The organism is Aeromonas sp. 6P, assembly GCF_051919525.1.
GTDB lineage: Bacteria > Pseudomonadota > Gammaproteobacteria > Enterobacterales > Aeromonadaceae > Aeromonas > Aeromonas veronii.
This window is the reverse complement of record NZ_JBQBEO010000002.1, coordinates 2,501-59,260: the sequence shown is the minus strand read 5'-3', so window position 1 is coordinate 59,260 and position 56,760 is coordinate 2,501. Positions and strand designations below refer to the sequence as shown.

Here is a 56,760-nt window from a genome sequence, read left to right as displayed (position 1 = left end):
TCCGCCGGTGCTGGTGACCCAGATCGAGATTGAAAAGGGGGAGTGGCTCTATCTGGCGGCCCTGCTGCCCGCTCCCTACATGACGCTGGATGACACCGTCATGCCAAGCAACCAGGTGCGTTTCATCGCCCTGATGACGGTGTTCCTCTGCTTCTTCACCTTTATGCTGGTGCGCTGGCAGACCCGCCCGCTACGCCGTCTCGCCAAGGCGGCGGTGAATCTGGGCAAAGATATCGACCAACCTTCGCTCAAGGAGGAAGGAGCATCGGAAATCGTGGCGGCGACCCGCGCCTTCAACATCATGCAGCACCGCATTCGTCGTTATATCGACGATAGAGAGCGGCTGTTCAGCTCCATCTCCCACGACCTCAAGACCCCCATCACCCGGCTGCGGCTGCGGGTCGAACTGCTCGATGACGAGGTGCAAATCGCCAAGTTCAACAAGGATCTCGACGAGCTGGAGCTGATGGTGAAAGGGGCGCTGCAGACGGTCAAAGAGACCGACATTCACGAGAATATCGAGGAGATCGACATCAACGCCCTGCTTGAGCAGATGGCGGAGTCGATGAACCTGCACGACGAGCGGCTGACCATCGAAGGGCACTGCAAGTGGCCCTATCGCGGCAAGCTGCTGGCGCTCAAGCGCTGCATCGGCAATCTGGTGGACAACGGCATCAAATATGGCCAGCGGGTGCGCATCATCATCATGGATGACGAGGAGATGCTGATCCTCTTCATCATGGATGAGGGCCCCGGCCTGCCGGACGATCAGTTCGAGCGCATCTTCGAACCCTATTACCGGCTCAGCACGGATCAGGCCGGCACCGGCCTCGGCCTAGGCATCGCCCGCAACATTGCCCACGCCCACGGCGGCGATCTGGTGCTGGAAAATCGTCCGCAAGGTGGCCTGCAGGCCACGCTCTCCCTACCAAGGCAGTAACCTTATGAAGTGGTTGTCTTTTTCTGTCATCGCCCTGCTCTCTGCTCCCGTTGCCGCCTCCCAGGTGGAGGTGCTGCACTGGTGGACATCCGGCGGCGAAGCGAAAGCGGTCGAAGTGCTCAAATCCGAGTGGACCAAACAGGGCAACCAGTGGAACGACTTTGCAGTGCAGGGCGGCGGCGGCAAGAGTGCCATGACGGTATTGAAGAGCCGGGCACTGGCCGCCAACCCGCCAGAAGCGGCCCACCTCAAGGGCTACGAGCTCAAGGAGTGGGCCGGGCTCGGCTTCCTGCGCGATCTCACCCCCATGGCCGAACACCTCGGCTGGTACAGTCAGATGCCGCCCATGGTGCGTGCCACCCTCAGCCAGAATGGCGCCCTGATGGCGGTGCCCACCGGTATCCACCGGGTCAACTGGCTGTGGCTCAACCGCAAGGTGTTCGAGCTCAACAAGCTGACTCCGCCCACCGACTGGGCCCAGTTTGTCATCGTCGCCGACCAGCTTAAAAAACGGGGCATCACTCCGCTCGCCATCGGCAACGAGCCCTGGCAGCTGGCAGTGTTGTTTGAAACGGTGGCGCTCGGTGAGGGGGGTAAAGAATTCTATCGCAAGGCGTTCCTCGAGCAGGACAGCGCCACCCTGACCGGCCCCGACATGGTGCGGGTGTTGACCCGCTTCCAGCAGCTGCGCGCCTACGTGCCGCAAAAATACGCCGGTCTGAAGTGGCATCAGGCCACCAATCTGCTGGAGAGCGGTGGCGCCGCCATGCAGGTGATGGGGGACTGGGTGAAGGGGGAGCTGAGCGCGGGCAACTACCGGCCGGGTGAGGATATCGCCTGTCTGCCGAGCCCGGGCAGCGCCGGACTGTTCAGCTACAACCTCGACTCCATCGCCATGTTCAAACAGCGGGATCCGGCCCAACTGCAGGCGCAGGGCGATCTGGCCCAGCTGCTGATGACGCCGCAATTCCAGGAGGAGTTCAATCGGGTGAAGGGGTCGATTCCGGCGCTGACCAATCCCGACATGAGCAAGTTCGACCGCTGCGCCGTCCGCTCCTATCAGGATTTCCTGCTGGCGGAAAAGCAGGACAACCTGCTGCCCAGCATGGCGGAAGGGATGGCAACGCCGACCAATATGCGGCAGGCGATCCTCGATGTACTGAGCAACTTTTTCAACGACCCCAAGGCCAACCCGGAGCAGACGGCGCTGCATCTGGAGCGGGCGATGCGCTCGACCCGCTGATCCGGGCACATTGCCAAACGACAGAAATGACAAAGGCGGAATTGCTCCGCCTTTGTTGTTGAATCGTCATCCGATTCAGGATTGATCGTTCTCGTCCTCATCCTCGTCATAGTAATCGCTGAGCTCGATCCAGAGCCCCAACCCGACCATCACCATGGAGCCGAACCAGGTACCGGTGTTCCCGATCGGGCTGCCCATCACTATCATGGCGAAGGACAAGAACCCCATGCCTGCATAGGCTTGTAATCTGCCGTAGGAGACCTGCATATTCACCTCCTTGTTGAATATGGTTCAATTTTTATATTACTCGTCCGGCGCAAGCTGGATAGGGCCGAATAACATTTCGGTTACATATGCTGGTTGATGGGGCGTTTGTTTGATTATTTTTTAGCCCTGAGTATCATTGGCAGCCGAATAGGTTGAAGGTTGATAATAGATGAGTGATTTATTCTGCGATGCGACCCACGAGTTGGACGCAATCGGGCTTCGTTGCCCGGAACCCGTTATGATGGTTCGCAAGAAAGTGCGGCTGATGGCGGATGGCGAGACCCTGCTGGTCAGCGCCGACGATCCTTCAACCACCCGCGACATCCCCAGTTTCTGCCGCTTTATGGATCACACCCTGGTCGCCAGCGAGACAGAGCAGGCCCCCTACCGCTATCTGATCCGCAAGGGTCAATAAGCCCCCGTACCGGAGCACTCCATGACAACCATTACCCGAATCGGCACCACCCAGCGTTGGTCAGACGTGGTCATCCACAATGGCACCCTCTACGTGGTGGAAGTGCCCGTCAGCGAAGAGGCCGACATCCACCAGCAGACCCGCGAAGTGCTGGCAAGCCTGCAACGCCTGCTGGAAGCCAACGGCTCCGGCATCGACAAGATCCTGATGGCCAATATCTATCTGAAAGACATTCGGGACATCGCTGCCTTCAACGAGCAGTGGGATGCCTGGATCCCGGCTGGCACCGCACCTGTTAGAGCCTGTGTACAAGCCCGTCTGGCCCATGAAGGCTACAAGGTGGAAGTGCAGCTGACAGCGGCTGTCTAAGAGGCGCTTATCCCCCTCATCCCCGCCCCTTCTCCCACGAGGGGAGAAGGGAGCAAGCAACAAGGCGCCATTGCTCGCAACGGCGCCAATAGAAAGGCCCCACCATCACTGGCGGGGCCTTTTCGTTACCGAAACCTGAGCGACTTAGGCGGTCGGGGTCAGGGTAATGGTCACGCGGCGGTTCTGGGCTTTGCCAGCGGCGGTGCTGTTGGTAGCAACCGGCTGATCCGGGCCCACGCCGGTGGTGGAGATGCGGCTACCTGCTACGCCCTGACCAATCAGCTGGGCGGCAACGGCATCGGCACGATCGCGGGAGAGCTTCATGTTCAGATCGCGGGAACCTGTACTGTCGGTGTGACCGACCACGTTCAGGCGGGTCTTGTCGAACTCGGCAACGACCATGGCCACGCCGGAGAGGGTGTTGGCACCGGCCGCTTTCAGCTGGGAGCTGGAGCTGTCGAAGGTGACGTTGTTCGGCATGTTGAGGATCAGCTCATTGCCATTGCGGGTCACGCTGACGCCGGTGCCCTGCAGCTTCTCGCGCAGCTTGGCTTCCTGCACGTCCATGTAGTAGCCGATACCGCCACCCAGGGCCGCGCCAGCAGCAACGCCGGTCAGGATGCCCTTCTTGCGGTCACCCTTGCTGGAGGAGAGCGCACCTACGGCCGCACCGGCAGCGGCGCCAGCCAGCGCGCCCCAGGCACCTTTGGAGGTCTGGGATTCACCTGTGTAGGGGTTGGTGGTACAGCCGCTCAGGGCAACGGTCAGTGCCAGAGCAGGCACCAGGATCTTGGCTCGCATGAAAAAACCTCTGTGAAAACAATCCGGCACCATGCCGGGGGCCGGATTGTAACGCGCTGGCACGCCATTGTCTGACGCAAGCCTGAACAGATGGCGAGAGTGGTGTTTTTTTGGCCAATCGGCGGGCGGTCAGCGCGGTAACTGACACTCGGCGTGGCAAGGACAGCTGACCAGATGATCGTTCACCATCCCCACCGCCTGCATAAAGGCGTAACAGATGGTGCTGCCGACGAAGTTGAAGCCGAGCTTCTTGAGCGCTTTCGACATGGCATCCGACTCCGGCGAGGTCGCCGGAATATCGCCGTTGCCCTGCCGCTGATTGACGATGGGGGCGCCGCCCACAAAGCCCCACAGGTAGTCGGCGAAGTCGATCCCCTGCTCCTGCAACGCCAGATAAGCGCGGGCATTTCTGATGATCGACTGCACCTTGAGCCGGTTGCGGATGATGCCGGTGTTCTGCATCAGCCGCTCTACATCCTGCTCGTCGAACCGGGCAATCTGCACCGGATCAAAGTCGGCATAGGCGCGGTAGTAGCTCTCGGTGCGCTTGAGGATGGTGATCCACGACAGCCCCGCCTGCTGGCCGTCGAGGCAGAGCTTGGCAAACAGCTCACGCGAGTCATAGACCGGCCTGCCCCACTGTTTATCATGGTATTCAATGTATTCCGGGTCTTTGGTCACCCAGGCGCAGCGCAGTTCCATTTCCTCTCCCTCGTCATTTCAGCGGTTTGCCCGACCCTGCCCACTCTGCAGGCGGCACTGCTCACATCATATACCGGACATCCCGCCCGACCAGCCACAGCGCAGCACCATCCCGCGAATCCGCTGCAATTTCGCCTATTATCCGACCATGCCAGACGGTATACTCCCTCGGTTCACATTCAGCAAATCTTGCTCTGATTTTCACTTCGCGCGAAAAAAATTATGCAAAAATTCGATGTCAAAACCTTTCAGGGCCTGATCCTGCAGCTGCAGGACTATTGGTCCCGCCAGGGCTGTACCATCATTCAGCCGCTGGATATGGAAGTGGGTGCCGGTACCTCCCACCCCATGACCTGTCTGCGTGCCCTGGGCCCGGAGCCCATCGCCTGCGCCTACGTGCAACCGTCCCGCCGTCCGACTGACGGCCGCTACGGTGAAAACCCGAACCGCCTGCAGCACTACTACCAGTTCCAGGTGATCATCAAGCCTTCCCCCGACAACATTCAGGAACTCTATCTGGGCTCCCTGAAAGAGCTGGGCATGGATCCCGAGATCCACGACATCCGCTTCGTGGAAGACAACTGGGAAAACCCGACTCTGGGTGCCTGGGGTCTGGGTTGGGAAGTGTGGCTGAACGGCATGGAAGTAACCCAGTTCACCTACTTCCAGCAAGTTGGCGGCCTCGAGTGCAAGCCGGTCACCGGCGAGATCACCTACGGTCTCGAGCGTCTGGCCATGTACATTCAGGGCGTGGACAGCGTCTACGATCTGGTCTGGTCTGACGGCCCGCTGGGCAAGACCACCTACGGCGACGTGTTCCACCAGAACGAAGTGGAGCAATCCACCTACAACTTCGAACACGCCGATGTGGAGTTCCTGTTCCACTGCTTCGAGCAGTACGAGAAGGAAGCCCAGAACCTGCTGGCACTGGAAAAACCGCTGCCGCTACCTGCCTACGAGCGCATCCTCAAAGCCGCTCACTCCTTCAACCTGCTGGATGCCCGCAAGGCCATCTCGGTCACCGAGCGTCAGCGCTACATCCTGCGCATTCGCACCCTGACCAAGGCCGTGGCAGAGGCATACTACGCCTCCCGCGAAGCGCTGGGCTTCCCTATGTGTCAGCGCAGTGAGAACAAGCAAGGTTAAGGAACGGACATGGCACAACATACATTTCTGGTAGAGATCGGTACTGCTGAGCTGCCGCCCAAAGCCCTGCGCTCCCTGGCCGAAGCCTTTGCCGACAACTTCAAAGCCGAACTGACCAAGGCCGACCTGGCCTTCGGCGACGTCGAGTGGTTTGCTTCACCGCGCCGTCTGGCGCTGAAGGTAAGCGAACTGGCTGGCGAACAGCCGAGCAAGAGCGTCGAGAAACGCGGCCCGGCCGTGGCTCAGGCGTTCGATGCTGAAGGCAAGCCGACCAAGGCTGCCGAAGGCTGGGCCCGTGGCAACGGCATCACCGTTGAACAGGCCGAGCGTCTGGTCACCGACAAGGGCGAGTGGCTGGTTCACACCGCCAAGGTCGAAGGCCGTCCGGCCAAAGAATTGCTGGGCGAACTGGTTGCCTCTGCACTGGCCAAGCTGCCGATCCCGAAAATGATGCGCTGGGGCGACAAGACCATCCAGTTCGTGCGTCCGGTCTTCACCGTGACCCTGCTGCTGGATGGCGAGCTGGTTCCCGCTCACATTCTGGGTATCGACTCTGCCCGCACCATCCGCGGTCACCGCTTTATGGGCGAGAGCGAGTTCACCATCGACAACGCCAGCCAGTACCCGCAGATCCTGCAGGAGCGCGGCATGGTGATTGCCGACTTTATGGCCCGCAAGGCCAAGATCAAGGCTGACGTCGAAGCGGCCGCTGCCGCCTTCGGTGGCGTAGCCGATCTGGACGACGCCCTGCTGGAGGAAGTGACCGCACTGGTCGAGTGGCCTGTGGTGCTGACCGCCAACTTCGAAGAGAAGTTCCTGGCCGTTCCCGCTGAAGCACTGGTTCACACCATGAAGGGTGACCAGAAGTACTTCCCGGTCTACGACAAGAACGGCAAGCTGCTGCCGAAGTTCATCTTCGTCACCAACATCGAGTCCAAAGACCCGAGCCAGATCATCAGCGGCAACGAGAAGGTGGTTCGCCCCCGTCTCTCTGACGCCGAGTTCTTCTTCAAGACCGACCTCAAGCAGACTCTGGCCTCCCGCCTGCCGCGCCTTGAAACCGTGCTGTTCCAACAACAGCTGGGTACCGTCAAGGCCAAGGTCGAGCGCATCGAGACCGTTGCCGGCTTTATCGCCGAGCGTATCGGTGCCGACGTGGCTCAGGCCAAGCGTGCCGGTCTGCTCTCCAAGTGTGACCTGATGACCAACATGGTCGGCGAGTTCACCGACACCCAGGGTGTCATGGGGATGCACTACGCCCGTCACGATGGCGAAGACGAAGCAGTGGCCGTGGCCCTCAACGAGCAGTACATGCCGCGCTTTGCCGGTGATGCCCTGCCGTCCGGTCTGGTTGCTTGCGCCGTCGCGCTGGCCGACAAGTTCGACACTCTGGCCGGTATCTTCGGCATCGGCATGCTGCCGAAGGGTGACAAAGACCCGTTCGCCCTGCGTCGCGCCGCCATCGGTGCCCTGCGCATCATGACCGAGAAGCAGCTGGATCTGGATCTGGTTGAACTGGTGGAAGAAGCGGTACGCGTCTACGGCGACAAGCTGACCAACAAAACCGTCGTCACCGACGTGGTCGACTTTATGCTGGGCCGCTTCCGTGCCGCCTATCAGGACGAAGGCATCGGTGCCGACGTGGTGCTGGCCGTACTGGCCCGCCGCCCGACCCGTCCGCTCGACTTCGATCGTCGCGTCAAGGCCGTCAGCCACTTCCGCTCTCTGGATGCCGCACTGGCTCTGGCTGCCGCCAACAAGCGCGTGAGCAACATTCTGGCCAAGGTCGAAGGCGAACTGCCGACTGCCGTCAAACCGGAACTGCTGATCGATGCCGCCGAGAAGGCGCTGGCCACCCAGGTTGCCGAACTGCAAGCCGAACTGGCCCCGCTGTTCGCTGCCGGTGACTATCAGGCTGCCCTCACCCGTCTGGCCGCCCTGCGCGAGCCGGTCGATACCTTCTTCAACGAGGTGATGGTGATGGCCGACGACGAAGCCCTCAAGGCCAACCGTCTGGCACTGCTGAACAACCTGCGCAACCTGTTCCTGCAAGTCGCGGATATCTCCCTGCTGCAGTGATTCTGGTTGAGTAAGTGATATAAAAAACGGCGCCGTTAAGGCGCCGTTTTTATATCCTTATATATTTTTCCTATAGCCGAGCTGGTTGCAAAATTTTATCCAACTGCTTTTGTACATTTTCAAATTGCTTTGAAAATAGTTCTGCATCAAGAAAGTAACTTGGGTATGCCTTTTTCAAAGTTTTAATCGACTCGGAAGTTACTAACACCACTTGGATATTTCTCCCAGCATGCGCCTCCGCTTCTTTCAAGGAATAATCAATATTTGCTTGTTCAATATCCTTGAGTTCATAGCTTTTTATATTCGCCATCCTCTTATCTAAATCAAGAGTGATCAAGTGATAGTGACCACTGGCATTGTCGTCTTTTATCTGACGAGCAACAACACGAAAGCCAGAAAGTTTTTTGATAACATCAAGAGATTTTTCTTGTTTTAATAACTCTTCAAACGTTTCCTGATCGGACAGATCCGCAAACTGAGGAATCCTTGGCGTGCTCTCAAGAATGGCGAATGCAGAACTGGCCAACGCAAAAAAATCAAGCCACTTATCTGGGCCTTCGCTAGATTTTAAAGAATGATTTAAAAAAGTCCCCATCGTTTCCACTGCTGTAGCCCAAGCATGCTGTAACTGAGTTCTAACTTGCAGCTCTATTGAAAAACCATCAGGACAAACAAATATTTGATGGACACTTCTGTAACCTGATTTTTTGGGATAGTTAATATAATCCTTACCACCTTTAGCCACAGAAAAGTCTTCCACTCCTTTTTTATATAATTTCTCTACCTCTCTGACCTTCTGCATGTTTTTAACGACAACTCTAATACCCCCAATATCCTGCATCCTAGAAAGCATCATCTTGGGATTTCTAGTTAACTTGGATAGTATTGATGGTGTTCTTTTTAAACGTTGTGACACAAGAGCAGATGCATCAATTTCATCTACCCAGTTAATTAGAGATGTATGGAATTTATCTAGTGGTTGCACATGGCATGCACGCCAGCTATCTAACACTGTTTTTGCATGATCATGTATCTCAGCCCCTTGATTTAAAAGAGATGCGCCAGCCTTATTGACAGCCTTTTTAGAAAATTCACAAACATTTTTAGACATTATCTCGCACTCTTTATTAAGGATGCCATATATATACCTAAACAGTAATAACAAAACAATCATTTGAGGCTAATTTTTACTTTAAATACTTATAACCAATATATTCTGTCCGTAGGTTCGATTAGCCGTCAGGCGTAATCGGACGCTCGCGTAAATAGATTCTCCCGCCATAACAGCCAACCGATTTCCCCCTACGGCTGGCCGCCCCTGAATCACGGCAACAACCGTAATCAAAGCCTCTCGTTCGTCCGATTACGCTGCGCTAATCGAACCTACAGGGCATTGGCTGGCGCTATATGCCGGTTGATCAAGATCGGCCATTGCCCTTTGCAGGCCGTGGATGGGCCAAGCTGCGGCATCGGGGCACACTGCAAACATGCATAAGTAAAAATTTGGTCATTCTTCGAAAACCCATAAATTTTGTTTATACAAACTACCTCGGCTGAGTTGGCAGCCACCAGTGGCGTTTACGGGTGCCAGCAGGCCATCGCCCGATCTCTGGCAAACGAGCGGAGTCATCCTCACCTGCCATTGCCACCAATCTTGCAAGAAGCCGGGTAAATGCCGGTACGTAAACCCCCAGGTTTGATTCGCCGTCAGGCGTAATCGACATTCGTGTAAATCGACTCTTCCATGATAACGGCAAGCCCTATCCCACCTCTGACTGGCCGCTGGAACAACTGTGTCTCGTGTGTCCGATTGGGCTTCGCTCATCAAACCAGCATCAGACGGTGAGATGCGGTGTATGCAAATGGGCACCGAGCGTCACGAAACGCAACATTTATCGAACATCACTCTCAACCTGCTGGTATGCAGGTTGAGTTTTTGTTGATAGATATATTTACAACTGTTGCAAATCGCTTTCTTTTTAAGCTAAAACATCCCATATTACTTGGCTCACCCTATTATCTAGTTGAACCACAAGCTATAGATATATATATTAATTACATTAAATGCAATTAGGCTACAGCATGGAAAAACTGGATTTTATCTCCTGGCAACTGGAACGAACGAGAGGAAAACGATTCGAGAATTATGTCATAACTCGAATTTGGCATTTGCTGAATGATTTGGAAATCAAAATCATCACTCAACAATATGTAGCAAGGCCATATGGTAGAGCGTTGACAGACCTATACTTCCCTCAATTATCACTACATATTGAAGTCGATGAGCCTCACCATTTGACGCAAGTTGAACAGGATCGGCTAAGAGAAAATGACATTATCAATGCCACTGGACATCAGATTATAAGAATTGACACCTCAAGAGGAATTGACAAACTCCACGAGGACATAGATCAAGCTATTCTTCTTATCAGGAAAATGAAACAGCAGAAATCCAACTTTATTAAATGGGATATGGAAATGGAACAATCATCCAAGACATATATAGAACGCGGTTATATTGACTTAAGTGATGATGTGGCCTTCGATAAAATAGTGAGTGCAGTAAACTGCTTCGGTCATAACTATGCGGGGTGGCAACGAGGGGGTGCCTCGCACGGGATAGAAGAAAATACTATCATTTGGTTTCCCAAGTTATTTCCAAACGGGGAGTGGGAAAATAATATATCTGATGATGAAACCACTATTTACGAGAGGAATATCGATAATGAAAAAGCTAAAGCCCACATATTAAAAACAATAGACGATGGGATCCACACCAGAATTGTATTTGCGAAAGTAAAAGATAATTTTGGCAAGACAAAATATAGATTCAAAGGAAAATACGTTCTTAATATTGAACAAACCAACTTCACAACGGGCTTGGTTTGGGAACGTATCGCAAGCAGGGTCAAGACATATAAACCCAAAGACTGAGGTCAATTCAGGTCATACGCTTGCAGGTTGAGTGAAGCCATCCTTTCCCCTGAGCCCCACGTTGGGTCGGGCACCGCCCGATCCAGCGAAAGATACCCCCCCCCTCTCCCAGATAGCAGGAATTACCCTGCCGGAATCGATGAGCTGTTATCATTTGAGTCAGTCCCCAGCGCCGCCACGCCCCGAGAGGAGAGTCATGGATATACCTGCCGCCCCGTCCCCCGCCATCTGCCAGCTGTGTCAGGAGAAAGCAGATCTCGACTTCGACTTCACCATGGCCTTTCAGCCCATCATCGATTGCAGCCAGCGCACCATCTTCGGCTACGAGGCGCTGGTGCGGGGGCTCAACAACGAGCCGGCGCAGAGCGTGATTGCCCGGGTCAACGATGGCAATCGCTACCGCTTCGACCAGCTGTGCCGGATCAAGGCCATCGCACTGGCCGCCCGGCTCGATATGCGGGGCATGCTCAGCATCAACTTTCTGCCCAATGCGGTCTACCGCCCGGAGCGCTGCATCCGCACCACCCTGCAGGCAGCCCGCGAGCATCTCTTTCCCATCGAGCAGATCATGTTCGAGCTGACCGAGGTGGAGCAGGTGCAGGATAGCCAGCATCTCCGCAGTATCGTCGATCACTATCAGGCGCTCGGCTTCAAAACGGCGATCGATGACTTTGGCGCCGGTTACTCGGGCCTCAACCTGCTGGCCGATTTTCGCCCCGACATCGTCAAGCTCGATATGCACCTGCTGCGCGGCATCGACCAGGACCCGACCCGGCAAGCCATACTGCGCCACTGTCTGGCCCTGTTTGCCGAGCTGCAGATCACCCCGCTGGCGGAGGGGATAGAGACCCGCGAAGAGATGGCCTGCCTGCGGGAGATGGGCGTCAGCCTGATGCAGGGCTATCTGTTTGCCCGCCCCGGCTTTGAAAACCTGCCGGAAGTAGATTTCGCCAGCTTGTAAGCCATATCAACCGCGGCTGCGCAAACATCCGGCTCCATAGCGCTGGATGACAAGCGGTTTAGCCAGCACCACTGCTATGATGCTGGCACCTGTTCATCAACGACCGAGATATCATGAAACGCAAAACCATGGCCCTACTGGTGGGCACCCATCTGCTGGTCGCGGCGGCAGGCTTTGCCGCTGGTGTCTACACCCTGCCGATCCTGATCGCGCCACCCGCACCTGATACCGAGCAGGTAGCGGCCTGCCAGCAGCAAGCGAGATTCCACGGCACCTTTCGCCGGGATCTGAAAGACAGCGATCGGCTGCACTGGGGGGAGGGCAAGGTGAGCATAGGGCCGGATGCCGTCAGCCTGATGGGCAAGCTGGCACCCGGGCCGGACTACCAGCTCTACCTCTCCCCCGAGTTTGTCGAGACCGAAGCCGATTTTGCCCGCCTCAAGGATCAGATGGTGCGAGTCGGACCGGTGAAGACCTTCGACAACTTTATCGTGCCGCTGCCCGCCACGATCGATCCGGCCCGCTACAGCAGCGTGATCGTCTGGTGTGAAACCTTCGGCCAGTTCATCACCGCCGCCCGTTATCAGGATGAGAGTCCGGAGCAGTAACCTCGCCCCAGACCCGCACCATGAAAAAGGGCTGACATCGCTGTCAGCCCTTTGGCTATCCGATCCGCTCGTCATTAACGCTCCGGCTTGGTCATCTCCCGCAGCAGCTGATCGATGCAGCCCACTACCTGCTCTGAGTTCTGCTCGATCTCGCGATAGAGCGCCTCTGCCTCTTCATGCTTGTGCTGATTTTTCAGCTCGATAATCTGCTGGATCACCTGATGCAGTCTGGCGTGCGGGGCGGCGATCGCCCTGAAGGCGGGTTGATCACCACAGCATGCCTGCCCTTCGCTGAAGTACCAGTGGCCAAGGCGGCACTCCTTGTCGCTGACCGCCTCGCTGCGCGACAGCACCTCCTGCCCATCCAGATAGGCCCGCACCCGAGTCTTCCAGCCCATATGAGCGGCGCGGGCGCGACTCAGCACCATCCGCACGTTGGAGCCATCCTGGAACTGCCCAGCCAGATCCCCCAGCTTGTCTACCAGGGTCGCCACATGGCTGGCGATATGAGCGGTATCCCGCGCCACCAGCGTGGTGGCCTGGGAGATCTCGTGGACGCTGACGATATTGCGGGTGATCTCGTCGCTCACCGACGACTGCTCCTCTGAAGCGGCAGCGATCTGGGTGTTCATGTCGCGAATGCTGTTGACCGCCCCCTTGATCCGGCCGAGGGCTTCTCCCGCCTGATTGGCCCGCTCTACCGACTCCCCCGCCCGCGAGACGCTGTGTTCGATCATGGTCACCGTGGTGCCCACCGCCCGTTGCAGTTGCTCGATGGTGCCGCGGATCTCGGCGGTGGAGTGCTGGGTGCGCCCGGCCAGCGAGCGCACCTCGTCGGCCACCACCGCAAAACCGCGCCCCTGTTCACCGGCCCGGGCCGCCTCGATGGCGGCGTTGAGGGCCAGCAGGTTGGTCTGCTCGGCGATGGACTGGATCACCGCCAGCACCGAGCCAATCTGCTCGCTGGCCTTGGCGACCTCTTTCACTGTGTTGCCCGCGCTGGCGATCTCCTCGGCCAGCTGTTCGATCATGTTGACGCTCTGCTGCACCACCTCATCGCCGGTGACCGCCTGATTGTCCGCTTCGTTGGCCGCTTCGGCCGCCTGTGCCGTGTTGTTGGCCACCTCGTGTACCGTACTGGTCATCTCGGTCATGGCGGTAGCGAGCTGGGTGGTCTGCTCCTGCTGGCGCGTCATGCTACCAAGGTTGCCTGCCGCACTGCGCGACAGCCGCTCGCTCTCGCCAGCCAGTTCGCCCAGAGTGGCAGTGAGCTGGCTGATGGTGTCGCGGATCTTGGCTACAAAAGCATTGAACGCCGACCCGAGCCGACGGATCTCCTCCGGCCCCGCCACCGGCAGCTTGCTGCCGAGATCGCCGGAGCCATTGGCCAGCGCCTCCAGCGCCTTGACGCTGTCGAGCAGCGGACGGCTAAGACGCGCCAGCAGCAGCACCAGCGCCACCGCAATCAGAGCGGTGCCAAGTAGCACGATCATTACCATCTGCCAGCTCTGGCGTACCAGTGCGGCTGCAACCTCACTGTGATCACGCGCCAACTCGATCACCCCGACCGCCTTGCCGGAGAAGTCGCGCAACGGTGCCGCCATAACCAGAAAATCGCTCCCCTGCTGCTTGATGGTGGTGAAGCGGCTCTCTCCCGCCAATACCTCCTGATACCAGTCCACCGACTCACCAAGCATGGAGGTACCAGTCAGCATAACGAGCTTACCCTGTTCAAACAGATAGATGGCAAGGCGACTGTCCTTGCCCAGCAGATCGGCAAACAGCGAGGTGTCGAGGACGCGGCCAAACTCCACCGAGCCGACCGACTGGCCATTGAAAGTGACCGGCACTACGCCGCGGATCCCGGTGCCACCCTGACCGGTCTCCAACCCGCCGACCGGTTGATGATTGCGGTTCACCTCGACCACAGCCAACCGTGTAGTAGAGAGGTCGTCGCCATGATTTGCGGGCTTGTGTACCCGATAAAGGGAAATAGCCGGGGGAATGTGAAAGTGAAACTGCTGGATCCCCTGCGCCTTGAGGGCGGGCCAGAGCGGCTCAAACAGATTGGCGAGGGTCTGCCAATCCTTGTCGGCCACAGCCCTGGCTGCATCCGGCCGCTGGGCGATCAGGGTTGCTGCCAGCACGGTTTCATGGCTGGTGTTTTTGATCACCGCTTCCACATTCTGGAGCTGGCTCCGCAGTGCAGCCTGCTCGGCCGCGAGCGCCCGCTGGCGATTTTCAAACAGATTAAAGGTAAGCAGCACCACGGCGAGCAATACGATGCCGCCGATTGCCAGCAGCGTGATCTGGTGACCCAGCTTGCGAGGGGGGAACATAAGACACCATCCTTGACAGTCATACCCAACCTACAGGATGGAACGGTTAAGTCGGGAGTCCATCAGAACTTAACCCTTTGTTGATATTGATCAAACGATTAACAAGCAAAATGCGAGGCAGCTCAAACGGGGGGAATATTCACTCACAAGGCCGAGATCGGCACTGCGAGCCACAGGTTGAAAGTAACCCGCCCATAAACAAAAACCCCCTCGTGACAGAGGGGGTTTTTCGTTTTGGCAACGGGTGCGGATTAACGCAGCGGTTTGACCGAGCGGCGGACAATCAGCTCGGGCTGTACCGTCATCGACTCCACTTCCAGCTCCTTGTTGCGGATCCGGCTGACCAGATGCTTCACCGCCAGCTGGCCCAGTTCGGCCTTCGGGTGACGAATGGTGGTCAGCGGCGGGCTGGAGAAGCGCGCCATCTCCACATCGTCGTAGCCGATGATGGAGATATCGTCCGGCACCTTGACTCCGGCTTCCCAGGCAGCGCAAATCGCGCCGATCGCCATGGGATCGTCGAAGGCAAAGACCGCGGTCGGACGAGGCTGCAGGGCCAAGATGCGCTGCATGGCATCGAAGCCGCTCTGGCTCTCGTAGTCCCCTTCAAAGACCTGTTCATCTTTAAGGGTCAGACCGTGCTCGCCCAGCGCATCACGTACCCCGTCCAGTCGCTGCTGGGTGGTCGGCTTGGAGAGCTGGCCAGTGATGCAGACGATGTCGCGGTGCCCCAGCTCCAGCAGATGGCGAACGGCCATGCGGGCGCCGATGCGGGCGTTGTCGTTGATGACGTTGGCGAAATCGCACTCCGTGCCCCAATCCAGTACCACCTGCGGCACGTTCTTGTGGATGCGCAGCATGTCACGCAACGGGGTGTCGATATCGGTACCCAATACCAGCAGGCCATCCACCCGTTTTTCCATCAGCATTCTCAGGTAATGCTGTTGGCGAGGCGGCTGGTTTTCGGTGTTGCAGAGGATCAGGCTGTAGCCCTGTTCGAAGCAGTACGCTTCAACCCCTTGCACCACTTCTGCGAAGAAGGGGTTTACGCTGGTGGTCACCAGCATACCAATGGTCTTGGTCGAATTTATTTTAAGACTGCGCGCTACCGAGTTGGGCGCGTAGTTGAGTTCTGCCACCGCCTCAATCACTTTCTGGGTCGCGTCTTCGCTGACCCGCCGAGTGTGGTTGAGCACATGTGAGACGGTGGAGATGGATACGCCTGCGCGCGAGGCGACATCCTTGATAGTGGCCATCTCTGTCTCCTGACTGTCAAAGGCGGAACATTAGCAGATTTCCCGAATAAAGGCTTGGTTTTAACGAGCTCTGCCACGGAATTGTCAATGCCGGCTAATTTAGGCGCTCATTTCTGTTTGCGCAAATGGATTGTGGTCAAAATGGGAGCGCTGTCAGAGTAAAATATCGCCAGATTAATCCTCTGGCGTTTGTCAGAATCGCCTCTCGTTACCAAGATGTTAAGTCAATAAATCAAAATTAAACTCTGATTATCCTAAAATAACAGGTCATTTATTTCAAAATCCGCCTATCCGACCCCCTCTGGTTAGTATCTTTAACAGCTTGTTATTGCCCCGTGAGGAATGATAGAACCATACCTATAGCCGGATGCACGGGATGTAGATCCGGAATGGCACACGGAAATGAAACAATCCACTGATTAAGGGACGAATCAATGCATAAGTTGAGCAAAATCACAGTTGGCGCAGCGGTTTCTTTGGCTCTGTTTGGATCGATCTCCATCGCCCACGCGGCAGACACCATCAAGATCGGTATCGCAGGCCCGGTCACTGGCCCGGTCGCCCAGTACGGGGACATGCAGTTCACCGGCGGCAAGATGGCGGTCGAGCAGATCAACAAGGCTGGCGGCATTAATGGCAAGCAGATCGAAGCGGTCGTCTATGACGATGCCTGCGATCCCAAACAGGCGGTGGCCGTTGCCAACAAGGTGGTGAACGACGGCGTCAAGTTCGTGGTCGGTCACCTCTGCTCCGACAACACCCTGCCCGCCTCCGACATCTATGAAGACGAGGGGATCCTGATGGTCACCCCCGCCTCCACCAACCCCAAGATCACCGAGCGCGGTTACCAGCTGACCCTGCGCACCATCGGCCTGGATAGCGATCAGGGCCCGACTGCCGCCAAGTACATCATCGAGCAGGTCAAACCCCAACGCGTGGCCGTTATCCACGACAAGAAGCAGTACGGTGAAGGGATCGCTTCCAGCGTCAAAGCCGCGCTCGACAAGGCTGGCGTGAAAGTGGTGGCCTTTGAAGGGATCACCGCCGGTGACAAGGACTTCTCCGCCCTGATCGCCAAACTGCAGAAAGAGAACGTCGATTTCGTCTACTACGGCGGCTATCACCCTGAGCTGGGTCTGATCCTGCGTCAGGCTGGCGAGAAGGGGCTGAAAGCCAAGTTCATGGGCCCGGAAGGAGTCGGTAACAAGGATATCTCCGCCATCGGTGGCCCGGCTTCCGAAGGCCTGCTGGTGACCCTGCCGAACAAGTATGATCTGGTGCCTGCCAACGCCCCGCTGGTGGCGGCGTTCAAGGCCAAGGGTCAGGACTCCTCCGGCCCGTTCGTCTGGACTACCTATGCCGCGGTGCAAACCCTGGCCGCCGGTATCGCCAAGGCGGGTGAAGATGACCCGGCTGCCGTTGCCGCCGCCATCAAGGCCGCACCGATCGATACCGTGATGGGCCCCCTGACCTGGGCACCGAACGGTGACCTGAAAGGCTTCGAATTCGGTGTGTTCCAGTGGCACGCTGACGGTACTTCCAGCCAAGTCAAATAATCTGCCGATCGGGGGTGAGTACGCTCACCCCCTCCTCTCTTTGCGGGCAAGTACAGGGAACGCAGTATGTCCGAACACCTCCTCTATCTGGTTCAGCAGCTGCTGAACGGATTAACCATAGGCAGCACCTATGCGTTGATCGCCATTGGCTACACCATGGTCTATGGCATCATCGGCATGATCAACTTCGCCCACGGCGAGGTGTATATGATCGGCTCCTATGTCGCTTTTATGGTGATGGCGGGGCTCATGATGATGGGCATCGACAGCACCTTTCTACTGCTGGGGGGCGCCTTCCTGGTCAGTATTATCATCACCGGCACCTATGGCTGGAGCATCGAGCGGGTCGCCTACCGGCCACTGCGCGGTGGCAACCGGCTGATCCCCCTCATCTCCGCCATCGGCATGTCGATCTTCCTGCAGAACATGATGCGAATGGCGCAGGGCTCGCGCGATATCGCCATGCCCAGCCTGATCTCAGGCGGTTGGACCCTGGGGGGTGAAGATGGTTTTCAGGCCAGCCTCTCCTATATGCAGCTGATCATCTTCGTGGTGACTTTCATCACCATGCTGGCGCTGACCCAGTTCATCGGCCGCTCCCGCATGGGCCGCGCCTGCCGCGCCTGTTCGGAAGATATCAAGATGGCCAACCTGTTAGGGATAGACACCCACGTAGTCATCTCCATCACCTTCGTGCTGGGGGCCGCGCTGGCTGCCGTCGCCGGGGTGCTGCTCGGCATGTATTACGGCGTCATCAACCCCTACCTCGGCTTTATGGCCGGTCTGAAGGCCTTCACTGCCGCTGTATTGGGCGGTATCGGCAGCATTCCGGGCGCCGTACTGGGCGGCCTGCTGCTCGGCGTGGTTGAAGCGCTCACCGCCGGTTATCTCAGCACCGAGTACAAGGATGTGATGGCGTTTGCCCTGCTCATTTTTGTGCTGCTCTTTATGCCGACCGGCATTCTGGGTCGTCCGGAAGTGGAGAAAGTGTGATGAAACATCAATTTATCCACGCCTGTATCGCCAGCCTGGTGCTGCTGGTGCTCTCTTTCTGGCTGCTCGGCTTCAAGCTGGAGACCGATGGCTCCAGCCTGCAGGTAGTGAGCCGCCTCGATGTGTCGCTGGCCTGGCTACTGGGGGGCGCCACCCTCGTTTTCTGGTTCCAGATGCTGCGCGGCCAGATCGCCAAGCTGTTTCAGGCCTCCATCAGCGGCTTCTCGGTCGGCTTCACCAAGCTGGTGCTGCCGAGCCCGGAAGAGGCGCCCAAGCTCTATAACCTCACCGCCGTGCTGGTACTGCTGTTCGCAGTGAGCTGGCCCTTTATGGCCTCTCGCGGTGCCATCGATCTCGCCACCCTCACCCTGATTTACATCATGCTGGGGCTGGGGCTGAACGTGGTGGTCGGCCTCGCCGGTCTGCTCGATCTCGGCTATGTCGGCTTCTACGCGGTCGGCGCCTACAGCTATGCCCTGCTCAACACCTACTTCGGGCTGAGCTTCTGGGAGTGCCTGCCCATCGCCGGGCTGATGGCCGCTACCTTCGGCTTTCTGCTCGGTTTCCCGGTGCTGCGGCTGCGGGGGGACTATCTGGCCATCGTCACTCTGGGTTTTGGCGAGATCATCCGCATCCTGCTCAACAACATGACCACCCTGACCGGCGGCCCGAACGGCATATCCGGCATCCCCAAGCCGACGCTGGGGGGTCTGGAGTTCAACCGCACCGTCAAGGATGGCGGCTTTGATACCTTCCACAACTTCTTCGGCATTACCTACAACGCCAACCACAAGGTGATCTTCCTCTACCTGATGGCCCTGGTGTTGGTGGTGGTGACCCTGTTCGTCATCAACCGCCTGCTGCGGATGCCCCTTGGCCGCGCCTGGGAAGCGCTGCGGGAAGACGAAATCGCCTGCAAATCGCTGGGGCTCAACCCCACCATCATCAAGCTAACCGCCTTCACCATAGGCGCTACCTTCGCCGGCTTTGCGGGTAGTTTCTTTGCCTCGCGGCAGGGCTTTATCAGCCCGGAATCCTTCGTCTTTATCGAATCGGCCATTGTGCTGGCGATTGTGGTGCTGGGTGGCATGGGCTCCCAGATCGGGGTGGTGCTGGCGGCCATCGTGATGACGGTGCTGCCGGAGCTGGCCCGCGAATTCAACGAGTATCGCATGCTGATGTTCGGCCTCTTGATGGTGTTCATGATGATCTGGCGGCCACAGGGATTGCTGCCAATGACCCGTCCGCATCTGGAGTTGAAGAAATGAGTACACATCAGAAGTTAATGGAAGTCTCTGATTTGTCGATGCGCTTCGGGGGCCTGCTGGCCGTCAACGGGGTAAAACTGGATATCGACAAGGGCGAGGTGATCTCCATCATCGGCCCCAACGGCGCGGGCAAGACCACCATCTTCAACTGCCTGACCGGCTTCTACAGCCCGAGCGGCGGCACCATCCGCTACAAGGGTGAGGAGATCCAGGGGCTGCCCGGCCACCTCATCGCCCGCAAGGGGATTGTGCGTACCTTCCAGCACGTGCGGCTGTTCAAGGAGATGACAGCGGTGGAGAACCTGCTGGTTGCCCAGCACCAGCACCTCAACACCAGCTTTATCGCCGGTCTGTTCAAGACCCCAGCCTTCCGCCGGGCGGAGCAGGAGGGGCTGGAGCGGGCCGCCTTCTGGCTGGATAAAGTGGGCCTCAAGGATCTTGCCAACCGCGCCGCCGGTAACCTGGCTTACGGTCAACAGCGCCGCCTCGAGATCGCCCGCTGCATGGCGACCCGGCCCGAGCTGCTGATGCTGGACGAACCGGCTGCCGGCCTCAACCCGAAGGAGACCGACGAGCTGGACGAGCTGATCATCAGCCTGCGGGACGAATTCGGGGTCTCGGTGCTGCTGATCGAACACGATATGAAGCTGGTGATGGGCATCTCCAACCGTATCTTCGTGGTCAGCCAGGGCACCCCGCTGGCCCATGGCAAGCCGGATGAGATCCGTAACAACCCGGCAGTGATCAAGGCCTATCTGGGCGAGTCGTAAGGAAAACAAGATGTTAGAACTTCGCAACGTATCGACCCACTACGGCAAAATTCAGGCACTGCACGATGTCAGCGTCGAGGTGAAAGAGGGGGAAATCGTCACCCTGATCGGTGCCAACGGCGCTGGCAAAACCACCCTGCTGATGACCCTCTGCGGCGAACCCAAGCCCAGCAGCGGCTCCATCTGGTTTGAGGGGGAACAGATCAGCTCCCTCACCACCGCCCGCATCATGCGCAAGGATATCGCAGTGGTGCCGGAGGGGCGTCGTATCTTCGCCCGCCTGACGGTGGAGGAGAACCTGCTGATGGGCGCCTTCTTCGTCGACAAGGCAGAGCAGCATGGCCTGCTGGATCAGGTATTCACCCTGTTCCCGCGCCTGCACGAACGCCTGCAACAACGGGCAGGCACCATGTCCGGCGGCGAGCAGCAGATGCTGGCCATCGGCCGTGCCCTGATGAGCAAACCACGCCTGCTGCTGCTGGATGAACCCTCGCTGGGGCTGGCCCCCATCGTCATCCAGCAGATCTTCGACACCATTGAGCAGTTGCGCCAGAAGGGGATGACCATCTTTCTGGTGGAGCAGAACGCCAACCAGGCGCTCAAGCTGGCCGACCGCGGCTATGTGCTGGAGAACGGCCACGTGGTGCTGCAAGACACGGGCGCCGCCCTGCTGGCCAACCCGGCAGTGCGACAAGCTTATCTCGGCGGTTAACCCACTGCCCCGCATGCCATATCGACAAGGGAGCCGCTGGCTCCCTTATCTTTTGTGGGGTTAGTTTGCGCCCAAGCTTGCGGTACACTGGCCCGTAATCAACCTATTCGCAGGACATCCCGATGGACCAGTTTGCCCATATCAATGCCCATAATGCCCACCAGAAACTGAGCGCGGGTGAAGCCCGTCTGGTGGATATTCGCGACCCGCAATCCTTTGAAGCGGCCCACGCGGTCGGCGCCTTCCACCTCACCAACGGCACGCTGGTGCGCTTTATGAATGAAGTGGATTTCGATACCCCGGTCATCGTGATGTGCTATCACGGCAACAGCAGTCAGGGGGCCGCCCAGTACCTGCTGCAACAGGGTTATGACGAGGTCTACAGCATGGATGGCGGCTTCGAGGCGTGGCGCCGGGAGTTTCCCATCGAGGCAGGCGAGGCATGATCCAGCTGCTGGTGCTCGACAATGCCCGCATGGCGCAGGCGCTGGTGGACTATCTGGCGACGCTGGGCATCTCCTGCGAGCTGACCCAGTCCGAGCTGGGGGTCACCATCTGGTTGGCGGACGAGCTACGCCTCGCTCAGGCCCAGCTGGAGGTGAAGCGCTTTCTGGCCGAGCCGGGCCACCCGCGCTACATGGAGGCCTCCTGGCAATCCGGCCGCGCCGATGCCCGCATCGACTACAGCAAGGGGATGACGGATCCCATCACCGACTTCCTCCATCAGGCGGGGCCACTGACGCTGGTGGTCATCATCGCCTGCCTCGCCATCTACGGGATCGAGGCCATCGGCCTGCCCATCTACGATGAACTGGCCTTCCACCCGACGCTGGCTCAGTTCACCGACTGGCAGGCGTGGCGCTATTTCACCCCCGCCCTGATCCACTTCTCGGTGCTCCATCTGGTGTTCAACTTGCTGTGGTGGTGGTATCTCGGCGGCCAGATCGAACAGCGCCTCGGCAGCGGCAAGCTGCTGATCCTGCTGCTGGTGGGCGCCGCCCTGCCCAATATCGCAGAGTTCTTTGCCAGCGGCCCGCTGTTTGGCGGCCTCTCCGGCGTGGTTTATGCCCTGCTCGGCTACTGCTGGCTGCGCAGCAAGCTGCAACCGGCCTGCGGCCTGACTCTGCCACCGGCACTGATGGGCTTTATGCTGTTCTGGATGGTGCTCGGCTTCTTCGACATGCTCGGCACCAGCACCGCCAACATCGCCCACCTGGCCGGCCTGCTGGTCGGCCTGCTGCAAGGCTGGCTGGATCGCAACCACCAGCCGACCTGATTTTTCAGCAGTTTCAGAAACGAGAACGCCGCCCCGAAGGGCGGCGTTTGCTTATGGTCTGCGCAGTTACTGCTTGAGCAGGGTGTCGTCAGTCACCTTGACCGCCGCACCGCCACTCATAAAGAAGCTGGCGAACTGGGTCTGGCTCTCGGTGGTGACCGCGCCAGCCTGATCGAAGTTCTCGTCAGGAGCCAGCAGCGAGCTATGGCCCCCTTTCAGGAAGCGCGCAGCATGGTGACCCGCCGGGAGCACGCCGGAACCCTTCAGCTCTTGCAAACCCAGCACCCGGAACAGCGGCTCGGTGCCACCCAAAGGCGCGGAGGCGATGCTGTTGGGGATCACCTGATCCGGTAAGCTGAGCGCTCCATCACCAACAATTTCGGTGGCGAACAGCGGGAAGCTCTTGGCGACGCCACTGCCCAGATTGATCGGGTCGGCAGAGTCCAGCACTGACTGGGCGGCAAAGGTATAGCTCTGCAAGGTGCTCGCAGCCCCCGCCTGAGTAGCCGCATCCAGACTGGGCAGGAACTCGTTCACGAAACAGGTCGGCACCGCCGTCTGGCAACCGGGAGCATAAGCCTCAAACCCGGCCTTCAACTCAGGACTGCCCGAGGTGAGCACGCTCATCTTGATGGTCGGCCCGAAGCTCGGCGAGTTGAGCAGCAGCGGGGCGATGCCGCCACCCGGCATCGCAAGACCGCCGGTATCGAACTTGAACAGGGCATCAGCCTGAGCACTGCCGGTGGTCTGGTTGGCAACAGCCAGCAGATTGGCCCCGGTAATGGCACCGAGTGAGTGACCGAGGAAATGCACCTTCAGACCAGCACCACCCAATTGGCCACCCAGCCCCTTGGCATTGGCCAGACCGACAGCCAGGCGAAGGCCAAGCAGATCGGCCACGCTCTGTTTCAGGTTGTCCCGCGCCACCGTCAGATAACCCAAATTCAGATAGGGAGTCGGGTTCTCGGAGGTGGTGACGGTATCCATGCTGCCGCTCAGGGCATAGCCACGCTCACCGTGCAGCGGGTGATCGATCACCACCACAGCAACCACCTTGTTCACTGATGGGTCTAACCCGGCACCTATCTGGCTCAGCGCCAGCGCATAGGCGTTTTCCTTGATGGAGGTGACCCCGTGCTGATAGATGATCACATCGGTGACAGTGCTGAGGTCAGTGGTGGGGGCAAAGATCCGCAGCGGTACAGATTGTACTTCGGTCAGGGTCGGCAGCGGGTTGAAACGACCGATATTGCGCTCGGCATCCAGCGGCTTGCCACCCGAGGTCAGGGTCACCCCGATCAGCTTGCTCGCCTCCCTCAGCAGATCGGCCTGACGGCTCGGATCGGCAATCAGCTCACCCAGCAGTACTGGGTCCACACCCGCCCCGACCAGCCCACCGATCACTTCGCTATCACCCGCTTTCAACGCATTGGCGATGGCATAGAGGCTGGGAATGGCGCCATGCCAGGATTGGGTCTTGGCCTTGTCCCAGGAGCCAGCTATCGCTGGAGTAGAGAGGAAGTAAGGGAGTTTGACGGTGCCGGTATACACCTTGGTCGCCGCCGCGACGCCGTTCAATGTGGCATTAGCAGCCACAGCTGCAGCAATCGCATCCCGATCATCTTGAGGCAAGAATGGCTCGTTCGCCAGCTGTGTCAGGAAGGGCACCCCGCCATTGAGCGCATCAATCGTATAGGTCCCCGGCAGGTTGGTGTTGCCTTTGGCGTCCTGCTTCCACAACGATGCGGCATCCAGGGTCGGGCTCTGCAACACGGTGGCCGCAGCTCCCTTCACAGCCAGCAGCACATCGGCGCCAGATTGGGTGGCAAACCAGTCGGAGAAGATCACCCGATCGCCGGTAATCCCGGTAGCGGCCTTGAACAACGCTTCCTGCAGCGCAATCAGGCTGCTGATGGTCTGCTCCTGCGCGGTTGCGCCAGCTGTCGATTTGAAGCTGCTGTAATCGCCGCCTGCCTTGAGCGGTGTGCCACGACTGTCCTTGAGCGCATCGGTCGCCACGATCATGTAGTAAGAAGAGGGATTGAGCGGCTTGAGCGGAACCAGATTAAGCTTGCCGTCCCCGCCGGTGACCACAAAGTCGGTCCCATAAACCAGTGGCTTGCCGCCCTTGACACCGTTGGGTTGCAGAGTGACCGGATCCAGCGTGAGCTCGAGCAGGTAGAGGGGCGCAACGGCAGAGGCATACTCGCTGGCCGCCGGTGCCGGCACAGATACCCCGGTCACGGTCGCCGGTACCAGCTGGACGGGTTGGGTGGTTGACCAGCCATCCAGGGTGGAGAGGGCAGATACCGGGTTCGACAGATCAGCAGTTTCTGTCGAAAACTTCAGGGTACCGTCGCTGGCACGTGGGGCCAGCACGCTCGGGCGAAGTCCATTGGCTCCACTCAGGGCATAGTCCAGGGAGCTGGTAGTATCTCCCTTGTTGTCATCTCCACCACATCCGCTCAGCAGAGCGCTGACAACAGCTGCATAAATTAGCTTCTTCTTCATTTTTTATTCTCTTTTTATAGGGTTGTTATCCATCACCAGCCAACGAGGCCATCACGACCGCGACTGCAAGACGTTAACATAAAACCAACAACCAACGAGACTCATGTTGGTCATCTTCTGCTCAGGTTTGTGGAGAGAATCAAGGTTTTACGTCAACAAAGGGGCGCAAGGGTAACAACAGTGAGTGATTAACCAGACCCGACCAGCCAGCGGGCACCATCACGACTAAAAAGCCGCCGCGATCTCGGCAAAGTGAGGGAATTGTCGGTAGAATGTCCGCCAACGCTTAAGGAGGACATCATGATCGACCCGAAGAAACTGGAAGAGATCGCCAAGCAGGTGCACAACTCCCTGCCACCCGGCATTCGCAGCATGGGTGAAGAGGCCGAGAAGAAGATGCGTCAGGTACTGCAAGCGCAGCTGGGCAAGCTGGATCTGGTCAGCCGTGAAGAGTTCGACGTGCAGACCAAGGTGCTGCTGCGTACCCGGGAAAAACTGGCCGCCCTCGAAAGCAAGCTGGCTCAGCTCGAGCAGCAGCTCGGCGCCAAAGGCGAATAACGAAAACCCCAGCTCAGCTGGGGTTTTTGCTTTGTATTGAACCTGTAAAAAGCATCACACCTGAAGCAGATACCAGGCCCGCTTGCCGCGCGCCTTGGCCTCGTACATGGCCCGGTCGGCCACCTCCAATGCCTGTCGGAAGCTCAATGGTTGCTCCTCCCACAGGGCGATGCCGATACTCAGCCCCACCCGCTGCGGGCAACCGGGTTTGGGCACGTAACCATGCATCCGGCAGATCAGGGCATCGGCCAGATCAGCCAGAGCATGGTTTGATACATCACGATGCAGATAAACCACAAACTCGTCACCGCCGTAACGGCCGCACAGGGCAGAGCCCGGCATAATGAGACGCAACCACTCCGCCATCTGCTGCAGTACCAGATCACCACAAGCGTGGCCCAACTGGTCATTGATCCCCTTGAAGTCATCCAGATCGATAAAGAGCAGTGCCCCCGTCCCTTGTGGCGGCTGTAGAGCGAACGCCTTGCCAAATCCCTGCCGGTTGAGCAGGCCGGTGAGCGCATCGCAGTTGGCACGCTCTGCCAGCCGCTGCTCATAAGCCTTGCGCTGGGTGATATCGATATGGGAGCCCATGATCCGCAATGGCCTGCCCTCATCATCCCACTCCACTACGCGACCACGATCCCACAGCCAGGTGATCTCCCCGGCCGGGCTGATGGTGCGGTATTCAGCTTCGTAGAAGGGCGTTTTCCTCTCAAGGTGGGCAAAGTAGCTGCCCATGGCATGGGCGCGATCGTCGGGATGGAGCTTGGCGCTCCACTGATCGAAATGAGGGGCCATATCGCCAGCCTGAAAGTTCTGCAGATTGAAGACCCGCAGTTCGCCGGTGGGAATGGTGCCCTGCCAGAGACAGATGCCGGTGCCATCGAGGGCGGCATTGAGCTTCTCCTGCAACAGGCCGTTTTCATGCTGCAAAGCGGCGATCTCTGCCTGCAAACGGGCAAACGCATCACCACCGGAGGAGGGTTCCGGCATGGCGGCCAGCTCAGTCGCGCAGGGTGCCTCCCGATCATACCCGGGTTGCCCCCTTGCCTCTTTGCTTAACACTGCGCCTCCTTGTGCTTGCTCTATGGATGCTCTTGTCAATCCAAACAAAGATGCCACCAGCCAAGCCAGATTAGTAGCCATTCATAGCCAAAATATTGAAAAATAATGGGATAACGCCGCGATAATCCAACCATTCGGTACGATCAGGTACTGCGGCAGCCACAAAAACAAAAGCCCCCGGCAAAACCGGGGGCTGCGTCATCCAAGCGGGGATCCCGTCAGATAAATTCGTAGGCGTCACCGAAGATGCGCTCCGGCTCGGCGCCGAGGATCTTGAACTCCTCACGCGCGGCCCCCGCCATCTCGAAGCGACCGGCGACATAGATGTCGTAGTCGTGGAGGCTGACGAAGTCATCCATGATCGCCTTGTGCACCAGTCCGCTCTTGCCGGTCCAGTCAGCATCCGGCTCCTGCACCACCGGGATAAAGGTGAGCGGCGCATAGTCACGCTCCCACTGCTGCATCTGCTCCAGTTCGTAGAGCCAGTGAGCCTGACGTACCCCCCAGTAGAAGAACACCGGGCGCTTGCTGCCTGTGTCGATCAGATATTCCAGAATGGAGCGGGCGTAAGAGAAGCCGGTGCCGCCCGCCATCAGGATCAGCGGACGGGGAGACTTATCGCGCAGGAACGCCTTGCCAGCCGGCAATTCGACCTCGATCTCCCCCTGCTCGCGCATGCGGGCCAGCACCTGACCGGCATAGGCGTTCTCGGGAGTGGCACCAATTTGCAGCTCCAGCACGCCCGGGCGGGTCGGCGAGTTGGCGATGGAGAAGGGGCGCTTGTCCGAATCGCTCATCACCACCAGCAGATACTGGCCCGGCTTGAAGCTGATCGCTTGCTGCGGCGTCAGAGCCACATGCCAGATGGTGTCGACATATTCGCGCAGTTCCTCTACGCGGCATTTGATACGTTGCATTCTTGTCCTTGTGGCGGGCTCGCTCGGCCCGCTTCGCTCATTGTTTCACTATGGAGTGACGACCAGCAGCCCTGGCCCCGTCAGTCGAGAATACTCAAATCAGTGCGGATCGCATCACTTTTTGCAGCAAAGCTGTCATGTTTGCCTCATCCGAGGATATTGAGCTCATCCCAGATGGTATCGACCTTCTGCTTCACCGCCTCATCCTGAACTATGGGCTGACCCCACTCCCGATTGGTCTCTCCCGGCCACTTGTTGGTGGCATCCAGCCCCATCTTGGAGCCGAGGCCGGAGACCGGCGAGGCGAAGTCCAGATAGTCGATCGGCGTATGCTCGATCAAGGTGGTGTCCCGTGCCGGGTCCATCCGGGTGGTGATGGCCCAGATCACATCCTGCCAGTCGCGAGCGTTGACGTCGTCGTCACACACCACCACGAACTTGGTGTACATGAACTGGCGCAGGAATGACCAGACTCCCAGCATCACCCGCTTGGCATGGCCCGGGTAACGCTTCTTGATGGTCACCACCGCCATCCGGTAGGAGCACCCCTCCGGCGGCAGATAGAAGTCCACAATTTCGGGGAACTGCTTCTGCAGCAGCGGCACGAACACCTCGTTCAGCGCCAGACCCAGCACCGCCGGTTCATCGGGCGGACGGCCAGTGTAGGTGCTGTGATAGATGGCATCGCGCCGCTTGGTGATGTGGGTGATGGTAAAGACCGGGAACTCGTCCACCTCGTTGTAGTAACCGGTGTGGTCGCCATAAGGGCCTTCCGGCGCCAGCTCGCCCGGCTCCAGATAGCCTTCCAGCACGATCTCGGCGCTGGCGGGCACCTCCAGATCGCAGCTGATGGCCTTGATCACTTCGGTACGGCTGCCGCGCAGCAGACCGGCAAAGGCATATTCGGAGAGAGTATCCGGCACCGGCGTCACCGCGCCGAGAATGGTCGCGGGATCGGCACCGAGTGCCACCACCACCGGGAAGCGCTCACCGGGATGGGCCTCCTGCCACTCGCGAAAATCGATAGCACCGCCACGATGATCCAGCCAGCGCATGATCAGCTTGTTTTTGGCGATCTTCTGCTGGCGATAGATGCCGAGATTCTGGCGCTTCTTGTAGGGGCCACGGGTGATGGTGAGGCCCCAGGTGACCAGCGGTGCCACATCGCCGGGCCAGCAGTGCTGGATCGGGATCTGGTCGAGATCGACCGCATCTCCCTCCTGCACCACCTGCTGGCAGGGGGCGGAAGAGAGGCGCTTGGTCGGCATGTTGAGCACCTGCTTGAAGATCGGCAGCTTCTCCATCAGCTCCTTGAATCCCTTGGGCGGCTCGGGCTCCTTGAGATAGGAGAGCCAGACCCCGACCTGACGCAAGGCGCCCACATCGGGCTGGCCCATGCCCATGGCAACCCGATCCGGGGTACCGAACAGGTTGGTCAGCACCGGCATGGTGTAGCCTTTGGGATTTTCGAACAGCAGAGCCGGGCCACCCGCACGCAGGGTGCGGTCGCTGATCTCGGTCATCTCCAGATAGGGATCTATCTCGCGGGTGATGCGCTTGAGTTGTCCGTTTTGTTCCAGCTGCGCGATGAAATCACGCAAATCCTTGTATTTCATGCAAGTTCCCAACCGGGTTCAGGAGGTCACGCATTATAACCCTGGCTGCCCATCGGGTGTACCCGAATCAGGCAGCAGACTCGGTGCTGCGGGGGGGAGATCACGCTGGCCGAGGCGTCTGGCAAGGCCGGAGAGCAACTGGGGTTCATCCACCTCCATCAATAGACCGGCCACCAGCGCCCCGTATTGGCGGTTGGAGAGCTCGGCCAGCAGGTATTTCTGGGCTTGTGGCGGCAAAGGAGAGAGGGCGCTCAGCTGGCGCAGGGCCGGCTCTCTCAAACCGGGATTGCCGCTGGCGGCAATCAGCAGGGAGCTGGCCGTATTGCCATGATGGAAGCGGTTGATGGTGGCGAGTGCGCGCAGCGCATCCTGATCTGCCGGCCGCCGCCACAACATGCCATAGAGCGCCGGTTCACCTGTGCGCAGCAGCAGATGGAGCAACAGCTGATTGTCGGGCAGATAGATATTCCGGCTGGCCAGCGCTTGCGCCTCCCGCATCCAGATCGATTGCGGCAAGGCGTCGAGGGCCAGCAACAGAGCTTGCTGCTGCATGGCAATATCGGGGTTACTGCTGTAGTAGATGGACTTTAGCTGGAAGTTGCCCTGGGCAAGTTGCTGCCGATAACGCTGCACCAATGAGTGCAGTTGCCATTCGCCCAGCAACTGACGGGCCTGCGCGGCAAAATCGTAGACAGGTTGCTGCACCAGAAAACCGTCTACCTGCTGCTCCTGCAGCCACTCGGGAGCCTTGTCGGCCTGTGCCTCGACCCAGCATTGCAACGCGGGGGACGCAGGAGCGGTAACCGGAATATCCCGCAGCAGCTGCAACAGCAGGAACTCCCGCTGCTCGCGGCTCAGGGTCGCCAGCAGAGAGTCGATGGCGGCAAATTGTCCTTGCTGCAGACGGCTCGCCAGATAGTGCCGATGCGTCTGCAGCGTCTCGGCTGTCACCGTAGCCGGAGCACTCTGCGCACAGACTGGCATTGCACTCAGCAATCCCAGCAATAACCAGACAACAGGCTTCATGACGTCTCCATCCATGCGACATCGGGATCTCATACTACTAGGGCAACCGGAAAACAGATAAACAAAAACCGCGACCAGGGCCGCGGTTTCGTCATTTTCTGACCGGACTTACTTCTGCTGGCGCCGCATGGCGTCGAAGAACTCGTCGTTGGTCTTGGTCATCGCCAGCTTGTCGATGAGGAACTCGATACCGTCGATCTCGCCCATCGGGTGGACAATCTTGCGCAGGATCCACATCTTCTGCAGCTCGTCACCAGTGGTCAGCAGCTCTTCCTTGCGGGTGCCGGAGCGGGTGATGTCGATGGCCGGGTAGACACGCTTCTCGGCAATCTTGCGCGAGAGGTGCAGTTCCATGTTGCCGGTACCCTTGAACTCTTCGTAGATAACCTCGTCCATTTTGGAACCGGTATCGATCAGCGCGGTGGCGATGATGGTCAGGCTGCCGCCCTCCTCAACATTACGCGCGGCGCCGAAGAAGCGCTTCGGACGGTGCAGGGCGTTGGCGTCCACACCACCGGTCAGTACCTTGCCGGATGACGGGATAACGGTGTTGTAGGCGCGAGCAAGACGGGTGATGGAGTCCAGCAGGATCACCACATCTTTCTTGTGCTCGACCAGGCGTTTGGCCTTCTCGATCACCATCTCGGCAACCTGAACGTGACGGGAAGCAGGTTCGTCAAAGGTGGAAGCGATCACTTCACCTTTCACCATCCGCTGCATCTCGGTCACTTCTTCCGGACGCTCATCGATCAGCAGAACGATCAGTTCACAGTCCGGGTGGTTGTAGGCGATGCTCTGGGCGATGTTCTGCAGCAGCATGGTCTTACCGGCCTTGGGCGGCGCCACGATCAGGCCACGCTGACCTTTACCGATGGGGGAAGCCAGGTCCAGTACACGGGCGGTGATATCTTCGGTAGAGCCATTACCCCGTTCCATACGCAGACGTTCGTTGGCATGCAGGGGGGTAAGGTTTTCAAACAGGATCTTGTTGCGGGAGTTTTCCGGACGGTCGTAGTTGACCTCATTGACCTTGAGCAGTGCGAAGTAGCGTTCGCCCTCTTTCGGTGGCCGGATCTTGCCGGAGATGGTATCGCCGGTACGCAGGTTGAAGCGGCGGATCTGGCTCGGGGAGACGTAGATATCGTCAGGGCCTGCCAGATAGGAGCCGTCTGCACTGCGCAGGAAGCCGAAACCATCGGTCAGGATTTCCAGCACACCGTCGCCAAAGATATCTTCACCACCCTTGGCGTGCGCCTTGAGGATTGCAAAAATAATATCTTTCTTGTGCGCCCGAGCCAGATTTTCCAACCCCATGGATTCGCCAAGCTTGACCAGCTCGGACACAGGAGTGTTCTTTAATTCAGTCAGATTCATAGTGGTGAAAGTCTGTAAGCAAGGATTGAAATGAGGAGACAGTCTGCTGGATTGATGCTGATCGGATTTGATTGCCAGGCTGTGGTTAGCAAAGAGTCAGGCAAAAAGGTTAGCAAACGAGCGATAAACTAGCACCAATCGGGATGAGCGTCTAGGTGATAAAACACAAGGAGCGCATTATTGCAATGCGCTCCTCTTTAATTATTACAGGTTGCCGTCCAGGAACTCTTTCAGCTGAGTCTTGGACAGTGCACCGACCTTGGTCGCTGCCACTTCGCCATTCTTGAACAGCAAGAGGGTCGGGATACCACGAATGCCGTACTTGGGCGGAGTATCAGAGTTATGGTCGATGTTCAGTTTGGCTACGGTCACGCGACCTTCGTACTCTTGGGCAACTTCTTCCAGGATCGGGGCAATCATCTTGCACGGACCACACCACTCGGCCCAGAAGTCGACCAGAACGGCGCCATCGGCTTTGATTACATCTGCCTCGAAGCTGGCATCGCTCAGCTGAACAATCTTGTCACTCATCTCCAACTCCAGTCAGTAATTAAGGCTTTATTGACATATCAACAAAGGCAATAGTTGCCCTATTTGAAATGATCCTGTTTATTATTGCAAGCCTAACCTGATAACCTACCGCCATGAGCAAAACACACTTAACGACCGACAAATTCGCCCAAATGGGCCTCGAACCCGAAGTTCTGGCTGGTCTGGAATCAAAGGGATTTCACTATTGCACGCCCATCCAGGCACTGTCTCTGCCACTGCTGGTAGAAGGTCATGACCTCGCCGGTCAGGCCCAGACAGGAACCGGCAAGACCATTGCCTTCCTGGCCGCGACATTCAACTATTTGCTGACTCACCCGCTGACCAAGCCCCGTCTGGTTAATCAACCCAGAGCCATCATCATGGCACCCACCCGGGAACTGGCAGTACAGATCTATAACGATGCCGACAGCATTGCCGCCTCTACCGGCCTGAAACTCGGCCTCGCCTACGGCGGCGAAGGTTACGACAAGCAGCTGGCCGTGCTGGAGCAGGGCGTCGACATCCTGATCGGCACCACTGGCCGCATCATCGACTACTTCAAGTCCAAGGTGATCGATCTGAGCAACATTCAGGTCGTGGTACTGGACGAAGCGGATCGCATGTTCGATCTGGGCTTCATCAAGGACATCCGCTTCCTGTTCCGCCGCATGCCGCCCGCGACCGAGCGTCTGAGCATGCTGTTTTCCGCAACCCTCTCCCTGCGTGTGCAGGAGCTGGCCTACGAACACATGAACCACCCGGAACATGTGCAGGTAGAGCCGGAGCAGATGACCGGCGTGCGGATCAAGGAGGAGCTGTTCTACCCCTCCAACGAAGACAAGATGTTGCTGCTGCTCTCCCTGATGGAAGAGGAGTGGCCGGAAAAAGCGATCGTCTTCGCCAACACCAAGCACGTCTGTGAAGACGTCCATGCCTGGCTGGAAAACGACGGCCACCGCGTAGGTCTGCTGACCGGTGACGTGCCGCAGAAAAAGCGGATGAAGATCCTCGAGGATTTCACCAAGGGTGCGCTCGATATTCTGGTCGCCACCGACGTGGCCGCCCGTGGTCTGCACATCCCTGACGTGACCCACGTCTTCAACTATGACCTGCCCGACGACGCCGAAGACTATGTACACCGTATCGGTCGTACCGGTCGTGCCGGCAAGAGCGGTCACTCCATCAGCCTGGCCTGTGAAGACTATGCCTTCAACCTGCCGGCCATCGAGGAGTACATCCACCACGCCATTCCGGTCAGCAAGTACGACCGTGAAGCGCTGCTGGATGACGTGACCCCGCCGAAACGGGTGTTCCGCAACCGTCAGCCGGTGAACCGCAACATGCGGGATCGTCAGGGCGGTGGCAACAGCAACAACCGTCGTCGTCCGCCGCGCAAGAGCTAAGGACAGGCCCGTTGCACAACTCGCCTCTCTATGCCGCTATCGACCTCGGCTCCAACAGCTTTCATATGCTGGTGGTGCGCGAGGTCGCCGGTGCCCTGCGCACCGTCGCCAAGGTCAAGCGCAAGGTTCGCCTCGCAGCCGGGCTCGATCCGGAATTTCGTCTCAGCCGTGCCGCCATGGAGCGAGGCTGGGACTGTTTGCGTCTCTTCTCCGAACAGTTGCAGGACATTCCGGCCGACAACATCCGGGTGGTGGGCACCGCAACCTTGCGGCTTGCCACCAACGTCGACGAGTTCCTCAGCGAAGCGGAACGGGTACTCAACCACAGCATCGAGATCATCTCGGGCGAGGAAGAGGCCAAGACCATCTATGAAGGGGTCTCCTGGACCTCCGCCGGGGAAGGCAACCGGCTGGTGATCGACATCGGCGGTGCCAGCACCGAACTGGTGATCGGCGAACATAGCGAAGCAAAACTGCTCAACAGCCTGCACATGGGCTGCGTCACCTGGCTCAACAATCACTTTGGTGATGGTGAGCTCTCCGAAGCTCGTTTCGAGCAGGCGATTGCCGCCGCCAAGGCGGTGCTGGAGAAGGTGGCGGAAGATTACCGCGCCCTCGGCTGGCGCACCTGCGTCGGCGCCTCCGGCACGGTACAGGCGCTGCAAGAGATCATGCTGGCGCAAGGGAAGAGCGAGCGGGTCACCCTGCCGAAGTTGCAGGAGTTGATGGGTCAGGCCATCGCCTGCGGCAAGCTCGACCGGCTGCAACTGGAAGGGCTGGCGGCCGAGCGGCTGACCGTGTTCCCCTCCGGCCTCGCCATCCTGATCGCCATCTTCGAAACACTCGATATCGAGAGCATGACCCTCGCGGGGGGCGCCCTGCGTGAAGGACTGATCTACGGTCTGCTGGGCAACAATCACGACTGTGATGCCCGGGATCGTACCGCCGACAGCCTGATCAGCCGCTATCAGCTGGATAAAGAGCACGCCGAACGGGTGCGCGATACCGCCGTCGAGGCGTTCAACCAGCTGCAACCGGCCTGGCGACTCTCCAAACGCTACGGTCGCCCGATCTTGCGTTATGCCGCCCTGCTGCACGAGATCGGCCTCTGTATCGAGTACAAGAAGGCGCCGCAACACGCCGCCTACATCATCGACAACATCGATATGCCGGGCTTTACCCCTGCGCAAAAGAAGCTGTTGTCGGCCCTGCTGTTCAACCAGCGGGACGAATTCAAGCTGGAACCGCTGGAAAAGCAGGGTGCTGTCACCGGTCGTCAGGCGATCCGGCTGGCCCGTATCCTGCGCATCGCCCTGATCCTCTGCATGCGCCGCACCCAGGGCACTGTGCCCAGCTTCACCCTGCAGGCAGAAGAGGAGTCACTGACCCTGACCCTGCCCAAGGGCTGGATGGATGAACACTACCTGCGCGCCAGCGAGCTGCGGCTCGAGGTGGAACGCCAGCAGAAGATGGGCTGGCCGACCCGCGTACAGGAAGCCTGACTCAGCAACCCGCCTGTTTTGGAGCCGATCATGCCGGATTATCAACCCATCAGCTGCGATCTCTACGACTGGCTCGAAATTGCTGCCAGCTGGCAACTACCGGTGACCCTCACCAGCCGCGATGGTCGCCAGCGGGATGACAAGATCCGCACCATCGAAGCCAGCGAAGGGGTCGAGTATCTGCTGCTGCACAGTGGCGAGCGGCTCAGTCTGGCAGAACTGGCGACCCTGCGCCTGAACTGGCAAAGGGAAGAAAAGCTGATCCGCTTCGCGCCAACCAACTGAATCCAATACGAAAAAGGAGGGCCAACATGACGTTGGCCCTCCTTTTTGCATCTGCGGCTCACACCGGCCGTTAACCCGCTGCCAGCGCCGCCATCACATAGACATCGAAGCGGTTGCTCTTGGTTTCGATGGCCATGCTGGGCTTCTGTTCATTGAGCCAGCCGGCGTAGTCGGGGCGTTTCACCACCACCCGCTTGTTCGCCATCTTGAGCGCGGCAGGCAGCAGGGCATCCGCATCAAGATCCGGCCCCACCAGCGACTGGAACACCCGCATCTCCTTTTTCACCAGCGCCGACTTCTGCTTGTGGGGGAACATGGGGTCGAGGTAGATCACCTCGGGCCGCTCCGGCAGCGCCAGCAAGTTGTCCACCGCCGGACCTTGCAGCAGGTGCATCCGCTCGCTGACCCAGGGGCCAATCTCGGGATCCTGTGCCGCCCGCGCCAGCCCGTCCTGCAACAGAGCAGCCACCACAGGGCTGCGTTCGATCAGGGTCACCTTGCAACCGAGAGAGGCGAGTACGAAGGCATCGCGCCCCAGCCCGGCAGTGGCATCCACCACGGTCGGTGTGGCACCGGCCTTGAGCCCCACCGCCTTGGCGATAGATTGACCGCGACCGCCACCAAACTTGCGACGATGTGCCACCGCCCCTTCCACGAAGTCCACATAGACGGCACCCAGCTTGGGCTCGTCCAGCTTGCGCAGTTCCAGTCTCTCTTCAGTCAGTACCAGCGCAAACGGAGCCGGAAACTCCACGTCGGCAAGGCGTAAACGCAGGGCGTCGAGCTCGCCATCACGGGCGGGGACTTCACTGAAAACCTGAATATGGGGCATAGGAGACAGACTCATGGCACGTACAGAAGCGGCCATGATAACAGAAGCGGTGGATCAGCTCACGACAGTGAGGTTCATCCCCTGACGGTTGAGAGCGAGGTAATCAATGAGATCGTCATAGGCCAGCGGGCGGCTGAGCAGATAACCCTGGGTGAAGGCGCACCCCTTCTGACAGAGGAAGTTGAGTTGCTCGCGGGTTTCTACCCCCTCAATCACCACCTGCATACCGAGGTTGTGCACTATGTTGATGATGCCGTCCAGCAGCATCCGATCCTGCTCGTTGAAGGGGATATGGCGCACAAAAGAGCGGTCGATCTTGACCAGATCCACCGGGAAAGAGCGCAGATAGTTGAGGGCCGAGTAGCCGGTACCGAAATCATCGATAGCCAGCTTGCAACCCGCCTCGCGCAGGGCATCGATCCGCACCCTGTGCTGATCACTGCTCTCCATCAGCAGAGATTCGGTGATTTCGATGACGATGTCGGCAGGATCGAGCCCGAAGTGCTGGATCACCTTGAGCCACTCGCTCGCCTCGGGGTCGATAGTCTGGAACTCCATGGTGGAGCGGTTAATCGACATCTGCAGATCAGGGAAGCCGGACTGCTGCAACCGAGCCAGATCCCGGCATGATTGCCACAACACCAGCGCACCCAGCCCCTGAATCAACCCCGCCTCTTCCGCCAGCGGGATAAACTCGGCTGGCGACACCTGTCCCCACTGGGGGTGATACCAGCGCACCAGCGCCTCAAGCTTGGCGACCCGACCGCTGCGGTTGTCCCAGATCGGCTGGTAGGCCATGGTTAACTGCTCCAGCTTGATCGCCTCCGCCAGATCCTGTTGCATCTGGTGGCGCTGACGCACCTCTTCCCGCATTGAGGAGCAGTAGGTACCGATCAACCGCCCCTGCCGCTTGGCGGCAAACAGCGCTTGTTCGGCGTTGCGCAGCAGCTCGTCACTCTCGCTACCATCGACGGGGCAGAGGGTCATCCCCACGGTTGCCGTAACATAGAGATGCTGGTTGGCCAGCATGAAGGGGCGGGTAAAGCTACCGATAACCTGCTTGGCAAACACCTCGGCCTGACGACGGGTGACGATGCCTGGCACCAGAAAGGCGAACTCGTCACCACCGATGCGGGCCACCAGGTCCTCGGTGCGCACCCGGCTCACCAGCCGGTCCGACACCTCCCGCAACAGGGCGTCACCGGCATGGTGATCCATGCTGTTGTTGACCGCCTTGAAGTTGTTGAGGTCGAGCACCATTAGGGCGAAGCGCTCGCCCCGCTCGCAGAAGCGGCTGAGACAGCGACTGAACAGCCAGCGGTTGGGCAGGCTGGTGAGGTTGTCATAGTTGGCCTGTGCGGCGATCTTCTGTTCGGCCACCTTGGTCTGGGAAAGATCGCTGAAAATGGCGATATATTGCTGAATTTTGCCGGCTTCGCGCAGGGTGCTGATCATCAGCTGCTGCGGATAGAGCTTGCCGTTCTTGCGCTTGTTCCACACCTCGCCACGCCACACCCCCACCCGCTCCAGCGCATGGTACATGTCGGCATAGAAGGTCTGATCGTGCAGCCCCGACTTGAGCAGGCTGGGGCGCTGGCCTCGCACCTCGTCACTGCTGTAGCCGGTGATCTGCTCGAAGGCCGGATTGACCGAGATGATGCGGCTATCGGCATCACAGACCAGGATCGCCTCGGAGAGATTGTCATAGACCCGGTGGGAGAGCTTGAGCTGCTCCGCATGGCGCTTGAGAGGATCGATATTCTCCAGCAGCACCATCAGGTAGTCCGGCTGCTGCTGCTTGTCACGGATCAGGGTGACGGTTACCCGCCCCCACAAGATCTGCCCCCCCTTGCAGAAGTAGCGCTTCTCCCGGGTGAAACTGCTGCGCTCGCCACGGCGGATCTCTTCGTAGCAAACGAGGCTGCCCTGCCAATCCTCGGGATGGTTGATGTCGGAGATGGATCGCTGCAGCAACTCGTCGAGGGGATAACCAAGCATCTGCTCGATGGCCGGGTTGGCCCAGAGGATACGGCCAGCCAGGTCCAGCTTGCCGATCCCCACCGGAGCCTGGAACAGCATGCTCTGCAATGCATGGGACGGTTCAGGCAGAGGGGAGGGCAGCTGTCGTTGCAGCATCAGCGCCAGCTCGCGACCCGCCAACGGAGCCAGCAACCGGAGCAACCCCATCACCTTGCTCATATTGGCCTGCGGCTGACGATAAAGCAGGGCGCAGATACCTATGGTCTCGCCATCTGCATTCCTGAGGACAATCCCGGCATAGGCCTGAGGTTGCCACTCCTGTGCAAGGGGAACGTTGGCAAAGAGCTGAAGCAGACGATCGCTGAACCAGGCTTCCCCCTCCTGCCAGGTAATGGCATCGGGAGAATCAGTGATTGGCAGCGTCAGGGTATCGGGGTCAAGAGAGGAGGGATGGGCAGCCTGAACCGTAAGATGGGAAGCATTTGATTCCCTGCTGGCGATCAGGACGACATCAGCCATCACAGCAGCGGCGATTTCACTCACAAAGGTATCGAAATATCCCTGGCCGCTCGAATGAGCCAGACTGGAGATGATTTGATAGACGGAATCGAGTGCTCGCCTCATGGCAAGTGGCTTTCTCTCCTTGAAGGTTAGAACACGACTCTACTGAAGAGCTGTGAGCAGTGCAAATATGCAATCAGCAAGATATTAAAAAGCCTTGAAAAAAGGGACCAAAAGGTCCCTTTTTGTCGCAGAAATCACGACTTGATCCCACTATGCCGCAAAACAGTGTACCTGCTTGAAGCTCACACAGGCGGCGGGTCAGGAATCTCAGGCAGCGATCCCGCTGTGTCGCAACAGCGCATCCACCTTGGGCTCACGACCACGGAAGGCTCGGAACAGCTCCATCGGCTCCTTCGAGCCACCCTTCTCCAGAATATTCTTCAGGAAGGATTGGCCGGTCGCCGGGTTGAAGATCCCCTCCTCCTCGAAGCGGGAGAAGGCATCGGCAGAGAGCACCTCGGCCCACTTGTAGCTGTAGTAGCCCGCCGCATAGCCGCCCGCAAAGATGTGGGAGAAGCTGTGCTGGAAGCGGTTGAACGCTGGCGGCGTCATCACTGCTACCTGACTGCGCACCTCATCCAGCAGCGCCGGGAGCTGTGCCGGATTGGCCGGATCAAACTCCTGATGGAGACGGAAGTCGAACAGGGCGAACTCCAGCTGGCGCAGCATCTGCATCGCAGCCTGGAAGTTGCGGGCGGTCAGCATCTTCTCCAGCAGCTCGGCAGGCAGCGGCTCGCCGGTCTCGTAGTGGCCGGAGATAAAGGCCAGCGCCTCGGACTCCCAGCACCAGTTCTCGAGGAACTGGCTCGGCAGCTCTACCGCATCCCAGGCCACGCCGTTGATACCGGCGACACCGGCCACATCGATGCGGGTCAGCATGTGGTGGATGCCGTGGCCAAACTCATGGAACAGGGTGACCACTTCGTTGTGGGTGAACAGCGCTGGCTTGCCATCCACCGGGCCGTTGAAGTTGCAAGTCAGGTAGGCCACCGGCTTTTGCAGCGAGCCATCCTGACGGTAGCGACGACCCAGACAGACATCCATCCAGGCCCCGCCTTGCTTGTGCTCGCGGGCGTAGAGGTCGAGGTAGAAGCTGCCGCGCAGCTCGTCGTCGGCATCGAAGATGTCGTAGAAACGCACATCAGGGTGCCAGGTGTCGATGCCGAGACGCTCGCGCACCTTCATGCCGAACACCCGCTTCACCACCTCGAACAGCCCCTTCACCACCTTGCTGGCGGGGAAGTAGGGGCGCAGCTGCTCATCGGAGATGGAGAACTTGTGCTGCTTGAGCTTCTCGGCGTAGTAGGCGAGATCCCAGGCTGCCAGCTCGCTCTGACCATGCTGCTCGGCGGCGAAGGCGCGGATCTCCTCCAGCTCGGCCTTGCCTTGCGGCAGGGATTTGGCCGCCAGATCGGTGAGGAAGCTCACCACCTGTTCGGTCTTGTCCGCCATCTTGGTGGCCAGGGAGAGCTCGGCATAGTTGGCGAACCCCAGCAACTGAGCCAGTTCGCGGCGCAGGGTGAGCAGCTCGCTCATGATGGCGGAGTTGTCCCACTTGCCCGCATTGGGGCCCTGATCGGAGGCGCGGGTGGTGAAGGCCTCATACATCTCGGCGCGCAGCTCGCGGTTGTCGGCATACATCATCACCGGCAGATAAGAGGGGATATCCAGCGTGAACAGCCACCCCTCTTTGCCTTTAAGTTCAGCCATCTGACGGGCAGCGGCACGCACGCTGTCGGGCAGACCGGCCAGCTCGGCTTCATCGGCCACCAGCTTGTGCCAGCCCTGGGTGGCATCCAGCACGTTGTTGCTGAAACGGGAGGCCAGCTCGGAGAGGCGGGCCTGAATTTCGCCGTAGCGCTGCTGCGCCTCGGCAGGCAGACCGATGCCGGAGAGGCGGAAGTCACGCAGGGTATTCTGGATCTCCTTGCGCTGGGCGCCGCTCAGCAGCGGGAAATCATCGCTCTGGGAGAGGGCCAGATAGGCCTGATAGAGCCCTTCATGCTGACCGACATAGGTCTGGAATTCGGAGAGCAGCGGCAGGCAGGCATCATGGGCCTCGCGCAGCGCTTCGCTGTTGAGTACGGAGTTGAGGTGGCTGACCGGTGACCAGATCCGTGACAGACGGTCATTTACCTCTTCCAGCGGGGCAATCAGGCTATCCCAGGTATGGGGATCACGCTGGGCCAGCACATCGCTGATCTTCTGCTTGCAGTCAGCAATCGCCTGAATCACGGCAGGCTGAACCTGCTCCGGCTTGATCTGGCTGAAAGGGGGCAGTGAATCCATTGTCAGCAAAGGGTTATTCATCCCGGTTACCTCTTGTTTGGTCTTGAACAGACCGCTTTAGCAGCTCTGTATGGCTTTCTAACATGTGGCCAAGCCACGCAATAATCAAGCGGGAATCCGCCGCAACCCTGTACTTTTCCAGCCATTGCGACCCGGATCTCTGCCGTTGCTGCAGTTTTGCTATCAACAGCCAGTAACAGAATGAATCTGTGGGCCTTTTTTGGCTCTTACCGCTACTTTCAAGGGGCAAAAAGTCGCCATTTACCGGCGCCACAGCTGCCAGCCAAGTACCGTCATGCTCAATCATGGAAACGGACAAAATGTGGTAACTGTAACAAATTATCAATATTTTTCAGTAAATTAGAATCAAAACCAACTATTGATTAATTTATTTTCAAGCATCTATCATAGGCAACCTGCCATGCAGGTCACTTGATTCTCTGTGCTGCACAGAAATCGGGTGAAAAAGGCAAAGTGACCCGAAAGGGCGCGACGCAAAGCCACCGGTCTAAGGGAAAACACCTATGACAGCGGGGCTGCCCCCGGGGACGTCCGGTCACAACCGACGCCCCATTTGCACCGTACGGAGAGACGATGAACAAACTCAAATTATCCCTGCTTGGCTGCCTGCTCGGCATGGGCGCCCCCATGGCATATGCCGCCAGTGCCGGTCAGGCGATGGTCAACCCCCAGTCCGGCGTAGTGGTCGGCTACTGGCACAACTGGTGTGACGGCTCGGGCTACAAGGGCGGTATCGCCCCCTGCGTCAAGCTCGATCAGGTCAACCCGCAATATAACGTGGTCGATGTCTCCTTCATGAAGGTGTATGGCAGCGATCCCATCCCCACCTTCAAACTCGACCCGGCCATCGGCATGAGCGAAAGCCAGTTTATCGAGCAGATCGCCGAGCTGAACCGTCAGGGCCGTGCCGTGCTGCTGGCGCTGGGCGGTGCCGATGCGCACATCGAGCTGCGCAAGGGTCAGGAGCAGGCCTTTGCCGACGAGATCATCCGTCTGGTGGAGACCTATGGCTTCGACGGGCTGGATATCGACCTGGAACAGGCCGCCATCACTGCCGCCAACAACCAGACCGTGATCCCGGCGGCCCTGCGTCTGGTCAAGGATCACTACCGCGCTCAGGGGAAAAACTTCCTCATCACCATGGCGCCGGAGTTCCCCTATCTGACCCAGACTGGCGCCTACATCCCCTATATCCGCAATCTGGAAGGCTACTACGACTGGATCAACCCCCAGTTCTACAACCAGGGTGGTGACGGTATCTACATCGATGGGATCGGCTGGATTGCCCAGAACAACGATGCCCTGAAAGAAGAGTTCATCTACTACATGGCGGATTCGCTGAGCAACGGAACCCGCGGCTTCTACAAGATCCCCCATGACAAGCTGGTGTTCGGCATTCCGACCAACATCGATGCCGCCGCCACCGGCTATGTGCAGGATCCGCAGAAACTCTACAACGCCTTCAACCGCCTGAAGAGCGAGGGGCAACCGCTGCGTGGCGTGATGACCTGGTCCATCAACTGGGACATTGGCCGCAACGCCGCCGGTCAGTCCTACAACGAATCCTTCATCAAGAACTACGGCCCCTTCATCCACGATCAGGAGATCACGCCTCCGGTCGACAACGGCAAGCCGGTGTTCAGCGGCCTGAGCGATACCCGCATCAAGCAGGGTACCGCCTTTGATCCGCTGGCCGGTGTCAGCGCCAACGACAAGGAAGATGGCGACCTGACTGGCCAGATCCAGGTGGAAGGTTCGGTAGATAGCCAGCGCATCGGCCTCTACCCCCTCACCTACAAGGTGAGCGATCGCGACAACAACGTCACCGAGCAGGTACGCACCATCGAGGTCTACAGCATGAAGCCGGTGTTCAGCGGTGTCACCGACACCACGCTGGAGCTGGGTACCCCCTTCGATCCGATGACCGGCGTCAGCGCCCATGATGAAGAAGATGGCGACCTGACCGCCCAAATCAAGGTCAGCGGCAACGTCGACAGCAGCAAGGTCGGCCGCTACACCCTCACCTATCAGGTGAGCGACAGCGCCGGTCAGCAGGTAACCCAGCAGCGCAACGTGACCGTCAGGGAGCAGGGCGCCGTCTGTGAAAACAGCTGGGATGCCAAGAAGGTCTATGTGGGCGGCGACATCGTCAGCCACAACGGCAAGAACTGGCTGGCAGGCTGGTGGACCCAGAACGAAGAGCCGGGCACCACGGGTGACTGGGGCGTCTGGCGCGTACAGGGCGACAGCGACTGCGGCGGCACAACGCCACCCGCAGAAGGCAGCAGCGACTTCACCGTCAGCGCCATGGCGAGCGAGTACACCATAGTCAACGGTCAGGTCAGCATCCGCTTCAACGTGACCACCGCCAACCTGGTACAGGTCACCGCGACTCTGGAGCAGAGCGGCCACAGCCACGGTACCACCAGCAGCCAAGTGAACGGCACCAGCCCCCTGATACTGCAGGGCAGCAATGTCACCGATGGCAGCTACGACGTCGTGATCACCGGTCTGGCAGATGGCCAGCAGCCGGTGGTGCAGCGCTTCCCGGTTGCGCTGACCGAAGAGAGCAGCGGGGGGAGCGAAGGTGACTACCCGGCCTACGCCCCCAACACCAGCTATCAGGCCGGTGATCGGGTCAGCAATGCCGGTGGCAACTATGAGTGCAAACCCTGGCCCTACAGCGGCTGGTGTGGCGGCTCGACCAGCCACTATGCGCCGGGTACCGGCAGCCACTGGAGCGATGCCTGGACCAAGCTGTAATCATCCGCTCGTGACCAAAAGAGAGCCATAACGATAGAGGGGGAGCCATCGGCTCCCCCTCTCGTTTATCTCTTCAACCCGGCTTAACGGGCATCTTCCTTCAGCCACTGCGCTACGCGCTTGGCGAAGTAGGTGAGGATGCCATCGGCCCCGGCCCGCTTGAAGCAGAGTAGAGACTCCATGATGGTCTCCTTCTCTTTCAGCCAGCCGTTCTGGATCGCCGCCATGTGCATGGCGTACTCGCCGCTGACCTGATAGGCGAAAGTCGGCACGCCGAACTGATCCTTCACCTGACGAACCACGTCCAGATAGGGCATGCCCGGCTTGACCATCACGCTGTCGGCCCCTTCCTGAATATCCAGCGCCACTTCGTGCAGGGCTTCGTTGCTGTTGGCCGGATCCATCTGATAGGTGGCCTTGTTGCTCTTGCCGAGGTTGCCGGCAGAGCCAACCGCATCACGGAATGGGCCGTAGTAGCAGGAAGCGTACTTGGCGGAGTAGGCCATGATCTGGGTGTTGATGAAGCCATTCTCTTCCAGCGCAGCGCGGATGGCGCCGATGCGGCCATCCATCATGTCGGACGGCGCGACGATATCGACCCCGGCCTCGGCGTGGGAGAGCGCCTGCTTGATCAGGATCTCGGTGGTGATGTCGTTCAGCACATAGCCTTCGTCATCGATAATGCCGTCCTGACCGTGGGTGGTGAACGGGTCGAGTGCCACGTCGGTGATCACCCCGAGCTCCGGGAAGCGAGCCTTGAGGGCGCGCACGGTGCGCTGGGCCAGCCCGTTCGGGTTGTAGGCCTCTTCCGCCATCAGGCTCTTGCTCTCCAGCGGAGTGACCGGGAACAGGGCAATAGCAGGTACGCCCAGCTCCACCAGCTCGGCTGCTTCCTCCAGCAACAGATCGATGGAGAGACGCTCCACCCCCGGCATGGAGGGAACGGCTTCACGGCGATTCTCCCCCTCCAGCACGAACACCGGATAGATGAGATCGTTGACGGTCAGTACGTTCTCGCGCACCAGACGACGGCTGAAATCATGTTTGCGCAGACGGCGCAGGCGGCGGCCCGGAAAGGCGCCCGGAAGAGTTGTAGCCATGAATCACTCCTGGAGAGGAAGTTGGAAGAACGCGGCGGAGGTGGCCCGGGTATTGGCCAGCAAGGCCTCGGGCGCTTCACCACGACAGGCCGCCACCACCTGAGCGATGTGCGGCAAAAAAGCGGGTTCGTTGCGTTTCGGGCGCGGTTTCAGATCTCGCGGCACCAGATAGGGGGCATCGGTCTCGATCATCAGCCGACCGGCTGGAATGCGGGCCACCTGCTCGCGCAGCAGCTGGCCGCGGCGTTCGTCGCAGAGCCAGCCCGTCACCCCGATATGCAGCCCCAGCGCCAGACACTCGTCCAGCTCCTCATCGGAGCCGGTGAAGCAGTGCAGCACGGCTCCCAGTAGTTTCGGCAACCAGGGACGGAGGATCTCGATAAAACGGGCGTGGGCATCGCGGCAGTGGAGAAACACCGGCATCCCGAGCTCGGCGGCCAGTGCCAGCTGGGCGTCGAATACCGCATCCTGCACCGGACGGGGGGAGAAGTCGCGGTTGTAGTCGAGGCCGCACTCGCCAATAGCCACCACCTGCGGCAAGGCTGCCAGCTCGCGCAAGGCGGGCAGGGTCGCCTCATCGACACTCTTGGCATCGTGAGGGTGTACCCCGGCGGTGGAGAAGCAGTAGCCCGGCCAGCGGGCGGCCAACCCGGCGCTCTCGCGGCTACCAGCCAGATCGGTACCGGTGAGGATCAGCGCTTCCACTCCGGCGGCGCGGGCACGGGCAACCAGCTCAGGCTGTTCACCGGCGAACTGGCTGCTGGTCAGGTTTAAACCGATATCGATCATGGAATGAGACGTTCCGAACAAAAGGAATACATATCAGGTATTTGAAAACCATCTACCGAATGGGGTCTTACCATACGCCTCGAATGGGAGCATGAAAAGAGGAAGGGAGCCTAAGCTCCCCTCGTTCTGCTATTCCTGCGGACTTAGTCATCCTCTCGCCGTCCGGCAAACAGGTGACGAACAGAGCCTCAGCTCTCCACATCCGGTTGTTCCTGTTGCTCTTCATCCTCTTTCTTCACGTAGAAGCGGGCGAAGAACAGACCTATCTCCCACAGCGCCCACATCGGAATGGCGAGCAGGGTCTGGGAGAAGACATCAGGCGGCGTCAGCAGCATGCCGACCACAAACACCCCGACGACAACGTAGGGACGTTTCTCCTTCAGGTTTTGCGGTGTGGTCACGCCGGTCCAGCAGAGCAGTATGGTGGCCACCGGAATTTCGAACGCCACCCCGAACGCGAAGAACAGGGTCAGTACGAAGTCCAGATAGCTGGCGATGTCGGTCGCCACCGTCACCCCTGCGGGTGCTGTGCTGGTGAAGAAACCGAACACCAGCGGGAACACCACGTAGTAGGCGAACGCCATCCCCGCATAGAACAGCAGGGCACTGGAGACCACCAACGGCATGATCAGGCGCCGCTCATGCTGGTACAGACCGGGGGCGATAAAGGCCCAGGCCTGATAGAGCAGATAGGGGATCGCCACGAAGAAGGAGACCACCAGGGTCAGCTTGATCGGCGTCAGGAAGGGGGTCGCCACATCCGTCGCGATCATGCTGGTCCCTTCCGGCAGCTGGCTGAGCAGCGGCTGGGCCACAAAGTCGTAGATGTTGTTGGAGAAGTAGATCAGCGCCAGAAACACCACGAGGATGGCGGTAATGGAGCGCAGCAAACGGGTTCTCAGCTCAACCAGATGGCTGATCAGGGGTTGTTCGGCCTGACTCATGGCTTCACCTCCCCTTTTACTGCGGAGTCGCTGACCGGCACCGGCTCACTCTCCCGCTGGCTGTTGACCGGCGGCACGTCGTGGCTCAGCTGCACCGCAGGCTCCACCGGTGTGGCAGGCTCAGCCTGGACGACCGGCTCGGGGCGCGGCGGACGGATCTCGTTCTCCACCTGATAGGGGCGATTGACCGACTGGGCCGCCGCTTTGAGCTGTTCGATGGACTCCTGCAGCTCGGGGCTCAGGTTGCTCATCTGCAACTGTTCCGCCTTCTTGAGGTCGTTATGCAGCTCTTGCAACTTGAGCTCCTGCTCCAGCTCGGACTTGACCGAGTTCGCGGTCGAACGAATGAGGCGGATCCAGTGGGTAGCCGTACGGATGGCAACCGGCAGCCGCTCGGGCCCCAGTACCACCAGTGCTACCACACCGATAACGACCAGCTCCCAAAAACCGATATCGAACATGGCTTAGGCCTGGTCTTTGTCTTTCTGCTTGGCGGTCTCACTGCTCTGAGTGGCCGCTTCGTTCAGCTGTTTCGGGGGAAACTCGGCATCTTTCTGCTCGGCCTTGGCATCAGCCGGCTCGTCGGAGAGGGCTTTCTTGAACCCTTTGACCGCCGCGCCCAGATCACCGCCAATGCCGCGCAGTTTCTTGGTACCGAACAGCAGCACGACGATGACTGCAATGATCAACAATTGCCAAATACTGATACCACCCATGATTTTCTCTCCAGAACAGGCGCCTGACGGCGCGGTTGTTGATTAATGGGAACGGGTTCGCAACCAGCCGACCAGCCAGCAGAGGGCTGCACCGGCGAGACTGGCTTGTCCCCACTCAATGTGTTGTTTTTGGGTCAGCAAGAATACACCCGCCAATAGCAGGCTGGCTCCAACCCCTAAGAGGTAGCGGGCCTGCCCCTGCCGACGGCTGTGACGGCGGAACTCGGCAAACATCTGGTCGAAATGACGCTGCTGATGACGGGTCTGACGCAGAGTCTCATAGACCAGCTCCGGCAGCTCCGGCAGCTTCTCCGCCCAGAATGGCGCCTTCTCCTTGATGGCGTTCAATACCGATTTTGGCCCCACCTGTTCGTGCATCCAGTTCTCGAGGAACGGCTTGGCGGTCTGCCACAAATCGAGCTGCGGGTAGAGCTGACGCCCCAACCCTTCCACATAGAGCAGGGTCTTTTGCAGCAGCACCAGCTGCGGCTGCACCGTCATATGGAAGCGACGCGCGGTGTTGAACAGGTTGAGCAGCACGTGACCGAACGAAATTTCGGAGAGCGGCTTCTCGAAGATGGGCTCCAGCACGGTGCGGATGGCGAACTCGAACTCATCCACCTTGGTGTCTGCCGGTACCCAGCCCGACTCCACATGCAGCTCCGCTACCCGGCGATAGTCACGGTTGAAGAAGGCGAGGAAGTTCTCCGCCAGATAGCGTTTGTCTTCCCGATTGAGGGTACCGACGATACCGCAGTCGATGCCGATCCAGAGCGGGTTTTCCGGATGTTCGTAAGAGACGAAGATGTTGCCCGGGTGCATATCGGCATGGAAGAAGCTGTCGCGGAACACCTGGGTGAAGAAAACCTCTACCCCGCGCTCGGCCAGCAGCTTCATATTGGTGCCGTTGGCTTCCAGCGCCGGTATATCGGAGACCGGAATACCGTAGATGCGCTCCATCACCAGCACCTGCTCGCGGCAGAGATCAGTGATGATTTCAGGCACATAGAGCGCCTCGGAGCCGGTGAAGTTGCGGCGTAACTGGATGGCGTTGGCCGCTTCGCGCATCAAATTCAGCTCGTCGAGGATGGTCTTGCGATACTCCTCCACCACCTCGATGGGTCGCAGCCGCGCGCTCTGGGGCACAAAACGGGCCACCAGACGTGCCAGCGCCTGCATCAGCCGCAGGTCAGCCTCGATAACCGGCTCGATGTCGGGACGGATCACCTTGATGACGATCTCGCGGCCACTCTCCTTCAGGCGGGCAGTATGCACCTGGGCGATGGAGGCCGACGCCAGCGGCGTCTCGTCGAAGTCGTCAAACAGGGTTTCGATGGGACAACCCAGGCTCAGTTCGATCTGCTGGCGCGCCGCCTGACCACAGAAGGGGGGCACCCTGTCCTGCAGCAGGGCCAGCTCCTCGGCAATGTCCGGCGGCAACAGGTCGCGGCGGGTCGAGAGCATCTGGCCAAACTTGATGAAGATGGGGCCAAGGGCCTCGAAGGCGAGGCGGATGCGGGCACCGCGGCTGAGATCCGGTTGCCTGTTCTTGAGCCAGAACAGGGAGCGACGGGCCAGACGACCCGGCCAGGGTTGATAGCGGGCGGGCACCAGCTCGTCGATGCCCTGCTCCAGCAGGATGGTGATGATGCGATAGAGGCGTTTGAACTCCTTCGGGGTCATCAGGTCACCTGCTGTTCGAAGCGGGCCAGCCGCAGTTCGACGGCCTTGAGCTGCTGGGCCAGCACCTCGACGTCATCGTTGAAACTCGCCACTTCCAGTGGGCCGGGGGCGAGGCGGGCCTCTTCGGTCAGATATTCCGCCAGCTGGCTGCGGGTGCGGCACAGTTCGCGGCCGACCAGACGACGCGCCTGACGGGCACCGCTGAACAGGGTGTGGGCCAGCACGTCGCCGGTATAGCGCGACAGCTCCTCCTCCCAGTCGATATCCAGCTCACCCAGCAGCACGCTGAATGCCTGCACCAGCTGGGGATCACCGCTCAGATCCAGCTTCTCCTCGCGGATATAGCGGGTCAGGGCGGACGGGTCTTTCAGCAGACCGAGGGCGGTCAGGGAGAGACTGAGCACCGCATCCGCCTCCCCTTCATGCTGGGCCAGCACATCCAGCCGACGCTCGGAGAAGACGAACCAGAGCGGCTTGAGTTCACGCAGCTCCAGCTTGAGCACCTTGCCCACCAGTTTGCGCAGCCGCTCCGGGCTCTGTTTGTCCAGCGCCAGCAACTGGTTGAGGCTGGTTTCGATCACCGCGGTGACCATGGCATCCATCGGCATAGGCAACCTTAAAACTTGTAACCGCGGTGCAGGGCGACCACACCCTGAGTCAGATTGAAGTACTCCACCTGCTCGAAACCGACATTTTCCATCATGCCAGCCAGGGTCTGCTGATCCGGGTGCATACGAATAGACTCTGCCAGATATTTGTAGCTTTCACTGTCGTTCGCGACGATTTCGCCCATTTTCGGCAGCAGTTTGAAGGAGTAGAGGTCATAGAGCTTGGCGATCACTTCACTGACCGGCTTGGAGAACTCCAGCACCAGCAGACGGCCACCCGGCTTGAGCACCCGGAACATGGAGGCGAGCGCCTTGTCCTTGTCGGTGACGTTGCGCAGGCCGAAGCCGATGGTGATGACGTCGAAGTGGTTATCCGGGAAGGGGAGCGCCTCGGCATTGGCCTGCACGTAGGAGACGTTGTTGGCGACCCCCAGATTACGCAGCTTGTCGCGGCCCACTTTCAGCATGGAATCGTTGATATCCGCCAGCACCACCTGACCGGTCTCGCCGACGATGCGGGAGAACTTGGCGGTCAAGTCACCGGTACCACCGGCCAGATCCAGCACCTTCTGACCCTTGCGCACACCGGAACAATCGATGGTGAAGCGCTTCCACAGGCGGTGGATGCCGAACGACATCAGATCGTTCATCAGATCATACTTGGCTGCCACCGAATGGAAGACACCTGCTACCAGAGTTTCCTTCTCGGTCGCGGCCACGGTTTTAAAGCCAAAATGCGTTGTCGTTGCTTGTTCTGACATCCCTTAAACACCCATAGAGCAAAGAATGGCCGCCAGTTTACCAGAGCCACTGGCGTCCGGACACCTTAAACCCGGCTCGCAACCAACTGCATGCCCAGCACTACCATAGCCAGACAGAGGAAGAGATTGAGACCGATATTGAGCAGCGCTTTCAGATAGGCTCCATGTTGAGCCAGCACTACCGTATCGAGGGCAAAGGAAGAGAAAGTAGTCAGGGCACCGAGGATCCCCACCATCAGCAACGGCTTCATCGGGTGTTCTACCACATGACCATGACTGATGAGGGCAAATGCCACCCCCATGATGAAAGAGCCCACCACGTTGACCACCAGAGTCCCGTAAGGAAAGTGGCGCCCCAGCAGCAAGGCCATCAGTTCGGCAATCCCAAAACGAAGGCAGGCGCCGATGGCGCCCCCTGCAGCAACATAGAACCAGGTTTGCATGGTGTCACTCCCTCAGGGTCAGGCCGCCATTATGTCGCAATGGCGGCCCTTGTGCCCAGAGGCGGAACTAATCGACATCCAGCCTGATTGAAATCTCAGCGGCGAAAATCGATGGGCTCTGGCTGACCCAGCACGATCTCGGTCTGGGCCGGGCGGGTCTGGGCAATCACCTTGCCGTGGCGGATCGAGTAACGCACCGGCACCTGACGGCGCACCGCATCGAAGCCGTTCTCGGCGGGCAGGACCAACAGGTTGGCCGGTTTGCCCACCTCGATACCATAGCGATCCTGCACGTTCAGGGTGCGGGCGCTGTGGCTGCTGATCAGCTTCAGACCGTCGTTGATCTGCTCGTAACCCATGATCTGGCAGACATGCAGCCCCATGTGCAGCACCTGCAACATGTTGGCAGTGCCCATGGGGTACCAGGGATCGAACACGTCGTCGTGACCGAAGCAGACGTTGATGTTCGCCTCCAGCATCTCCTTCACCCGGGTAATGCCGCGACGTTTGGGATAGGTATCGAAGCGCCCCTGCAGGTGAATGTTCACCAGCGGATTGGCCACGAAGTTGATGTCTGCCATCTTGAGCAGCCGGAACAGGCGGGAAGCATAAGCGCCGTTGTAAGAGTGCATGGCGGTGGTGTGACTGGCCGTCACCCGATGGCCGATACCCCGCTCGTAGGCGAGAGTCGCCAGCGTCTCGATGAAACGGGATTGCTCGTCATCGATCTCGTCGCAGTGCACATCGACCAGAACCTGATACTTCTCCGCAAGATCGAAGATGTAGTGCAGACTTTCGACCCCATATTCCCGGGTAAACTCGAAGTGGGGGATCGCGCCAATCACGTCTGCCCCCAGCTTGAGCGCCTCCTCCAGCAGTGCCTTGCCATTGGGGTAGGAGAGGATCCCCTCCTGCGGGAAGGCGACAATTTGCAGCTCGACCCACTCCTTCATCTCCTCCCGCACCTCCAGCATCGCCTTGAGCGCCACCAGATTGGGATCGGAGACATCAACGTGAGTACGGACAAACTGGATGCCGTTAGCGACCTGCCACTTCAGCGTCTGGATGGCGCGCAGCTTCACATCCTCATGGGTCAGCAGCGCCTTGCGCTCGGCCCAGCGCTCGATCCCCTCGAACAGGGTGCCGGAGAGATTCCAGCTCGGCTCACCGGCCGTCTGGGTGGTATCGAGGTGAATGTGGGGTTCGATAAAGGGGGCGATCGCCAGACCGCCCTCCCCGTCCAGCACCCGACCGGCGACGGCATGTTCGTCATGGGGTTCGATGGCGGTGATGACCCCATCCTGACAGCGGATCTGCCAAAATCCTTCCCGACCGGCCAAACGAATATGTTGAATCAGCATTTGTTAGCTTCCTGTACCAGAACCGGCCGCTGGGTGAGGCGAACCAGAATGAAATAGGTGAAGGCGGCGCCCAATACCGCGTTGAGTGGCACTATGCCCGGCAGCCACTTGCCGACAGCCACCCCGACTGCCGTGGCGACCAGTGCCTGCCAGCGCACCGTCTCGAACTGCTGATCGGCAAATTGACGGTAACGCTCACGATTGAGCAGGAAATCCATGATGATAATGCCACCGATCGGCGGAATTGCCGTACTCAAAAAGGCCAGCCAGCCGACAAAGTTGTTGTAAAGCCAGAGGGCGCAAGCCGTACCGATGAGGCCGTTGATCACGCTGAGGGGCTTGCTCTTGAGACCGGTAATGTTGGCAAAACCGAGGCCGGAGGCGTAGAGAGCGTTGTCGTTGGTGGTCCAGATATTGAGGCCCAACACCAGGATGGCGGGGATCAACAGTCCCTGCATCAGCATCACTTCCGAGATATCGGCCTGACCGGTCACGGCCGCACCGGCTGCGCCGAAGACGAACATTAGCGTGTTGCCCAAAAAAAACGCCACCATGGTAATCATGACGGCGCCCCAGGGTTTGCGACCAAATCGGACAAAGTCGGCGGTCAGGGTTCCTGCACTGATAAAGGAACCGACCACCATGGTCAACGCCGTGGTGAACTCGATGGGATTGCTTGGTTGTACCTGCTGCAGTGCAGCCATGCCACCGGTCGAGGTCACCGCCAGCCAGACCGAGTAGCCGCCAAGCAGTGCAATGGCCGGTACGGCCACAAAGCTCAGCACCATCAGGGCGGAGATGCCGAAGTAGACGGTCACCGTCATCAAAATGCCCGAAATGGCGATCAGCCAGTTCACATCTATGCCGGTCGCCTTCTGCACCGGCAGGGCAAACATCGCCACGCCAACGCCAAACCAGCCGACCTGAGTACCGCCGAGCAGCAGGGATGGCAGCCAGGAACCTTTCACCCCAAAGGAGTAACGAGCCAGCAGATGGGTAGAGAGACCGGTTGAGGCACCGATATAACCGAGACAGGCTGTGTAGATACCCAGCAGCAAGTTGCCGAGCAGTACCGCCTTGATGAAGTCATCGAACACCAGCCCGGTGCCCAGCGCACCACCGGTCCACATGCTGGCAGAGAAGAAGGTCAGGCCTAGCATCACCAGCATCAGCGACAGCACACCTTTGCGCCCTTTGGCGGGTACCGCCCCCAAACAGTATTCGTTATCCTGCGCCATGCTCTCTCTCCACGTAATAGGCAAAACGCGCCGGATTTTACATGTAAAACGTTTTACGTCAATCAATCATGGTTAAATCTATGGATAAAACCATCAATAGCAGTCAAATGAGTAACACATTAGGACTCAAACCAGCAGATAAACAGTGTCGGCTGCAAGCAGAAGGGGGTTCGGGAATAGGGAATGTAAGGGGATATCAAAAAATGACGGATGCAAAAAAGCCTCCCTTTTCAGGGAGGCTTTCTATTTAATGGTGCTGATACCCAGAATCGAACTGGGGACCTCATCCTTACCAAGGATGCGCTCTACCGACTGAGCCATATCAGCACACTAACCGGTAAAGACCACGCTGGGCGTAATCTTGAAATTGGGTGCCTGGCAGTGTCCTACTCTCGCATGGCGAATGCCACACTACCATCGGCGCTACCGCGTTTCACTTCTGAGTTCGGCATGGGATCAGGTGGTTCCACGGCGCTATGGCCGCCAGGCAAATTCTTAATCCAGAAAGCTGACGTGAGTAGTGATGTTGCGCTTGGCTTGTCACTATCACTGAATTTGAGTAGTTCGTTCTATTTGCTACAAGCCTTAGAACACTTCTTGGGTGTTGTATGGTTAAGCCTCACGGGTAATTAGTATGGGTTAGCTCAACACGTCGCCGCGCTTACACACCCCACCTATCAACGTTGTGGTCTCCAACGGCCCTTTAGGACCCTCAAGGGGTCAGGGATGACTTATCTCAGGGCTCGCTTCCCGCTTAGATGCTTTCAGCGGTTATCGATTCCGAACTTAGCTACCGGGCAGTGCCACTGGCGTGACAACCCGAACACCAGAGGTTCGTTCACTCCGGTCCTCTCGTACTAGGAGCAACTCCCTTCAATCATCCAACGCCCACGGCAGATAGGGACCGAACTGTCTCACGACGTTCTGAACCCAGCTCGCGTACCACTTTAAATGGCGAACAGCCATACCCTTGGGACCGACTTCAGCCCCAGGATGTGATGAGCCGACATCGAGGTGCCAAACACCGCCGTCGATATGAACTCTTGGGCGGTATCAGCCTGTTATCCCCGGAGTACCTTTTATCCGTTGAGCGATGGCCCTTCCATTCAGAACCACCGGATCACTATGACCTACTTTCGTACCTGCTCGACCTGTCCGTCTCGCAGTTAAGCTGGCTTATGCCATTGCACTAACCTCCTGATGTCCGACCAGGATTAGCCAACCTTCGTGCTCCTCCGTTACTCTTTGGGAGGAGACCGCCCCAGTCAAACTACCCACCAGGCACTGTCCGCGAGCCCGATTCAGGGCCCTGCGTTAGAACATCAAACATACAAGGGTGGTATTTCAAGGACGGCTCCAGCGCAACTGGCGTCACGCCTTCAAAGCCTCCCACCTATCCTACACATGTAGGTTCAATGTTCAGTGCCAAGCTGTAGTAAAGGTTCACGGGGTCTTTCCGTCTAGCCGCGGGTACACCGCATCTTCACGGCGAATTCGATTTCACTGAGTCTCGGGTGGAGACAGCATGGCCATGGTTACACCATTCGTGCAGGTCGGAACTTACCCGACAAGGAATTTCGCTACCTTAGGACCGTTATAGTTACGGCCGCCGTTTACCGGGGCTTCGATCAAGAGCTTCGCTTGCGCTAACCCCATCAATTAACCTTCCGGCACCGGGCAGGTGTCACACCCTATACGTCCACTTTCGTGTTTGCAGAGTGCTGTGTTTTTGATAAACAGTCCCAGCCATCTGGTCACTGCGACTCCCAACTGCTCCATCCGCAAGGGACTTCACTGTCAAGAGCGAACCTTCTCCCGAAGTTACGGTTCTATTTTGCCTAGTTCCTTCACCCGAGTTCTCTCAAGCGCCTTGGTATTCTCTACCCGACCACCTGTGTCGGTTTGGGGTACGATGACTTGTAATCTGAAGCTTAGAGGCTTTTCCTGGAAGCAGGGCATCAATGGCTTCCACACCGTAGTGTGTTCGTCTCGTGTCTCAGTGTTGTGTCTCCGGATTTGCCTAGAAACACCACCTACGCACTTTCACCAGGACAACCGTCGCCTGGCCCACCTAGCCTTCTCCGTCCCCCCATCGCAATTACAAGTCGTGCAGGAATATTAACCTGCTTCCCATCGACTACGCCTTTCGGCCTCGCCTTAGGGGTCGACTCACCCTGCCCCGATTAACGTTGGACAGGAACCCTTGGTCTTCCGGCGAGGAGGCTTTTCACCCCCTTTATCGTTACTTACGTCAGCATTCGCACTTCTGATATCTCCAGCATACCTCTCGATACACCTTCGCAGACTTACAGAACGCTCCCCTACCACTCACACATAAGTGTGAATCCGCGGCTTCGGTGCCTGGTTTGAGCCCCGTTACATCTTCCGCGCAGGCCGACTCGACTAGTGAGCTATTACGCTTTCTTTAAATGATGGCTGCTTCTAAGCCAACATCCTAGCTGTCTGAGCCTTCCCACATCGTTTCCCACTTAACCAGAACTTTGGGACCTTAGCCGGCGGTCTGGGTTGTTTCCCTCTTCACGACGGACGTTAGCACCCGCCGTGTGTCTCCCGGATATTACTTACTGGTATTCGGAGTTTGCATGGGGTTGGTAAGTCGGGATGACCCCCTAGCCCAAACAGTGCTCTACCCCCAGTAGTATTCGTCCGAGGCGCTACCTAAATAGCTTTCGGGGAGAACCAGCTATCTCCGAGTTTGATTGGCCTTTCACCCCCAGCCACAGGTCATCCCCTAACTTTGCAACGTTAGTGGGTTCGGTCCTCCAGTTGATGTTACTCAACCTTCAACCTGCCCATGGCTAGATCACCCGGTTTCGGGTCTACACCTTGCAACTAGACGCCCAGTTAAGACTCGGTTTCCCTACGGCTCCCCTATACGGTTAACCTCGCTACAAAATGTAAGTCGCTGACCCATTATACAAAAGGTACGCAGTCACCCCGAAGGGCTCCCACTGCTTGTACGTACACGGTTTCAGGTTCTATTTCACTCCCCTCACAGGGGTTCTTTTCGCCTTTCCCTCACGGTACTGGTTCACTATCGGTCAGTCAGGAGTATTTAGCCTTGGAGGATGGTCCCCCCATATTCAGACAGGATGTCACGTGTCCCGCCCTACTCGATTTCACATCAAGGTTGTTTTCGTGTACGGGGCTATCACCCTGTATCGCCGGCCTTTCCAGGACCGTTCCACTAACTTCCAAGATGCTTAAGGGCTAATCCCCGT

50 protein-coding genes, 1 tRNA gene, 2 rRNA genes and 1 riboswitch (2 of these 54 only partly in view) are annotated in these 56,760 nt (G+C 58.8%); of the genes, 22 read left to right on the top strand and 31 right to left on the bottom strand.

Annotated elements, in window-relative coordinates:
- Nucleotides 1–940: the 3' portion of an ATP-binding protein gene (locus ACTG2J_RS00315; protein ID WP_005339474.1), read on the top strand. It extends 506 nt beyond the left edge of the window; the window shows 940 of its 1,446 coding nt (coding positions 507–1,446); the start codon falls outside the window, past its left edge; its stop codon occupies nt 938–940.
- A gap of 4 nt (nt 941–944) precedes the next feature.
- A complete protein-coding gene (locus ACTG2J_RS00310; protein ID WP_113740786.1) occupies nt 945–2,183 on the top strand; it encodes an ABC transporter substrate-binding protein in 1,239 nt (412 codons plus the stop codon).
- A 75-nt stretch (nt 2,184–2,258) separates the two neighbouring features.
- On the opposite strand, the gene ACTG2J_RS00305 is transcribed toward ACTG2J_RS00310, so the two are convergent.
- Nucleotides 2,259–2,450 carry a hypothetical protein gene (locus ACTG2J_RS00305; RefSeq protein ID WP_005339471.1) on the bottom strand — a complete coding sequence of 64 codons (192 nt, stop codon included), beginning with the start codon at nt 2,448–2,450 and terminating at the stop codon, nt 2,259–2,261.
- Between the two features lie 169 nt (nt 2,451–2,619).
- Between ACTG2J_RS00305 and tusA the strand changes: the two genes are divergently transcribed.
- The gene (gene tusA, locus ACTG2J_RS00300) at nt 2,620–2,865 is read left to right on the top strand and encodes a sulfurtransferase TusA (protein ID WP_005342448.1); all 246 of its coding nucleotides are present in this window, start codon (nt 2,620–2,622) and stop codon (nt 2,863–2,865) included.
- 21 nt (nt 2,866–2,886) lie between these two features.
- Nucleotides 2,887–3,234: a RidA family protein gene (locus ACTG2J_RS00295; protein ID WP_113740787.1), complete on the top strand. Its 348-nt coding sequence runs from the start codon at nt 2,887–2,889 to the stop codon at nt 3,232–3,234.
- A 144-nt stretch (nt 3,235–3,378) separates the two neighbouring features.
- Here the strand turns inward: ACTG2J_RS00295 and ACTG2J_RS00290 are convergent, their stop codons facing one another.
- Together ACTG2J_RS00290 and ACTG2J_RS00285 are read right to left on the bottom strand one after the other, a co-directional pair.
- Complete coding sequence (locus tag ACTG2J_RS00290; RefSeq protein WP_005339468.1) at nt 3,379–4,035, bottom strand: OmpA family lipoprotein; 657 nt, start codon at nt 4,033–4,035, stop codon at nt 3,379–3,381.
- Between the two features lie 129 nt (nt 4,036–4,164).
- Nucleotides 4,165–4,737, bottom strand: a complete 573-nt coding sequence (locus tag ACTG2J_RS00285) for a DNA-3-methyladenine glycosylase I (RefSeq protein ID WP_113740788.1) — start codon at nt 4,735–4,737, stop codon at nt 4,165–4,167.
- 222 nt (nt 4,738–4,959) lie between these two features.
- On the opposite strand from ACTG2J_RS00285, the gene glyQ reads away from it, so the two are divergent.
- Both glyQ and glyS read left to right on the top strand, forming a co-directional pair.
- The gene (gene glyQ / locus ACTG2J_RS00280; RefSeq protein ID WP_005339464.1) at nt 4,960–5,883 is read left to right on the top strand and encodes a glycine--tRNA ligase subunit alpha; all 924 of its coding nucleotides are present in this window, start codon (nt 4,960–4,962) and stop codon (nt 5,881–5,883) included.
- Between the two features lie 9 nt (nt 5,884–5,892).
- Nucleotides 5,893–7,962 (top strand): glycine--tRNA ligase subunit beta, encoded by a 2,070-nt coding sequence (gene glyS / locus ACTG2J_RS00275; RefSeq protein WP_113740789.1) that lies wholly within the window; start codon nt 5,893–5,895, stop codon nt 7,960–7,962.
- 70 nt (nt 7,963–8,032) lie between these two features.
- Here the strand turns inward: glyS and ACTG2J_RS00270 are convergent, their stop codons facing one another.
- Nucleotides 8,033–9,073, bottom strand: coding sequence for a hypothetical protein (locus ACTG2J_RS00270; RefSeq protein ID WP_439989123.1), 1,041 nt, complete (start codon nt 9,071–9,073; stop codon nt 8,033–8,035).
- A gap of 971 nt (nt 9,074–10,044) precedes the next feature.
- On the opposite strand from ACTG2J_RS00270, the gene ACTG2J_RS00265 reads away from it, so the two are divergent.
- The 3 genes from ACTG2J_RS00265 to ACTG2J_RS00255 all read left to right on the top strand — a co-directional run bounded on the left by ACTG2J_RS00265 (nt 10,045) and on the right by ACTG2J_RS00255 (nt 12,465).
- On the top strand, nt 10,045–10,896 hold the full coding sequence (locus tag ACTG2J_RS00265; protein ID WP_113740677.1) for an AbaSI family restriction endonuclease: 852 nt from the start codon (nt 10,045–10,047) through the stop codon (nt 10,894–10,896).
- Between the two features lie 196 nt (nt 10,897–11,092).
- A complete protein-coding gene (locus ACTG2J_RS00260; RefSeq protein ID WP_439997058.1) occupies nt 11,093–11,857 on the top strand; it encodes an EAL domain-containing protein in 765 nt (254 codons plus the stop codon).
- A gap of 113 nt (nt 11,858–11,970) precedes the next feature.
- Nucleotides 11,971–12,465 carry a DM13 domain-containing protein gene (locus ACTG2J_RS00255; protein ID WP_439997057.1) on the top strand — a complete coding sequence of 165 codons (495 nt, stop codon included), beginning with the start codon at nt 11,971–11,973 and terminating at the stop codon, nt 12,463–12,465.
- Nucleotides 12,466–12,539: 74 nt separating this feature from the next.
- Here the strand turns inward: ACTG2J_RS00255 and ACTG2J_RS00250 are convergent, their stop codons facing one another.
- Together ACTG2J_RS00250 and ACTG2J_RS00245 are read right to left on the bottom strand one after the other, a co-directional pair.
- Entirely contained in the window at nt 12,540–14,804 is a 2,265-nt protein-coding gene (locus ACTG2J_RS00250) for a methyl-accepting chemotaxis protein (RefSeq protein WP_439989126.1), read from the bottom strand.
- A gap of 251 nt (nt 14,805–15,055) precedes the next feature.
- The gene (locus tag ACTG2J_RS00245; protein ID WP_005355925.1) at nt 15,056–16,060 is read right to left on the bottom strand and encodes a substrate-binding domain-containing protein; all 1,005 of its coding nucleotides are present in this window, start codon (nt 16,058–16,060) and stop codon (nt 15,056–15,058) included.
- A 434-nt stretch (nt 16,061–16,494) separates the two neighbouring features.
- On the opposite strand from ACTG2J_RS00245, the gene ACTG2J_RS00240 reads away from it, so the two are divergent.
- The 7 genes from ACTG2J_RS00240 (at nt 16,495) to glpG (ending at nt 22,635) form a co-directional block, all read left to right on the top strand.
- On the top strand, nt 16,495–17,616 hold the full coding sequence (locus tag ACTG2J_RS00240; RefSeq protein WP_005339442.1) for a branched-chain amino acid ABC transporter substrate-binding protein: 1,122 nt from the start codon (nt 16,495–16,497) through the stop codon (nt 17,614–17,616).
- A 66-nt stretch (nt 17,617–17,682) separates the two neighbouring features.
- Complete coding sequence (livH, locus tag ACTG2J_RS00235) at nt 17,683–18,609, top strand: high-affinity branched-chain amino acid ABC transporter permease LivH (RefSeq protein ID WP_005339439.1); 927 nt, start codon at nt 17,683–17,685, stop codon at nt 18,607–18,609.
- Nucleotides 18,609–19,877, top strand: coding sequence for a high-affinity branched-chain amino acid ABC transporter permease LivM (locus ACTG2J_RS00230; RefSeq protein ID WP_005355922.1), 1,269 nt, complete (start codon nt 18,609–18,611; stop codon nt 19,875–19,877). Before livH ends, ACTG2J_RS00230 begins: the two co-directional genes overlap by 1 nt.
- Nucleotides 19,874–20,647 carry a high-affinity branched-chain amino acid ABC transporter ATP-binding protein LivG gene (gene livG, locus ACTG2J_RS00225; protein ID WP_201991025.1) on the top strand — a complete coding sequence of 258 codons (774 nt, stop codon included), beginning with the start codon at nt 19,874–19,876 and terminating at the stop codon, nt 20,645–20,647. The genes ACTG2J_RS00230 and livG overlap by 4 nt, the downstream gene beginning before the upstream one ends.
- 10 nt (nt 20,648–20,657) lie before the next feature.
- Nucleotides 20,658–21,359 carry an ABC transporter ATP-binding protein gene (locus ACTG2J_RS00220; RefSeq protein ID WP_005342433.1) on the top strand — a complete coding sequence of 234 codons (702 nt, stop codon included), beginning with the start codon at nt 20,658–20,660 and terminating at the stop codon, nt 21,357–21,359.
- Nucleotides 21,360–21,481: 122 nt separating this feature from the next.
- Nucleotides 21,482–21,805 (top strand): thiosulfate sulfurtransferase GlpE, encoded by a 324-nt coding sequence (gene glpE, locus ACTG2J_RS00215; protein ID WP_439989127.1) that lies wholly within the window; start codon nt 21,482–21,484, stop codon nt 21,803–21,805.
- On the top strand, nt 21,802–22,635 hold the full coding sequence (gene glpG, locus ACTG2J_RS00210) for a rhomboid family intramembrane serine protease GlpG (protein ID WP_439997056.1): 834 nt from the start codon (nt 21,802–21,804) through the stop codon (nt 22,633–22,635). Before glpE ends, glpG begins: the two co-directional genes overlap by 4 nt.
- A 66-nt stretch (nt 22,636–22,701) precedes the next feature.
- On the opposite strand, the gene ACTG2J_RS00205 is transcribed toward glpG, so the two are convergent.
- The gene (locus ACTG2J_RS00205) at nt 22,702–25,146 is read right to left on the bottom strand and encodes a VolA/Pla-1 family phospholipase (RefSeq protein ID WP_439997055.1); all 2,445 of its coding nucleotides are present in this window, start codon (nt 25,144–25,146) and stop codon (nt 22,702–22,704) included.
- Nucleotides 25,147–25,446: 300 nt separating this feature from the next.
- On the opposite strand from ACTG2J_RS00205, the gene ubiK reads away from it, so the two are divergent.
- Nucleotides 25,447–25,704: a ubiquinone biosynthesis accessory factor UbiK gene (ubiK, locus tag ACTG2J_RS00200; RefSeq protein WP_005339429.1), complete on the top strand. Its 258-nt coding sequence runs from the start codon at nt 25,447–25,449 to the stop codon at nt 25,702–25,704.
- 54 nt (nt 25,705–25,758) lie between these two features.
- On the opposite strand, the gene ACTG2J_RS00195 is transcribed toward ubiK, so the two are convergent.
- The 7 genes from ACTG2J_RS00195 to trxA all read right to left on the bottom strand — a co-directional run bounded on the left by ACTG2J_RS00195 (nt 25,759) and on the right by trxA (nt 32,236).
- On the bottom strand, nt 25,759–26,772 hold the full coding sequence (locus ACTG2J_RS00195) for a diguanylate cyclase domain-containing protein (protein WP_439997054.1): 1,014 nt from the start codon (nt 26,770–26,772) through the stop codon (nt 25,759–25,761).
- A 70-nt stretch (nt 26,773–26,842) separates the two neighbouring features.
- Nucleotides 26,843–26,974, bottom strand: coding sequence for a hypothetical protein (locus tag ACTG2J_RS00190; protein ID WP_257124013.1), 132 nt, complete (start codon nt 26,972–26,974; stop codon nt 26,843–26,845).
- 16 nt (nt 26,975–26,990) lie between these two features.
- A complete protein-coding gene (gene fre, locus ACTG2J_RS00185) occupies nt 26,991–27,689 on the bottom strand; it encodes an NAD(P)H-flavin reductase (RefSeq protein ID WP_439997053.1) in 699 nt (232 codons plus the stop codon).
- 146 nt (nt 27,690–27,835) lie between these two features.
- Nucleotides 27,836–29,305 (bottom strand): 4-hydroxy-3-polyprenylbenzoate decarboxylase, encoded by a 1,470-nt coding sequence (gene ubiD, locus ACTG2J_RS00180; protein WP_439997052.1) that lies wholly within the window; start codon nt 29,303–29,305, stop codon nt 27,836–27,838.
- A 33-nt stretch (nt 29,306–29,338) separates the two neighbouring features.
- Nucleotides 29,339–30,331, bottom strand: coding sequence for a hypothetical protein (locus ACTG2J_RS00175; protein WP_439997051.1), 993 nt, complete (start codon nt 30,329–30,331; stop codon nt 29,339–29,341).
- Nucleotides 30,332–30,439: 108 nt separating this feature from the next.
- Nucleotides 30,440–31,705 (bottom strand): transcription termination factor Rho, encoded by a 1,266-nt coding sequence (gene rho / locus ACTG2J_RS00170; RefSeq protein WP_005342418.1) that lies wholly within the window; start codon nt 31,703–31,705, stop codon nt 30,440–30,442.
- A gap of 204 nt (nt 31,706–31,909) precedes the next feature.
- Nucleotides 31,910–32,236 (bottom strand): thioredoxin TrxA, encoded by a 327-nt coding sequence (gene trxA, locus ACTG2J_RS00165; protein WP_005339416.1) that lies wholly within the window; start codon nt 32,234–32,236, stop codon nt 31,910–31,912.
- Between the two features lie 113 nt (nt 32,237–32,349).
- Between trxA and rhlB the strand changes: the two genes are divergently transcribed.
- The 3 genes from rhlB to ACTG2J_RS00150 are packed head-to-tail and all read left to right on the top strand — an operon-like array spanning nt 32,350 to nt 35,426.
- Nucleotides 32,350–33,639: an ATP-dependent RNA helicase RhlB gene (gene rhlB, locus ACTG2J_RS00160; RefSeq protein WP_005339414.1), complete on the top strand. Its 1,290-nt coding sequence runs from the start codon at nt 32,350–32,352 to the stop codon at nt 33,637–33,639.
- Between the two features lie 11 nt (nt 33,640–33,650).
- Nucleotides 33,651–35,141, top strand: coding sequence for a guanosine-5'-triphosphate,3'-diphosphate diphosphatase (gene gppA / locus ACTG2J_RS00155; RefSeq protein WP_113740666.1), 1,491 nt, complete (start codon nt 33,651–33,653; stop codon nt 35,139–35,141).
- Between the two features lie 30 nt (nt 35,142–35,171).
- Nucleotides 35,172–35,426 carry a Rho-binding antiterminator gene (locus ACTG2J_RS00150; RefSeq protein ID WP_201991022.1) on the top strand — a complete coding sequence of 85 codons (255 nt, stop codon included), beginning with the start codon at nt 35,172–35,174 and terminating at the stop codon, nt 35,424–35,426.
- Nucleotides 35,427–35,496: 70 nt separating this feature from the next.
- Here ACTG2J_RS00150 and ACTG2J_RS00145 read toward each other — a convergent pair whose 3' ends face one another.
- The 3 genes from ACTG2J_RS00145 to prlC all read right to left on the bottom strand — a co-directional run bounded on the left by ACTG2J_RS00145 (nt 35,497) and on the right by prlC (nt 41,112).
- Nucleotides 35,497–36,258: a class I SAM-dependent methyltransferase gene (locus ACTG2J_RS00145; RefSeq protein ID WP_234923230.1), complete on the bottom strand. Its 762-nt coding sequence runs from the start codon at nt 36,256–36,258 to the stop codon at nt 35,497–35,499.
- A gap of 54 nt (nt 36,259–36,312) precedes the next feature.
- Complete coding sequence (locus tag ACTG2J_RS00140; RefSeq protein ID WP_439997050.1) at nt 36,313–38,862, bottom strand: putative bifunctional diguanylate cyclase/phosphodiesterase; 2,550 nt, start codon at nt 38,860–38,862, stop codon at nt 36,313–36,315.
- Nucleotides 38,863–39,069: 207 nt separating this feature from the next.
- Complete coding sequence (gene prlC, locus ACTG2J_RS00135) at nt 39,070–41,112, bottom strand: oligopeptidase A (RefSeq protein WP_108613498.1); 2,043 nt, start codon at nt 41,110–41,112, stop codon at nt 39,070–39,072.
- A 437-nt stretch (nt 41,113–41,549) separates the two neighbouring features.
- Nucleotides 41,550–41,635, top strand: a riboswitch (cyclic di-GMP riboswitch).
- A 50-nt stretch (nt 41,636–41,685) separates the two neighbouring features.
- On the opposite strand from prlC, the gene ACTG2J_RS00130 reads away from it, so the two are divergent.
- Nucleotides 41,686–43,875: an immunoglobulin-like domain-containing protein gene (locus ACTG2J_RS00130; RefSeq protein ID WP_439997049.1), complete on the top strand. Its 2,190-nt coding sequence runs from the start codon at nt 41,686–41,688 to the stop codon at nt 43,873–43,875.
- Nucleotides 43,876–43,958: 83 nt separating this feature from the next.
- Here ACTG2J_RS00130 and hemB read toward each other — a convergent pair whose 3' ends face one another.
- From hemB to codB, 11 genes are all read right to left on the bottom strand, one after another.
- Nucleotides 43,959–44,975: a porphobilinogen synthase gene (hemB, locus tag ACTG2J_RS00125; protein WP_005357271.1), complete on the bottom strand. Its 1,017-nt coding sequence runs from the start codon at nt 44,973–44,975 to the stop codon at nt 43,959–43,961.
- A gap of 3 nt (nt 44,976–44,978) precedes the next feature.
- Complete coding sequence (locus tag ACTG2J_RS00120) at nt 44,979–45,764, bottom strand: TatD family hydrolase (protein WP_439989132.1); 786 nt, start codon at nt 45,762–45,764, stop codon at nt 44,979–44,981.
- A gap of 188 nt (nt 45,765–45,952) precedes the next feature.
- On the bottom strand, nt 45,953–46,708 hold the full coding sequence (tatC, locus tag ACTG2J_RS00115) for a twin-arginine translocase subunit TatC (RefSeq protein WP_005342401.1): 756 nt from the start codon (nt 46,706–46,708) through the stop codon (nt 45,953–45,955).
- The gene (gene tatB, locus ACTG2J_RS00110) at nt 46,705–47,169 is read right to left on the bottom strand and encodes a Sec-independent protein translocase protein TatB (RefSeq protein ID WP_113740661.1); all 465 of its coding nucleotides are present in this window, start codon (nt 47,167–47,169) and stop codon (nt 46,705–46,707) included. Before tatB ends, tatC begins: the two co-directional genes overlap by 4 nt.
- A gap of 3 nt (nt 47,170–47,172) precedes the next feature.
- The gene (gene tatA, locus ACTG2J_RS00105) at nt 47,173–47,424 is read right to left on the bottom strand and encodes a Sec-independent protein translocase subunit TatA (RefSeq protein ID WP_005339385.1); all 252 of its coding nucleotides are present in this window, start codon (nt 47,422–47,424) and stop codon (nt 47,173–47,175) included.
- Nucleotides 47,425–47,466: 42 nt separating this feature from the next.
- Complete coding sequence (gene ubiB, locus ACTG2J_RS00100; protein WP_257691700.1) at nt 47,467–49,107, bottom strand: ubiquinone biosynthesis regulatory protein kinase UbiB; 1,641 nt, start codon at nt 49,105–49,107, stop codon at nt 47,467–47,469.
- Nucleotides 49,107–49,715 carry a ubiquinone biosynthesis accessory factor UbiJ gene (locus ACTG2J_RS00095; protein ID WP_005339380.1) on the bottom strand — a complete coding sequence of 203 codons (609 nt, stop codon included), beginning with the start codon at nt 49,713–49,715 and terminating at the stop codon, nt 49,107–49,109. Before ACTG2J_RS00095 ends, ubiB begins: the two co-directional genes overlap by 1 nt.
- Nucleotides 49,716–49,723: 8 nt before the next feature.
- Nucleotides 49,724–50,476 (bottom strand): bifunctional demethylmenaquinone methyltransferase/2-methoxy-6-polyprenyl-1,4-benzoquinol methylase UbiE, encoded by a 753-nt coding sequence (ubiE, locus tag ACTG2J_RS00090; RefSeq protein ID WP_005342396.1) that lies wholly within the window; start codon nt 50,474–50,476, stop codon nt 49,724–49,726.
- Nucleotides 50,477–50,541: 65 nt separating this feature from the next.
- Nucleotides 50,542–50,919, bottom strand: a complete 378-nt coding sequence (crcB, locus tag ACTG2J_RS00085) for a fluoride efflux transporter CrcB (protein WP_005339378.1) — start codon at nt 50,917–50,919, stop codon at nt 50,542–50,544.
- A gap of 95 nt (nt 50,920–51,014) precedes the next feature.
- Entirely contained in the window at nt 51,015–52,280 is a 1,266-nt protein-coding gene (locus tag ACTG2J_RS00080) for a cytosine deaminase (protein ID WP_439997048.1), read from the bottom strand.
- Nucleotides 52,274–53,518 (bottom strand): cytosine permease, encoded by a 1,245-nt coding sequence (gene codB / locus ACTG2J_RS00075; protein ID WP_069556499.1) that lies wholly within the window; start codon nt 53,516–53,518, stop codon nt 52,274–52,276. The genes ACTG2J_RS00080 and codB overlap by 7 nt, the downstream gene beginning before the upstream one ends.
- 80 nt (nt 53,519–53,598) lie before the next feature.
- On the opposite strand from codB, the gene ACTG2J_RS00070 reads away from it, so the two are divergent.
- Nucleotides 53,599–53,769 (top strand): hypothetical protein, encoded by a 171-nt coding sequence (locus ACTG2J_RS00070; RefSeq protein WP_162628472.1) that lies wholly within the window; start codon nt 53,599–53,601, stop codon nt 53,767–53,769.
- Here the strand turns inward: ACTG2J_RS00070 and ACTG2J_RS00065 are convergent.
- The 3 genes from ACTG2J_RS00065 to ACTG2J_RS00055 form a co-directional block, all read right to left on the bottom strand.
- Nucleotides 53,770–53,845, bottom strand: a tRNA-Thr gene (locus tag ACTG2J_RS00065).
- Nucleotides 53,846–53,891: 46 nt separating this feature from the next.
- Nucleotides 53,892–54,006: ribosomal RNA gene (gene rrf / locus ACTG2J_RS00060) — 5S ribosomal RNA — on the bottom strand.
- Nucleotides 54,007–54,126: 120 nt separating this feature from the next.
- Nucleotides 54,127–56,760 (bottom strand): 23S ribosomal RNA (locus ACTG2J_RS00055); it runs 256 nt beyond the window's last position.

Excerpts from the sequence above, each read along its gene's own strand:
- ubiK (WP_005339429.1), top strand. The coding sequence starts at position 25,447 with ATGATCGACCCGAAGAAACTGGAAGAGATCGCCAAGCAGGTGCACAAC.
- ACTG2J_RS00095 (WP_005339380.1), bottom strand. The coding sequence starts at position 49,715 with ATGCCGATGGATGCCATGGTCACCGCGGTGATCGAAACCAGCCTCAAC.
- ACTG2J_RS00255 (WP_439997057.1), top strand. The coding sequence starts at position 11,971 with ATGAAACGCAAAACCATGGCCCTACTGGTGGGCACCCATCTGCTGGTC.
- ACTG2J_RS00130 (WP_439997049.1), top strand. The coding sequence starts at position 41,686 with ATGAACAAACTCAAATTATCCCTGCTTGGCTGCCTGCTCGGCATGGGC.
- ubiD (WP_439997052.1), bottom strand. The coding sequence starts at position 29,305 with ATGAAATACAAGGATTTGCGTGATTTCATCGCGCAGCTGGAACAAAAC.
- ACTG2J_RS00190 (WP_257124013.1), bottom strand. The coding sequence starts at position 26,974 with ATGACGCAGCCCCCGGTTTTGCCGGGGGCTTTTGTTTTTGTGGCTGCC.
- ACTG2J_RS00070 (WP_162628472.1), top strand. The coding sequence starts at position 53,599 with ATGGATAAAACCATCAATAGCAGTCAAATGAGTAACACATTAGGACTC.
- ACTG2J_RS00240 (WP_005339442.1), top strand. The coding sequence starts at position 16,495 with ATGCATAAGTTGAGCAAAATCACAGTTGGCGCAGCGGTTTCTTTGGCT.
- ACTG2J_RS00270 (WP_439989123.1), bottom strand. The coding sequence starts at position 9,073 with ATGTCTAAAAATGTTTGTGAATTTTCTAAAAAGGCTGTCAATAAGGCT.
- codB (WP_069556499.1), bottom strand. The coding sequence starts at position 53,518 with ATGGCGCAGGATAACGAATACTGTTTGGGGGCGGTACCCGCCAAAGGG.
- ACTG2J_RS00295 (WP_113740787.1), top strand. The coding sequence starts at position 2,887 with ATGACAACCATTACCCGAATCGGCACCACCCAGCGTTGGTCAGACGTG.
- ACTG2J_RS00220 (WP_005342433.1), top strand. The coding sequence starts at position 20,658 with ATGTTAGAACTTCGCAACGTATCGACCCACTACGGCAAAATTCAGGCA.
- ACTG2J_RS00140 (WP_439997050.1), bottom strand. The coding sequence starts at position 38,862 with ATGAGGCGAGCACTCGATTCCGTCTATCAAATCATCTCCAGTCTGGCT.
- ACTG2J_RS00310 (WP_113740786.1), top strand. The coding sequence starts at position 945 with ATGAAGTGGTTGTCTTTTTCTGTCATCGCCCTGCTCTCTGCTCCCGTT.
- ACTG2J_RS00260 (WP_439997058.1), top strand. The coding sequence starts at position 11,093 with ATGGATATACCTGCCGCCCCGTCCCCCGCCATCTGCCAGCTGTGTCAG.
- rho (WP_005342418.1), bottom strand. The coding sequence starts at position 31,705 with ATGAATCTGACTGAATTAAAGAACACTCCTGTGTCCGAGCTGGTCAAG.
- crcB (WP_005339378.1), bottom strand. The coding sequence starts at position 50,919 with ATGCAAACCTGGTTCTATGTTGCTGCAGGGGGCGCCATCGGCGCCTGC.
- ACTG2J_RS00305 (WP_005339471.1), bottom strand. The coding sequence starts at position 2,450 with ATGCAGGTCTCCTACGGCAGATTACAAGCCTATGCAGGCATGGGGTTC.
- livG (WP_201991025.1), top strand. The coding sequence starts at position 19,874 with ATGAGTACACATCAGAAGTTAATGGAAGTCTCTGATTTGTCGATGCGC.
- ACTG2J_RS00175 (WP_439997051.1), bottom strand. The coding sequence starts at position 30,331 with ATGAAGCCTGTTGTCTGGTTATTGCTGGGATTGCTGAGTGCAATGCCA.
- ACTG2J_RS00150 (WP_201991022.1), top strand. The coding sequence starts at position 35,172 with ATGCCGGATTATCAACCCATCAGCTGCGATCTCTACGACTGGCTCGAA.
- glyS (WP_113740789.1), top strand. The coding sequence starts at position 5,893 with ATGGCACAACATACATTTCTGGTAGAGATCGGTACTGCTGAGCTGCCG.
- ACTG2J_RS00290 (WP_005339468.1), bottom strand. The coding sequence starts at position 4,035 with ATGCGAGCCAAGATCCTGGTGCCTGCTCTGGCACTGACCGTTGCCCTG.
- ACTG2J_RS00205 (WP_439997055.1), bottom strand. The coding sequence starts at position 25,146 with ATGAAGAAGAAGCTAATTTATGCAGCTGTTGTCAGCGCTCTGCTGAGC.
- tatA (WP_005339385.1), bottom strand. The coding sequence starts at position 47,424 with ATGGGTGGTATCAGTATTTGGCAATTGTTGATCATTGCAGTCATCGTC.
- ACTG2J_RS00285 (WP_113740788.1), bottom strand. The coding sequence starts at position 4,737 with ATGGAACTGCGCTGCGCCTGGGTGACCAAAGACCCGGAATACATTGAA.
- ACTG2J_RS00245 (WP_005355925.1), bottom strand. The coding sequence starts at position 16,060 with ATGGCCACTATCAAGGATGTCGCCTCGCGCGCAGGCGTATCCATCTCC.
- prlC (WP_108613498.1), bottom strand. The coding sequence starts at position 41,112 with ATGAATAACCCTTTGCTGACAATGGATTCACTGCCCCCTTTCAGCCAG.
- fre (WP_439997053.1), bottom strand. The coding sequence starts at position 27,689 with ATGCAACGTATCAAATGCCGCGTAGAGGAACTGCGCGAATATGTCGAC.
- ACTG2J_RS00265 (WP_113740677.1), top strand. The coding sequence starts at position 10,045 with ATGGAAAAACTGGATTTTATCTCCTGGCAACTGGAACGAACGAGAGGA.
- ACTG2J_RS00230 (WP_005355922.1), top strand. The coding sequence starts at position 18,609 with ATGAAACATCAATTTATCCACGCCTGTATCGCCAGCCTGGTGCTGCTG.
- tusA (WP_005342448.1), top strand. The coding sequence starts at position 2,620 with ATGAGTGATTTATTCTGCGATGCGACCCACGAGTTGGACGCAATCGGG.
- ACTG2J_RS00250 (WP_439989126.1), bottom strand. The coding sequence starts at position 14,804 with ATGTTCCCCCCTCGCAAGCTGGGTCACCAGATCACGCTGCTGGCAATC.
- ubiB (WP_257691700.1), bottom strand. The coding sequence starts at position 49,107 with ATGACCCCGAAGGAGTTCAAACGCCTCTATCGCATCATCACCATCCTG.
- trxA (WP_005339416.1), bottom strand. The coding sequence starts at position 32,236 with ATGAGTGACAAGATTGTTCAGCTGAGCGATGCCAGCTTCGAGGCAGAT.
- glpG (WP_439997056.1), top strand. The coding sequence starts at position 21,802 with ATGATCCAGCTGCTGGTGCTCGACAATGCCCGCATGGCGCAGGCGCTG.
- glpE (WP_439989127.1), top strand. The coding sequence starts at position 21,482 with ATGGACCAGTTTGCCCATATCAATGCCCATAATGCCCACCAGAAACTG.
- ACTG2J_RS00120 (WP_439989132.1), bottom strand. The coding sequence starts at position 45,764 with ATGATCGATATCGGTTTAAACCTGACCAGCAGCCAGTTCGCCGGTGAA.
- tatB (WP_113740661.1), bottom strand. The coding sequence starts at position 47,169 with ATGTTCGATATCGGTTTTTGGGAGCTGGTCGTTATCGGTGTGGTAGCA.
- rhlB (WP_005339414.1), top strand. The coding sequence starts at position 32,350 with ATGAGCAAAACACACTTAACGACCGACAAATTCGCCCAAATGGGCCTC.
- ACTG2J_RS00145 (WP_234923230.1), bottom strand. The coding sequence starts at position 36,258 with ATGCCCCATATTCAGGTTTTCAGTGAAGTCCCCGCCCGTGATGGCGAG.
- tatC (WP_005342401.1), bottom strand. The coding sequence starts at position 46,708 with ATGAGTCAGGCCGAACAACCCCTGATCAGCCATCTGGTTGAGCTGAGA.
- livH (WP_005339439.1), top strand. The coding sequence starts at position 17,683 with ATGTCCGAACACCTCCTCTATCTGGTTCAGCAGCTGCTGAACGGATTA.
- glyQ (WP_005339464.1), top strand. The coding sequence starts at position 4,960 with ATGCAAAAATTCGATGTCAAAACCTTTCAGGGCCTGATCCTGCAGCTG.
- hemB (WP_005357271.1), bottom strand. The coding sequence starts at position 44,975 with ATGGCTACAACTCTTCCGGGCGCCTTTCCGGGCCGCCGCCTGCGCCGT.
- ACTG2J_RS00080 (WP_439997048.1), bottom strand. The coding sequence starts at position 52,280 with ATGCTGATTCAACATATTCGTTTGGCCGGTCGGGAAGGATTTTGGCAG.
- ubiE (WP_005342396.1), bottom strand. The coding sequence starts at position 50,476 with ATGTCAGAACAAGCAACGACAACGCATTTTGGCTTTAAAACCGTGGCC.